The sequence below is a fragment of the Faecalibacillus sp. genome (assembly GCF_047023275.1).
In the GTDB taxonomy this organism is placed as follows: Bacteria; Bacillota_I; Bacilli_A; order Erysipelotrichales; family Coprobacillaceae; genus Faecalibacillus.
Map to the genome: position 1 here is coordinate 1 of NZ_JBKYAR010000003.1, position 57,671 is coordinate 57,671.

The 57,671-nt window shown below is 30.1% G+C and carries 54 protein-coding genes and 1 riboswitch (1 of these 55 running past the window's edge); of the genes, 5 read left to right on the forward strand and 49 right to left on the reverse strand.

The annotated features are described in order from the left end of the window. Positions 1-270: 270 nt before the first annotated feature. From nifJ to ACLVEP_RS01715, 18 genes are all read right to left on the reverse strand, one after another. On the reverse strand, positions 271-3,780 hold the full coding sequence (gene nifJ / locus ACLVEP_RS01630; protein WP_412582369.1) for a pyruvate:ferredoxin (flavodoxin) oxidoreductase: 3,510 nt from the start codon (positions 3,778-3,780) through the stop codon (positions 271-273). A 121-nt stretch (positions 3,781-3,901) separates the two neighbouring features. After that, positions 3,902-4,357 carry a hypothetical protein gene (locus tag ACLVEP_RS01635; RefSeq protein ID WP_318000503.1) on the reverse strand — a complete coding sequence of 152 codons (456 nt, stop codon included), beginning with the start codon at positions 4,355-4,357 and terminating at the stop codon, positions 3,902-3,904. A gap of 9 nt (positions 4,358-4,366) precedes the next feature. After that, a complete protein-coding gene (locus ACLVEP_RS01640; protein ID WP_412582371.1) occupies positions 4,367-4,981 on the reverse strand; it encodes a rhomboid family intramembrane serine protease in 615 nt (204 codons plus the stop codon). Then, on the reverse strand, positions 4,965-5,972 hold the full coding sequence (locus ACLVEP_RS01645) for a DNA-processing protein DprA (protein ID WP_412582373.1): 1,008 nt from the start codon (positions 5,970-5,972) through the stop codon (positions 4,965-4,967). Before ACLVEP_RS01645 ends, ACLVEP_RS01640 begins: the two co-directional genes overlap by 17 nt. Before the next feature lie 73 nt (positions 5,973-6,045). Continuing rightward, the gene (locus ACLVEP_RS01650) at positions 6,046-6,369 is read right to left on the reverse strand and encodes a cupin domain-containing protein (protein WP_412582375.1); all 324 of its coding nucleotides are present in this window, start codon (positions 6,367-6,369) and stop codon (positions 6,046-6,048) included. A gap of 42 nt (positions 6,370-6,411) precedes the next feature. Next, a complete protein-coding gene (locus ACLVEP_RS01655) occupies positions 6,412-7,311 on the reverse strand; it encodes an alpha/beta hydrolase fold domain-containing protein (RefSeq protein ID WP_412582377.1) in 900 nt (299 codons plus the stop codon). Positions 7,312-7,415: 104 nt separating this feature from the next. Continuing rightward, a complete protein-coding gene (ppdK, locus tag ACLVEP_RS01660) occupies positions 7,416-10,049 on the reverse strand; it encodes a pyruvate, phosphate dikinase (RefSeq protein ID WP_412582381.1) in 2,634 nt (877 codons plus the stop codon). Between the two features lie 152 nt (positions 10,050-10,201). Beyond that, complete coding sequence (locus tag ACLVEP_RS01665; protein ID WP_412582382.1) at positions 10,202-11,785, reverse strand: DEAD/DEAH box helicase; 1,584 nt, start codon at positions 11,783-11,785, stop codon at positions 10,202-10,204. A gap of 64 nt (positions 11,786-11,849) precedes the next feature. Beyond that, the gene (locus ACLVEP_RS01670) at positions 11,850-13,232 is read right to left on the reverse strand and encodes a D-2-hydroxyacid dehydrogenase (protein WP_412582383.1); all 1,383 of its coding nucleotides are present in this window, start codon (positions 13,230-13,232) and stop codon (positions 11,850-11,852) included. Beyond that, positions 13,219-14,682 (reverse strand): metallophosphoesterase family protein, encoded by a 1,464-nt coding sequence (locus ACLVEP_RS01675; RefSeq protein WP_412582385.1) that lies wholly within the window; start codon positions 14,680-14,682, stop codon positions 13,219-13,221. The genes ACLVEP_RS01670 and ACLVEP_RS01675 overlap by 14 nt, the downstream gene beginning before the upstream one ends. Before the next feature lie 52 nt (positions 14,683-14,734). Next, on the reverse strand, positions 14,735-16,117 hold the full coding sequence (asnS, locus tag ACLVEP_RS01680; protein ID WP_412582386.1) for an asparagine--tRNA ligase: 1,383 nt from the start codon (positions 16,115-16,117) through the stop codon (positions 14,735-14,737). 10 nt (positions 16,118-16,127) lie between these two features. Continuing rightward, positions 16,128-16,760 carry a redox-sensing transcriptional repressor Rex gene (locus tag ACLVEP_RS01685; protein WP_412582388.1) on the reverse strand — a complete coding sequence of 211 codons (633 nt, stop codon included), beginning with the start codon at positions 16,758-16,760 and terminating at the stop codon, positions 16,128-16,130. A 1-nt stretch (position 16,761) separates the two neighbouring features. Further along, on the reverse strand, positions 16,762-17,784 hold the full coding sequence (gene tsaD / locus ACLVEP_RS01690; RefSeq protein WP_412582390.1) for a tRNA (adenosine(37)-N6)-threonylcarbamoyltransferase complex transferase subunit TsaD: 1,023 nt from the start codon (positions 17,782-17,784) through the stop codon (positions 16,762-16,764). A 2-nt stretch (positions 17,785-17,786) separates the two neighbouring features. Continuing rightward, positions 17,787-18,227: a ribosomal protein S18-alanine N-acetyltransferase gene (gene rimI / locus ACLVEP_RS01695; protein WP_412582392.1), complete on the reverse strand. Its 441-nt coding sequence runs from the start codon at positions 18,225-18,227 to the stop codon at positions 17,787-17,789. Then, positions 18,218-18,823: a tRNA (adenosine(37)-N6)-threonylcarbamoyltransferase complex dimerization subunit type 1 TsaB gene (gene tsaB, locus ACLVEP_RS01700; protein ID WP_412582394.1), complete on the reverse strand. Its 606-nt coding sequence runs from the start codon at positions 18,821-18,823 to the stop codon at positions 18,218-18,220. The genes rimI and tsaB overlap by 10 nt, the downstream gene beginning before the upstream one ends. Continuing rightward, the gene (gene tsaE / locus ACLVEP_RS01705; protein ID WP_412582397.1) at positions 18,801-19,271 is read right to left on the reverse strand and encodes a tRNA (adenosine(37)-N6)-threonylcarbamoyltransferase complex ATPase subunit type 1 TsaE; all 471 of its coding nucleotides are present in this window, start codon (positions 19,269-19,271) and stop codon (positions 18,801-18,803) included. Before tsaE ends, tsaB begins: the two co-directional genes overlap by 23 nt. Next, a complete protein-coding gene (locus ACLVEP_RS01710; RefSeq protein ID WP_412582400.1) occupies positions 19,246-19,803 on the reverse strand; it encodes a DUF402 domain-containing protein in 558 nt (185 codons plus the stop codon). Before ACLVEP_RS01710 ends, tsaE begins: the two co-directional genes overlap by 26 nt. Positions 19,804-19,882: 79 nt before the next feature. Next, positions 19,883-20,398 carry an energy-coupled thiamine transporter ThiT gene (locus tag ACLVEP_RS01715; RefSeq protein ID WP_412582402.1) on the reverse strand — a complete coding sequence of 172 codons (516 nt, stop codon included), beginning with the start codon at positions 20,396-20,398 and terminating at the stop codon, positions 19,883-19,885. Positions 20,399-20,456: 58 nt separating this feature from the next. Next, positions 20,457-20,557: riboswitch (TPP riboswitch) on the reverse strand. A 98-nt stretch (positions 20,558-20,655) separates the two neighbouring features. On the opposite strand from ACLVEP_RS01715, the gene ACLVEP_RS01720 reads away from it, so the two are divergent. Further along, positions 20,656-21,846 carry an acetate/propionate family kinase gene (locus tag ACLVEP_RS01720; RefSeq protein ID WP_412582404.1) on the forward strand — a complete coding sequence of 397 codons (1,191 nt, stop codon included), beginning with the start codon at positions 20,656-20,658 and terminating at the stop codon, positions 21,844-21,846. Positions 21,847-21,872: 26 nt separating this feature from the next. Here ACLVEP_RS01720 and ACLVEP_RS01725 read toward each other — a convergent pair whose 3' ends face one another. Continuing rightward, on the reverse strand, positions 21,873-22,421 hold the full coding sequence (locus ACLVEP_RS01725; RefSeq protein WP_412582406.1) for a hypothetical protein: 549 nt from the start codon (positions 22,419-22,421) through the stop codon (positions 21,873-21,875). Positions 22,422-22,731: 310 nt separating this feature from the next. Between ACLVEP_RS01725 and glmS the strand changes: the two genes are divergently transcribed. Beyond that, entirely contained in the window at positions 22,732-24,555 is a 1,824-nt protein-coding gene (gene glmS, locus ACLVEP_RS01730) for a glutamine--fructose-6-phosphate transaminase (isomerizing) (RefSeq protein WP_412582407.1), read from the forward strand. Positions 24,556-24,641: 86 nt separating this feature from the next. On the opposite strand, the gene rpsO is transcribed toward glmS, so the two are convergent. The 19 genes from rpsO to ACLVEP_RS01825 all read right to left on the reverse strand — a co-directional run bounded on the left by rpsO (position 24,642) and on the right by ACLVEP_RS01825 (position 43,249). Further along, a complete protein-coding gene (gene rpsO / locus ACLVEP_RS01735; protein ID WP_048924511.1) occupies positions 24,642-24,908 on the reverse strand; it encodes a 30S ribosomal protein S15 in 267 nt (88 codons plus the stop codon). A gap of 110 nt (positions 24,909-25,018) precedes the next feature. Beyond that, on the reverse strand, positions 25,019-26,032 hold the full coding sequence (locus tag ACLVEP_RS01740) for an AI-2E family transporter (protein ID WP_412582410.1): 1,014 nt from the start codon (positions 26,030-26,032) through the stop codon (positions 25,019-25,021). Between the two features lie 27 nt (positions 26,033-26,059). Further along, on the reverse strand, positions 26,060-27,817 hold the full coding sequence (locus tag ACLVEP_RS01745) for a phosphoenolpyruvate carboxykinase (protein ID WP_412582411.1): 1,758 nt from the start codon (positions 27,815-27,817) through the stop codon (positions 26,060-26,062). Positions 27,818-28,017: 200 nt separating this feature from the next. Further along, on the reverse strand, positions 28,018-28,524 hold the full coding sequence (gene lepB, locus ACLVEP_RS01750) for a signal peptidase I (RefSeq protein ID WP_412582412.1): 507 nt from the start codon (positions 28,522-28,524) through the stop codon (positions 28,018-28,020). A gap of 26 nt (positions 28,525-28,550) precedes the next feature. Continuing rightward, a complete protein-coding gene (locus tag ACLVEP_RS01755; protein ID WP_412582413.1) occupies positions 28,551-29,276 on the reverse strand; it encodes a SigB/SigF/SigG family RNA polymerase sigma factor in 726 nt (241 codons plus the stop codon). Next, positions 29,269-29,694: an anti-sigma F factor gene (spoIIAB, locus tag ACLVEP_RS01760; protein WP_412582414.1), complete on the reverse strand. Its 426-nt coding sequence runs from the start codon at positions 29,692-29,694 to the stop codon at positions 29,269-29,271. The genes ACLVEP_RS01755 and spoIIAB overlap by 8 nt, the downstream gene beginning before the upstream one ends. Next, on the reverse strand, positions 29,691-30,014 hold the full coding sequence (locus tag ACLVEP_RS01765) for an anti-sigma factor antagonist (protein WP_412582416.1): 324 nt from the start codon (positions 30,012-30,014) through the stop codon (positions 29,691-29,693). Before ACLVEP_RS01765 ends, spoIIAB begins: the two co-directional genes overlap by 4 nt. Before the next feature lie 88 nt (positions 30,015-30,102). Then, positions 30,103-31,245: a D-alanyl-D-alanine carboxypeptidase family protein gene (locus ACLVEP_RS01770; RefSeq protein WP_412582418.1), complete on the reverse strand. Its 1,143-nt coding sequence runs from the start codon at positions 31,243-31,245 to the stop codon at positions 30,103-30,105. 106 nt (positions 31,246-31,351) lie between these two features. Next, complete coding sequence (locus tag ACLVEP_RS01775; RefSeq protein ID WP_412582420.1) at positions 31,352-32,470, reverse strand: 6-phosphofructokinase; 1,119 nt, start codon at positions 32,468-32,470, stop codon at positions 31,352-31,354. A 139-nt stretch (positions 32,471-32,609) separates the two neighbouring features. Then, positions 32,610-33,932, reverse strand: coding sequence for an NCS2 family permease (locus ACLVEP_RS01780; RefSeq protein ID WP_412582422.1), 1,323 nt, complete (start codon positions 33,930-33,932; stop codon positions 32,610-32,612). Positions 33,933-34,006: 74 nt separating this feature from the next. Further along, on the reverse strand, positions 34,007-34,720 hold the full coding sequence (locus ACLVEP_RS01785; RefSeq protein ID WP_412582424.1) for a DUF554 domain-containing protein: 714 nt from the start codon (positions 34,718-34,720) through the stop codon (positions 34,007-34,009). Continuing rightward, the gene (locus tag ACLVEP_RS01790; RefSeq protein ID WP_412582426.1) at positions 34,708-35,547 is read right to left on the reverse strand and encodes an HAD family hydrolase; all 840 of its coding nucleotides are present in this window, start codon (positions 35,545-35,547) and stop codon (positions 34,708-34,710) included. Before ACLVEP_RS01790 ends, ACLVEP_RS01785 begins: the two co-directional genes overlap by 13 nt. A gap of 126 nt (positions 35,548-35,673) precedes the next feature. Continuing rightward, a complete protein-coding gene (gene ltrA / locus ACLVEP_RS01795; protein ID WP_412582427.1) occupies positions 35,674-36,957 on the reverse strand; it encodes a group II intron reverse transcriptase/maturase in 1,284 nt (427 codons plus the stop codon). Positions 36,958-37,472: 515 nt separating this feature from the next. After that, positions 37,473-38,417 carry a calcium/sodium antiporter gene (locus ACLVEP_RS01800; RefSeq protein ID WP_412582429.1) on the reverse strand — a complete coding sequence of 315 codons (945 nt, stop codon included), beginning with the start codon at positions 38,415-38,417 and terminating at the stop codon, positions 37,473-37,475. A gap of 13 nt (positions 38,418-38,430) precedes the next feature. Further along, positions 38,431-39,000: a manganese efflux pump MntP family protein gene (locus tag ACLVEP_RS01805; RefSeq protein ID WP_412582431.1), complete on the reverse strand. Its 570-nt coding sequence runs from the start codon at positions 38,998-39,000 to the stop codon at positions 38,431-38,433. A gap of 178 nt (positions 39,001-39,178) precedes the next feature. After that, complete coding sequence (locus tag ACLVEP_RS01810) at positions 39,179-40,096, reverse strand: MFS transporter (protein ID WP_412582433.1); 918 nt, start codon at positions 40,094-40,096, stop codon at positions 39,179-39,181. Further along, positions 39,978-40,346 (reverse strand): hypothetical protein, encoded by a 369-nt coding sequence (locus tag ACLVEP_RS01815; protein WP_412582434.1) that lies wholly within the window; start codon positions 40,344-40,346, stop codon positions 39,978-39,980. The genes ACLVEP_RS01810 and ACLVEP_RS01815 overlap by 119 nt, the downstream gene beginning before the upstream one ends. 99 nt (positions 40,347-40,445) lie before the next feature. Further along, positions 40,446-42,353 carry an FAD-dependent oxidoreductase gene (locus tag ACLVEP_RS01820; protein WP_412582435.1) on the reverse strand — a complete coding sequence of 636 codons (1,908 nt, stop codon included), beginning with the start codon at positions 42,351-42,353 and terminating at the stop codon, positions 40,446-40,448. Between the two features lie 11 nt (positions 42,354-42,364). Continuing rightward, a complete protein-coding gene (locus tag ACLVEP_RS01825) occupies positions 42,365-43,249 on the reverse strand; it encodes a radical SAM protein (protein ID WP_412582436.1) in 885 nt (294 codons plus the stop codon). A gap of 130 nt (positions 43,250-43,379) precedes the next feature. On the opposite strand from ACLVEP_RS01825, the gene ACLVEP_RS01830 reads away from it, so the two are divergent. Next, on the forward strand, positions 43,380-44,237 hold the full coding sequence (locus tag ACLVEP_RS01830; protein ID WP_412582438.1) for a LysR family transcriptional regulator: 858 nt from the start codon (positions 43,380-43,382) through the stop codon (positions 44,235-44,237). Positions 44,238-44,259: 22 nt separating this feature from the next. Here ACLVEP_RS01830 and ACLVEP_RS01835 read toward each other — a convergent pair whose 3' ends face one another. Further along, on the reverse strand, positions 44,260-45,336 hold the full coding sequence (locus ACLVEP_RS01835) for a M24 family metallopeptidase (protein ID WP_412582440.1): 1,077 nt from the start codon (positions 45,334-45,336) through the stop codon (positions 44,260-44,262). Between the two features lie 166 nt (positions 45,337-45,502). Here ACLVEP_RS01835 and ACLVEP_RS01840 point away from each other — a divergent pair, with 166 nt between their 5' ends. Then, positions 45,503-46,696, forward strand: a complete 1,194-nt coding sequence (locus ACLVEP_RS01840) for an MFS transporter (RefSeq protein ID WP_412582442.1) — start codon at positions 45,503-45,505, stop codon at positions 46,694-46,696. Here ACLVEP_RS01840 and ACLVEP_RS01845 read toward each other — a convergent pair. The 10 genes from ACLVEP_RS01845 to ACLVEP_RS01890 all read right to left on the reverse strand — a co-directional run bounded on the left by ACLVEP_RS01845 (position 46,693) and on the right by ACLVEP_RS01890 (position 56,606). Continuing rightward, the gene (locus tag ACLVEP_RS01845) at positions 46,693-47,292 is read right to left on the reverse strand and encodes an MBL fold metallo-hydrolase (protein WP_412582444.1); all 600 of its coding nucleotides are present in this window, start codon (positions 47,290-47,292) and stop codon (positions 46,693-46,695) included. The two genes, ACLVEP_RS01840 and ACLVEP_RS01845, sit on opposite strands and share 4 nt — an antisense overlap. A gap of 4 nt (positions 47,293-47,296) precedes the next feature. Beyond that, positions 47,297-48,703: an ROK family protein gene (locus ACLVEP_RS01850; RefSeq protein WP_412582446.1), complete on the reverse strand. Its 1,407-nt coding sequence runs from the start codon at positions 48,701-48,703 to the stop codon at positions 47,297-47,299. Between the two features lie 240 nt (positions 48,704-48,943). Continuing rightward, positions 48,944-50,533 (reverse strand): IS1182 family transposase, encoded by a 1,590-nt coding sequence (locus tag ACLVEP_RS01855; RefSeq protein ID WP_412582448.1) that lies wholly within the window; start codon positions 50,531-50,533, stop codon positions 48,944-48,946. Positions 50,534-50,621: 88 nt separating this feature from the next. After that, positions 50,622-51,371 carry an ABC transporter ATP-binding protein gene (locus ACLVEP_RS01860; RefSeq protein WP_412411238.1) on the reverse strand — a complete coding sequence of 250 codons (750 nt, stop codon included), beginning with the start codon at positions 51,369-51,371 and terminating at the stop codon, positions 50,622-50,624. Continuing rightward, on the reverse strand, positions 51,352-52,632 hold the full coding sequence (locus tag ACLVEP_RS01865) for an FtsX-like permease family protein (protein ID WP_412582449.1): 1,281 nt from the start codon (positions 52,630-52,632) through the stop codon (positions 51,352-51,354). The genes ACLVEP_RS01860 and ACLVEP_RS01865 overlap by 20 nt, the downstream gene beginning before the upstream one ends. A 12-nt stretch (positions 52,633-52,644) precedes the next feature. Next, on the reverse strand, positions 52,645-53,094 hold the full coding sequence (locus tag ACLVEP_RS01870; protein ID WP_412582451.1) for a hypothetical protein: 450 nt from the start codon (positions 53,092-53,094) through the stop codon (positions 52,645-52,647). A gap of 194 nt (positions 53,095-53,288) precedes the next feature. After that, entirely contained in the window at positions 53,289-54,206 is a 918-nt protein-coding gene (locus ACLVEP_RS01875) for a sensor histidine kinase (protein ID WP_412582453.1), read from the reverse strand. Further along, positions 54,200-54,883 carry a response regulator transcription factor gene (locus ACLVEP_RS01880; RefSeq protein ID WP_412582454.1) on the reverse strand — a complete coding sequence of 228 codons (684 nt, stop codon included), beginning with the start codon at positions 54,881-54,883 and terminating at the stop codon, positions 54,200-54,202. The genes ACLVEP_RS01875 and ACLVEP_RS01880 overlap by 7 nt, the downstream gene beginning before the upstream one ends. Positions 54,884-54,919: 36 nt before the next feature. Further along, positions 54,920-55,696 (reverse strand): hypothetical protein, encoded by a 777-nt coding sequence (locus tag ACLVEP_RS01885; protein WP_412582456.1) that lies wholly within the window; start codon positions 55,694-55,696, stop codon positions 54,920-54,922. Next, positions 55,689-56,606 carry an ATP-binding cassette domain-containing protein gene (locus ACLVEP_RS01890; protein ID WP_412582458.1) on the reverse strand — a complete coding sequence of 306 codons (918 nt, stop codon included), beginning with the start codon at positions 56,604-56,606 and terminating at the stop codon, positions 55,689-55,691. Before ACLVEP_RS01890 ends, ACLVEP_RS01885 begins: the two co-directional genes overlap by 8 nt. A 233-nt stretch (positions 56,607-56,839) precedes the next feature. Between ACLVEP_RS01890 and ACLVEP_RS01895 the strand changes: the two genes are divergently transcribed. Continuing rightward, positions 56,840-57,671: the 5' portion of a Fic family protein gene (locus ACLVEP_RS01895; RefSeq protein WP_412113016.1), read on the forward strand. The gene runs 359 nt beyond the window's last position; 832 of the gene's 1,191 nt are visible here — the first part of the coding sequence; its start codon is at positions 56,840-56,842; the stop codon falls past the right edge of the window.

Here is a 57,671-nt window from a genome sequence, read left to right on the forward strand (position 1 = left end):
GACGTTGTGTTTCATTCTTTCTCGTTCAGTTTTCAATGTCCTCTCACTCGTCTCTCTCGTCGAGTGCCCATTTATATTACCATCTCTTCTTTCTTTTGTAAAGCTTTTTCTCTATCTTTTTTTCCTTTTTTCTCTGTTTCCTCCTTTTTTTCCCTTTTCATCGATATTTTTTTGAATTATTTTTGATAATTAATAGTATTTTTCTTATTTTTATTTAATAATTTATTAAAAAAATCCATTTGGATAATTCCAAATGGATTCTAATTTTTATTATTGAGCCATTTTTTCTAGACGAGCACGACGTTTTTGAGCATCAGCTTGACATTTAGCCATTAATTGTTCAGCATGTTCTGGATTAACTTTTAATAATTGTGAGAATCTGTTTTCACCTAATAAGTAATCTTTAAATCCATCAAAGTTTGGAGTTTTAGAATCTAATTGTAATGGATTCTTTCCTTGTTCTTCTAATCTTGGATCATATCTTAATAAGTTGAAATATCCACAATCAATTGCACGTTTTTGTTCAGCTTGATGATTTGCTAAACCACCTTTAATACCATGTGCTTGACATGGAGCATAGGCGATGATTAATGATGGTCCATTATAGCTTTCAGCTTCTTTCATTGCTTTAATTGTTTGTGCTGGATTTGCACCCATAGCAACTTGAGCAACATAAACATGACCATAAGCCATAGCGATTTGTGCTAAATCTTTCTTAGCTCCTGTCTTACCACCAGCAGTAAACTTAGCGATAGAACCAGCTTGAGATGATTTAGAAGATTGTCCACCTGTATTTGAATATACTTCAGTATCTAATACTAAAATGTTAACATTTTCATTATTAGCAATAACATGGTCTAATCCACCATAACCGATATCATAAGCCCATCCATCTCCACCAACAATCCATTGAGATTTAGAAACTAAGTTACCCTTATTATCTAAAACTTCTTTAATTGCTTCATTTGAAGAGGCTTCTACTAATTTTAATAATTCTGGAACAATTGCTTTTTCTTCACTTCTTTGTCCTTTTACAGATAAGTATTTTTCAATTGTTTCTTTTAATTCAGGTTCACAAGCATCTTTAGCTTCTTCCATTACTTGAATCATATGAGCTTCATTATAGTTTTGAGCAAGTTTCATACCATAACCAAATTCAGCATTATCTTCAAATAATGAGTTACACCATGCAGGACCTTGACCATTTTTATCAGTTGTAAATGGTGTAGATGGTGTAGAACCAGAATAAATTGAACTACATCCAGTTGCATTTGCAATCATCATATCTGATCCAAATAATTGAGTTGCTAATCTGTAATATGGAGTTTCCCCACATCCTGGACAAGCACCAGACACTTCAAAGTATGGTCTCTTGAATCCAACACCTTTTACAGTAGTTGTAGGATATTTATCATCACGATATTCTACTTCTTTATAAATGTAGTCAGCTAATGGAGCATGTTCTAATTCTTCATGAACATTAACCATTTTTAATGCTTCACCTTTTTTATTTCCTAAACATTGTTCAACACATAAACCGCATCCAACACAGTTATCTGGTGAAACTTGAATTCTATAAGATAATCCGTCAACACCTTTACCCATAGGTTTTAAAACATCATTAGAGATATCTTCTGGTGCATTAGCAATTTCTTCATCAGTCATTAAGAACGCACGAATTGTAGCATGAGGACAAACCATAACACAGTTGTTACATTGGATACAGTCATCTTTATTCCATTGAGGAACCATTGTTGCAATTCCACGTTTTTCCATATAGGCCATTCCAGATTTCATAGAACCATCTAATTTATCCATGAATGCTGAAACTGGTAAATCATTACCATCTAAAGCATTGATTACAGAAACGAAATTATCAAAATGATCATCACCTGTTAATTTTTTAGTTTCTTGAATTTCTAAATCAGCCCATTTTGGATCTACTGTTACTTCTTCAATTGCATCTTTACCTGCATCAATTGCTTTGTAGTTTAATTGAACAATGGCATCACCTTTTTTACTGTATGATTTTTTAGCCATTTCTTTCATATATTCTACCGCTTTATCAATTGGTAAAATTTGTGGATTTAATGCAAAGAATGCAGATTGTAAAATAGTATTTGTACGACGTCCCATACCAATTTCCATAGCAATCTTATTCGCATTAATAATATAGAATTTAGCATTCTTTGTAGCTAATTGTTTTTTCACTCTATTTGGTAAATAATCAGCAATTTCTTCTTTAGAAAATTCTGTATTTAATAAGAATGATCCATTTTTCTTTAAGTTTTTCAACATATCATATTTTAATACATAGTTATCTAATGAACATGAGATAAAGTCTGCATTATTTACATAATATGTAGCACGAATTGGTGAAGCCCCAAATCTTAAGTTAGAACGAGTTGTTCCACCTGCTTTTTTACTATCATAAGCAAAGTAAGCTTGAGAATATAAATCTGTATGATCTCCAATAATTTTAATAGATGATTTATTAGCTGATACAGTACCATCTGATCCTAAACCATAGAATAGACATTCTGTATAATCACCTGTTACATTGAATTCTTCAGTTGGTAATGATAAATGAGTAACATCATCAACAATACCAATAGTAAAACTATTAAATGGATTATCAGAATTTAAATGATCATAAACAGCTTTAATTTGTGCAGGATTTGTATCTTTAGAACCCATTCCATAACGTCCACCAATTAAAACTTCAGCATTTTTAACAACACTACATACATCTAAGTATAATGGTTCACCAGCAGAACCTGGTTCTTTTGTACGATCTAAAACCGCAATTTTCTTAGCTGAAGCAGGTAATGCTTTTAATAAGTATTTTGCTGAGAATGGACGATATAAATGAACTTTTACTAAACCAACTTTTTCACCTGATTTAGCCATTTCATCAATTGTATCTTTAATTGTTTCAGTAACAGAACCCATTGCAATAATAACTCTATCAGCATTAGGATCACCATAATAAGTAAATGGTGCATATTCTCTACCTGTTACTTCTGATATTTTTTTCATATAGTCAGCAGCAATTTCCACAACTGCATCAATATGTTTATTTTGGGCTTCTCTACCTTGGAAGTAGATATCATCATTTTCAGCCCCACCACGTTCGATTGGATTAGTATGAGGATTCAATGCATTTGCTTTAAATTTTGCTAAAGCTTCTTTATCTAATAAGCTTTCTAATACATCATAATCCATCACTTCTACTTTTTGAATTTCATGAGATGTTCTAAATCCATCAAAGAAATGCATTACTGGAACAGATCCTTTAATTGCTGTTAAATGAGCAACTCCCCCTAAATCCATAACTTCTTGTACTGAATGAGAACAAATCATTGGAATACCTGTTTGACGACAAGCATACACATCTTGGTGATCACCAAAGATATTAAGTGAACGAGTTGCTAAAGCACGTGCAGCAACATGGAATACACCAGGTAAATTTTCACCAACAATTTTATACAAGTTTGGGATCATTAGTAATAATCCTTGAGATGCAGTAAATGTAGTTGCTAAAGCTCCGCCTTGTAAAGCCCCATGAACCGCACCAGCAGCACCTGCTTCTGATTGCATTTCAATTACATTTACAGGAGATCCAAAGATATTCTTCATACCATTTGCAGCCCATGCTTCAGCATGTTCAGCCATTGGAGATGAAGGTGTGATAGGATAGATACTTGCTACTTCAGAAAATGCATACGCAACATGAGCAGCAGCTTGGTTACCATCCATTGACAAATATTTCTTAGCCATAATTAAAAAATTCCTCCTTTTGCTTATATTATTATACTACTTTCCAAGCATTTTGACTACACGAATTCATGAATTCGCTTACTATTTCTATCAAAAAATAAAAATAGGACATTTAGTCCTATTAATTTTTACTTGTTTCATAAGCAGTAATTGCACCAACAACTATAAATAATATAGAAATCAAATCCCCATATTGTGCCATAGCTATTTGAAAACACATTGATATAGATAACATTTGACGCCAAAAAACATAATACATTACCGCAGGAGCAAAAAACGTACCCAACACATAACATATAATCGAAGCAATACCAACCTTTTGACTTCCATATTTTGCTATTTTTAAAACAATGCTTCCTGTAAAATAACCCGTTAGAATATTAAAAAAGGAAAAGCTCCATCCAATTTGTAAACCAATCAGTTCAAAAACAATTGTTGAAAACATTGCAATTACTGTACCTATAACAATTATTTTTATATAATCAATCGTTGATAAATGATAATCATTATTTTGATTAAAAAATTTTTTAGCTTCTTGTCTTTGTTTATACTCAGTATATTTCTCTTGAAAATTCATCATTCTCTCCTAATTTATTATTTTTTCTTTTTTTGTAGTTACTTTTTCTAAAATGACAGTTGCTATAAAACCACCTATTAATCCTCCTAAATGTCCTGTAAGGGAAATAGAAGGAACAGCCACCGAAATAAAAAGCATCAATAAAACACTTGTTGCTATTTGTTTAAATAAATAACTGTAAATATCTCCATACATTATCGACAACGCTAAAAGCGATCCAATTAATCCAAAAATAATGCCAGAAATACCACCCATTACACTGCTTGTACCAATATTAAAAAATAAAAACAAAATATATGAAAATAGTGTTGTTGAAATCATTGAAACAACAATAACTATCGCATATTTCTTTTCTTTTAATATTCTTTCCATTAATGTGCCTAAATTATATAAAGAATAAACATTACAAAAAATATGCATCAATCCAAAATGAATAAAATTTGCTGTAATAAGTCTATAATATTCATGGTAATAGTAAACATATAAAGGATTAAAGCCTCCTGTTTGTATTCCTTGCATAGCAGACATAGATAAACCGTATTTTAAAGAAGTGTATATATACACAATAATACTCATTGCCATTAATAAATAAGTTATTTTATACATTTTATATTCTCGAATCATTAGCATCTCCTATAAATTCAAATATTGACATTTGATCAATATTGACTTCTTCAACATCTTCTTTTTTATTCAATTCATAAATCTTTTCAAAGCTCATATCTGAAATAATATTTTTTAAATACAGTGGCGTTGTTTTCATTTCTAATAACCTTTGATTACCAAAGCAATCATTATCAAGAACTAATGAAGTTGTCCAATTATGATGCATATTATGCATTATTGTAAACCAAGTAGCACCACTATTAATTTTACTTGAAACAACAATTTGAAATTTTGATAAACCACATACATAACTGTTTCGATCAATTGCATGTGTAACGGTAAATCTTTTAATTGGATCAACAGCACTTAAAAAAACAACTCTCCCTGATTTAATGCTTTTTTTATATTCTTCTATTTTATCATACATGTTTTCACAAACAAAGCAAATAATTTTACTGTGATGATGTAATCCATAATAAAAAGCTTCCTGATCCACTCCTTTACAATCGTTAGAAATCAACCATTTATCTTCATCATTGATTTTATCAACAAGTCGCCTAACACACCCTTTTTCTTTTTTTGTGACTGTTTGCAAACCAGTAATTGAAATACCTTCAAAGTCCGTTGGTAATTGTCCTGCTACAAACAAATAAAGTGGTGCATTTTTTTTCATCTTTCTAATAAGCACTTGTGGAAAATCTTCATCATACTTAGTAATAATACGTATTCCTTGCTGTTCATATTCACGTAGCTTTTTTAAAAAAAGATGTGTCGATTTCATTCTTCGCACAATTTTATAAGCACTATATTCAGAAATTTCCAACATATTCATCAATTCATTACTATCCAATCCAAACAAGCTACTTGGTCCATTCAAACCATGAATTTTTAAGTTTCTTTCAACATCTTGCCACTCTTCTCCCGTTAAAGCAACCTCAATATCAGCATGAAAATCACATGTACATAACATCATAGCCAAACTATTTAAATTCAACATCATTTCTTTCATAATAATCACCTTTATGATTATTATAGACCAATCTTGACATAAAAAAAAGCTATGATATCACATCATAGCAATATTAAAAGACAACAACTAATAACATTTTAAATTGTTCTTTTCCATAGACTGCATGTGGTAAACCTGCAGGCATTACAATTGATTCACCTTCATGTAAAATATATTTTACATCATCGATTGTAATTTCTCCTTCACCATCTAAGCAAGTTACAAAAGCATCTCCGCCACTTTTATGAGAACTAATTTCTTCACCTTTATCAAAAGAAAAAAGTGTTACGCTTAAAGCTTCATTTTGAGCCAATGTTTTAGAAACGACTTGTCCTTTTTGATAGGCTACTTCTTCTTTTAATTTTAATACTTTTTGTTTATCAATATTTTTTAACATAATATTTCCTCCAATAAGAGTATTTTACCATATTCCTACTTATTAATCATGAGATATGCTCTTTTTTATAAATTTAATTACTTCATCTAGCATTTCTTCACAAAAAAACATTGGGCCTCCATGGTCCGCACCTTTCATACGATAAAAAATAACATCTTTATTTTTTTCTTTTAAAGCTTTATAAAGATTTACACTTTGTTTAAAAGCAACTAAACGATCTTTTGTTCCATGAGCAATTAAAATAGGTGGAATATCTCCATCTAAATAAGTCATTGGATTTGTTTGACGAGCAATATCCAAATGCTCTAAAACATTTTTTCTTCCAATCAAATACCCTTCGGGACTATCTGGTTGTTGATGATTTTCTGTTGTTGGAAAACCATCTTCCATCGTAATATCAACTACACCATAAAAATCAATAATAGCACGTACTTCATGAGAATATTCAGGATACAATGTTCCATTAAACAACGGAAGTTTACATGTAAGTCCGCTTACTAAAGCAACATGTCCGCCTGATGAATCGCCAAATAAAAAAACATTTTTTTCATCAATAAAATATTCTTCATGATGTTTTCTTAAAAATCGAATTGCAGTTTTTGTATCTTCTATTTGTGCTGGAAAAGGTGCCAAATCACTTTCACGATATTGGACAATAGCCACAACAAATTCTTGTTTACATAAATAGTTTAACTGCCCAACATGTTGATAAACATTTTGTTTGTGCCATGCAGAGCCTTGAACATATACAATTAATGGAAATTTTTCGTTTTTCATCACTCTTTTACGAGGAACTAATATTTGTAAAACACGACTGATTCCATTTACATTCATATATTCAACATTTGGAATATACATTGTATCCATTTCTTGATCAGACATCATGCGTGTTTGCATTCCCTCAATGCAAGTTTCATCTTCTATCATTTCTTCATATGTCATTTTATCATCTCCCAGTATTTATTATTTCATCTAAAGAAAAAAACATCAACCATCAAATCATTTACAAATAAAAAGAGAGTAGTCTTCACTACCCTCCTTATAAACTATTTACCCATTTTTTCTTTAACAGCAGCTTGAGCAGCAGCTAAACGTGCTAATGGTACACGATATGGAGAACATGAAACATAAGTTAAACCAATTCTATGACAGAATTCAACAGTTCTAGGATCTCCACCATGTTCACCACAGATACCTAATTTAATATCTGGACGAACTGGTTTTGCTTTATTGATAGCAATTTGCATTAATTGTCCAACACCATTTTCATCAATATGAGCAAATGGATCAGATTCAAAGATATTCTTAGTATAATATTCATTTAAGAATTTAGCAGCATCATCACGAGAGAATCCATAAGTCATTTGAGTTAAGTCATTTGTACCAAATGAGAAGAATTCAGCTTCTTTAGCGATTTCATCTGCAGTTAATGCGGCACGAGGAATTTCAATCATTGTACCAACTTTATATGGTAATTCAACACCTGCTTCTTCGATAATAGCATCAGCAGTTTTACATACAACATCTTTTACATATTTTAATTCTTTAATATCTCCAACTAATGGAATCATAATTTCAGGAACAACATTTTGTCCTTCTTTATTAACAGCAATTGCAGCTTCAATAACTGCTCTTGTTTGCATTTCAGCAATTTCTGGATAAGTAACTGCTAAACGGCATCCACGATGACCCATCATTGGGTTGAATTCTTTTAATGATTCAACACGTGCTTTTAACGCATCAAATGTCATACCTAAACTTTCAGCTAAAGGTCTAATTTCTTCATCTGTATGTGGTAAGAATTCATGTAAAGGTGGATCCAAGAAACGAATTGTTACTGGATAAATTTCCATTGCTTTAAATAATTCTTTAAAGTCAGATCTTTGATATGGTAAGATTTTTTCTAGAGCTTCTTTTCTTGCTTCTACTGTTTCAGCAGTAATCATACGTCTAAAGTTGAAAATTCTTTCTTCTTCGAAGAACATATGTTCTGTTCTACATAAACCAATACCTTCTGCTCCAAATTTACGAGCTTGTAAAGCATCTCTTGGAGTATCAGCATTTGTTCTAACTTTTAATGTACGTACATCATCAGCCCATGACATGAATGTTTCAAAGTCACCACTGATTTCAGGTTCTACAGTTTTAATTCTTTCACCGTAAACATTACCTGTACTTCCATCTAATGACATATAGTCACCTTCATGATATTTTTTACCATCTGGTGTCATTAATACTTTAGCTTCTTCATCAACTCTTAAGCTTCCGCATCCACATACACAGCAAGTACCCATACCACGAGCAACTACAGCAGCATGTGATGTCATACCACCACGGATAGTTAAGATACCATGAGCGATATTCATACCTTCGATATCTTCTGGTGAAGTTTCAAGACGAACTAATAAGATATCTTGTACACCATTTTTATGAGCTTCAATTACATCTTCTGCAGTGAAGTAAATACGTCCTGTAGCAGCACCTGGAGAAGCAGCTAATCCTGTAGCTACAACTTGAGCACATTTTAATGAAGTTTCTTCAAAGTTTGGATGTAATAATTGATCTAATTGTCTTGGTTCTACTTTTAATAAAGCTTGTTCTTTAGTAATCATTCCTTCATTTACTAAATCAACTGCAATTTTTAAAGCAGCTTGTGCAGTTCTTTTACCATTACGAGTTTGTAACATGAATAATTTACCATTTTCAATTGTAAATTCCATATCTTGCATATCTCTATAATGTTCTTCAAGAATGTCACATACTTTACAGAATTGTTCATAACATTCTGGCATTACATCATTTAATGTAGCAATTGGTTGAGGTGTACGAATACCAGCAACAACGTCTTCACCTTGTGCGTTCATTAAGTATTCACCAAATAATTTCTTTTCACCAGTTGCAGGGTTACGAGTGAAAGCAACACCTGTACCAGAAGTATCCCCTGTATTACCATAAACCATTTGTTGAACGTTTACTGCAGTTCCCCATGAACCAGGAATATCATTTAAACGTCTATAAGTGATTGCACGATCATTGTTCCATGAACGGAAAACAGCTTTAATAGCTTCCATTAATTGAACTTTTGGATCTTGTGGGAATTCAACTCCTGCATGTTTTTTGTATTCTTCTTTATAAATAGCAACAACTTCTTTTAAATCATCAGCAGTTAAATCTGTATCAAATTCAACTCCTTTTTCTTCTTTAATATCGTCGAATTTTCTTTCAAATGAGCTTTTTGGGAATCCCATAACAACATCAGCAAACATTTGAATAAATCTTCTATAACTATCATATACAAATCTTTCATTATTTGTAATTTTAGTAAATCCAGTAGCTACTTCATCATTTAAACCTAAGTTTAATACTGTATCCATCATACCTGGCATAGATTCTCTTGCTCCAGAACGAACAGATACTAATAATGGATTTGTTGGATCTCCTAATTTTTTTCCAGTTTCAGCTTCTAATTCAGCTAATTTATTATCAATTTGCGCACAAATTTCAGGTGAAATTTGTTTTCCATCTTCATAATAAGCAGTACAAGCTTCTGTTGATACAGTAAATCCTTGTGGAACAGGTAAACCAATGCTTGTCATTTCAGCTAAGTTTGCACCTTTACCTCCAAGGATGACTCTCATATCTTTATTTCCTTCTTTGAATGAGTAAACATATTGTTTCATTTCAATCAATCCTCCTAATTAATCAACTAATATAATTATACACATGATAGCCCTTACATTCAAGTGTAAATTGTTACCGCTTTCATAAATTTCGCTAATTTATTCGATTTTATCACCAAATATTTTTTTAAAAAAAATAGAACAAGGACAGCTTATCTGCTGTTTGCTTGTTCTATTTCTACTTTACGACCATTTAATTTTTCTTTTTGACAATTCTTTAAAACTTTCTTTACAGCTTTGTCATTAATATTAACAAACGTAAATTTTCTTTTAATATCAATTCCTTGAATATCATTTTCCTTAATATGTGCTTTTGAAACTAAAAAATTAATGATATCTTTTTTCTTTGCCTTATCCATTGATCCTACTGTTAAAAATAAACGTGTATACCCTTCGTTAGCACCTTTTTTTCGTTTAGACGATGCTTCTAATTTTTCTTTTGAATATGGATAACCAATTTCTTGATTTAAAGAAAGTTCAATAAGTGCAGCTGTTACATCTTTTAACATATGATGATCAATTTGATTAACCAAATCCTTCATTGGTTTATGTTCGCCATTTAAAATCATATCTTCAATTTTATACATTAATTCTGTTACTTTATGTTGATGGATTTGTGTTAATGTTGGCACTTCCAATTTTTCAATATGAGATTTGGTTTTTCTTTCGATTTCTTTTAAATATCTTTCTTCTCTTCCAACAACAATTGTATAGGCTTTTCCTTCACGATTTGCACGCCCAGTACGTCCAATACGATGTACATAAAGGTCAACTTCCTGTGGTAATTCGTAATTGATAACATGGCTAATATTTTCAACATCAATCCCCCTAGCAGCAACATCTGTTGCAATTAGATAATGAATTGTTCCTTCTTTAAACTTTTTTAAAGTACGCATACGATGATCTTGATTTAAATCGCCATGCATAGCTTCCACATTATAATTAGCCTTTTGCATTTGTTCCGTTACTTCATCAACACTTCTTTTAGTACGGCAGAAAATAATTCCTGATTGTACCGTTTCGCTATCAATAAGACGACATAACGCTTCAAAACGATCTTTTTGTTTAACTTCAAAATAATATTGTTTAACTGTATTAGCTGTAATCGTCTTTTGTTTAACTTGGATATGTTTATAATCAGGCTTCATATATTTTTTGGCAATCTTTTTAATACCATCTGGCATCGTTGCTGAAAATAGCATTGTTGTATGTTCTGGATTTGTTTTAGAAATAATTGTTTCAATATCTTCAATAAATCCCATATTTAGCATTTCATCTGCCTCATCTAAAACAACATAAGAAACTTCATCTAATTGAAGAACATTACGTCTCATTAAATCCATCATTCTACCAGGTGTTCCAACTACAATATCGACACCTTTTTTTATAGTTTTAATTTGTTTTTCAATGCCACTTCCACCATAAACACATGCAAATCGTAAAGAACTATACTTGCCAATCTTTTTAAGTTCCTCATGAATTTGCATTGTAAGCTCTCTCGTTGGTGACAAAATATAAGCTTGTGGTTTCTTTTTACTTTTTTTAATATTTGTAAGTAATATACTAGAAAACGCTAAGGTTTTTCCTGTTCCTGTTTGTGCTTGACCAATAACATCATAGCCACTCAAAATGACAGGTATAATATTTTCTTGAATAGGTGTTGGTTTTTCAAAACCTATTTCATTAATTGCTTTTAATAATTCTTCACTTAATCCTAATTTTTCAAATTTATTCATTCATTTTCTCCTCAAGTTTTTCGAGTATAACACAATTTATTTTAAAATGCAAAAAAAGAATGCATTAACATACATTCTTTAAATTACCCATTAAAAATCCTTGAATATTTTCAATAACTAAATCAAATAAACGATTTCTTGCTTCTACAGTGGCCCATGCGATATGTGGTGTCATTAAAAGCTTTGAAGCATCATTAATTTGAAATAATGGACTTTCTTTTGCAAGAGGTTCACTTTCAAAAACATCTAACCCTGCACCAGCAATTTCATTATTTTGTAGTGCTTCAACAAGTGCTTTTTCATCAACAATGCCCCCACGGCCAACATTGATTAAAATAGCATTTTCTTTCATAAGTTTGAATGATTTCTCATGAATAAGCCCCTTTGTTTGTTCATTCAAAGGACAATGAATAGAAATAATATCACTTGTTTTTAACAATGTTTCTAAATCAACTGATGTATAATCTTGTTGCGTATTCTTTCCACTTGTTGAATAGTATTGAACTTGACATCCAAATGCATTTGCTATTTTAGCAACTGTACGTCCAATATTTCCCATACCAATAATTCCCCATGTTTTTTCATTCAATTCATAAAAATGAGGTCCGATATGACTAAACATACCACTTTCACTATATTTTCCACTTTGTATATATTCATGATAATAGCTGTTTTTATGTAATAAGTCTAGTGCTAAGGCAAAAGTATGTTGTGCAACACTTAAAGAAGAATAACCTGCTACATTACACACAGTAATACCACGACGATGACAATAATCTAAATCAACGTTATTAACTCCAGTTGCTGTGATACAAATCAATTTAACTTTAGCAGCATATTGTAAAACATCTCCTGTAAGCAAACATTTATTTGTAATAATTATATCTGCATCTTGAATACGTTCAATCACTTCTTCTGAATTACTTTGTTTGTAAGTTGTTACTTGCCCAAATTGATTTAATTTTGATAAATCAATATCATCACCTAAACAAATGCTATCTAAAAAAACGATACTAAAGGTCTTTTTTTTTAAGATATTTAAAATATCGTCATAAGTTTTTCCTGAAAAATATTGTCCTAAGCGAATTGCTTCATTAATATCTAAAATAGAACTTTCATGTAAAATACCTTTCATTTCATTATCTTCAAATTCAAAGCTTAAATATTTATTTAAAAGACAAATTCCTAAAGCTCTTGATGTCATTTCCTTATCTTTTTCAATATCTTCTAAAATATTTTGAATAAAAGTTGCATCTTCTTGAATACATTTAGAAAGTGCATCTTCTACTTCAATTCCTTCAAATAAATGATTTCTAAAACCATCATGATAAAGAAGAGGTAATACAACATCATAAACATTCATTGGAACATGTCCATAACCTTTCGTAAAATTATATAGGATAGCAAGTCCTAAATTTTCATCTTTCATTTTATCAACTAATTTCATTTTCATCCTCCATAAATAATTTTATTTTCACACGATGCCTTTCTTGCTTCGTAAGATCATCATAGAATACAAAACAATACTTAAACCTTTGTTCATTTCTATTATATTTTAATAAATTATAACTTAAATAACGACTTTTTCTTTCTTTAGTACCCCCACCACAAGAAGAACCGCCAGCCATAATATAGCTATTTTCTTTTTTTACAACACATGGAATATGTTTATGTCCATGAAAAATATAACGTACATGATGTTTTTCTAACCAATACATGACATCTTGTGCATCTACAAGTGCTTTGGTCGAATCAGCAATTTTCCCCATAAACAATTTTTCATTCCATTTTGTCTTTAAAAAGTCATCTTTTCTAAGCGGCATTAAATGATGATGCATCATTGCAATCAATGTATAATCCTCTAAATGTTCAATCGATAAAAGTTCATCTTCAATTTCTTGTAAAAGCCTTTGACCTACCATACCACGTGCAAGATTTCCTTGAGAAGTTGAATCGATTTTAATTACAATCATTTTAACATCAGGATATACTTTAATATTTTCTCCTAATAAGTAAGCAACCACTTTTGTTTTCTGCCTTTTCAAAATGTTTAAGCCATAAACAATCACATCATGATTTCCTAAAACAAATGTTACATCACTATGGTACATCCTTCTTAAACGATTCATAAAATGAGATGCTGCATACATATTTTTACGATTAGGAGAATTCATCAAATCTCCAGTAATCAAAATTTTAAGTTGGTGATCATGAGGAAGCATATGATAAAGTTCATCTAAGCTGTCTTGTAATACAATAAGACCACTATCTGTTTTTTTTGTACCTAAATGAAGATCACTTAATTGAATAAAATACTGATCTTCATTTGTTGGACATTTCCTTTCAAAAATTTTATCTTCCTCTATTAATCTAAAGCCTTCTTTTACATCCTCCATATTTTTTACAGGGTAGAAAACGCTTTGTTCATCTTTAAATATAAAAACACCTGGCCAACGATCTATTTGATAAAGAGCATTCAAAAAAAGATGGTAGGGTCCATATAAAGAAATATCCTCTTTCAATGCTTTTTTTATACAGAAAACTCTCATTACTTTATAATCATAACAATCATCAATTTTTTCAAAAAATCGTTCATCTTTTCCAGATAATAAAATCACTTGATACTTTTCTTTTTCACCAGCAACATATTTATGAAAATCTTGCGCATAACTTGTTTTAAAAGCAGTATCATATATTTCAAAGTTTTTACTTCTGAAAAGCAACTCACATTCATTTTTTTGAATTTGATGAACAAAAGGAAAATGAATATTCTGTTTTGTCAACCAATTTTTAAATTCTTCAAGTTGTTCATAACTTGCATAAACATCTCTAAATGACTTTTTACCTTCTTTAAAAATAAAATTAAAATAGAGATTCATCAAATCATACTCATTCATGCATGTCACCTCCTACATATTATACACAAAAAAAAGCCTAACGAATAGGCTTTTAGAATTTTAAATTTCTTGGAGTTCTTGGGAATGGTTCAACATCTCTAATATTTTGCATACCAGTTAAATACATTAAGAAACGATCGAATCCTAAACCAAATCCAGCATGTTTACATCCTCCAAAACGACGTAAATCCATGTACCATTGTAATCCTTCTTTGGCCATACCTTTTTCATCCATGATTTTTTCTAAGACATCATATCTTTCTTCACGTTGTGATCCACCAACAAGTTCTCCAATTCCTGGAACAAGTAAATCACAAGCAGCTACTGTTTTTCCATCATCATTTAAACGCATATAGAATGCTTTGATTTCTTTAGGATAATCTGTTAAAAATACTGGTCCACCAACGATTTTTTCACAAATATAACGTTCATGTTCTGAATTTAAGTCCATACCCCATTCAACTTTATTTTCAAACTTAACATCTGCTTTTAATAAATAATCAATTGCTTCTGTATAAGTCATACGTTTAAAGTCGCTGTCTCTCACTGCTTTAATACGTTTAATACATTCTTTATCAATCATGCTTTCAAAGAATTTCATTTCTTCTGGAGCATTATCTAAAACATAATCAATACAGTATTTAACCATATCTTCAATTAAATCCATATCATCTTCTAAATCAGCAAAAGCAATTTCTGGTTCAATCATCCAAAATTCGCTTGCATGTCTTGAAGTATTTGAATTTTCCGCTCTAAAGGCAGGTCCAAATGTATAAACATCACGATATGTTAATGCAAAAGCTTCAACATGTAATTGTCCTGTAACTGTTAAATAGGCTTCTTTTCCAAAGAAATCTTTATCAAATTCAGTATTATCAATTGTTGTTGCTCTAAACATTTCTCCAGCACCTTCACCATCATTTGAAGTAATAATTGGTGTATGCACATAAACGAATCCTTGATTTTGAAAGAATTCATGAATAGCCATTGATAAAACCGATCTTAATCTAAAGATTGCATAAAAAGTATTTGCTCTTGGTCTTAAATGAGGAATTTCTCTCATATATTCAAAAGAATGTCTTTTCTTTTGTAATGGGAAATCTTCATCACAAGTTCCTTCTACCACTAAATGTGTTGCTTCAATTTCAAAAGGTTGTTTTCCTTCTGGAGTTAATTTTAATTTTCCAGTTACTTTAACAGCGCTTCCTGTAGAAATATGAGAAGCTTCTTCATAATTATCAATAATTTCATCTAAATACACAACTTGCACATTTTTAAAATATGTTCCATCATTTAAAGCTAAAAATCCAACTTTCCCACTATTTCTATTTGTACGGATCCATCCTTGTAATTCAACATATTCAATTCCATCTAATTGATCTCTATCATTGATATATAATTCATATAATTCTCTTACTGTAATAAATTCAAACATTTTTCTCTCCCTATTCTTGATCATTTGATTTCATTTTAATTACTAATTCTTGAATAGCTACCACAACATCTACTGTTTGGACTTCTACGCCTTCATGAACCATAAAATGACTATGTGTAAAATCTACAATTCCTTTAATACCCAATTTCATTAAACGATCTACTGTTTCCTGAACATTTTCTGAAATTGCTAAAATAGCAATTTTACAATCGCTTGGGAAAGTTTCTTCTAATCTATCAATATGACAGATTTTAACCCCAAATCTTTCCCCTTCTTTATTTTTATCCATATCGTAACCACAGACAATTTTACCAACTGTATACTGCCAACGATTATACTTTAAAATGGCACTTCCTAAATTACCAACACCAATTAAAATAATAGGCTCATCTAATCCAAGACCTAATACCTCACTTAATCCATCAATAAGATGCTTTACATCATAGCCTCGACCACGTCTTCCAAAATTATCTGTTTTTGATAGATATGTAAAGTCACGTCTAATTGTTGTATCTTGTATTCCTGTAATTTCATAAAGTTCACTCGACAAACATGTTTCTTTTCCTTCATGTTGCATTTTTCTAAGTGCTTTTAAATAAACAGGAAAACGGGACATCGTCGCTTTCGATATTTTTTTCTCCACACTAATCCCCTCCTATTGATTCTAATTCTAAATCGAGATGTGGTTTAATGCCAAGCGATAAGTCACTAAACTTATTATTATCATACATAACTTTTCCTGCTAAAGCAATCATCATTGCATTATCTGTACAACATTTCATCGGTGGAAGGGATAATTGCACACCTTTTAGCATAGCTACTTGAGCTGTCATTTTTTCTCTTAACCCTTTATTTGCTGAAACACCACCAGCTAGCATAATTTCTTTAACACCATATTCTTTAGCAGCCCTCATTGTTTTATCTACTAAAACATCAACTACAACATTTTGAAAAGAAGTGGCTAAATCATTTTGATTGATTTCCAATCCTTTTTGATGATGATTATGTGCTAAATTGATTACCGCAGATTTTAAACCACTAAAACTGAAATTATAACTATCATCATCTAAAGGTTTAGGTAAATGGTAACTTGCATTTCCTAAATGTGCCATTTTATCTAAAACAGGTCCTCCAGGATAAGGTAAATTTAATACTCTTCCTACCTTATCATAGGCTTCTCCTACAGCATCATCCAAAGTTTCACCAATTACTTCAAACGAATACGGTTTTTTCATCAATACAAGTTCTGTATGTCCACCACTAACAACAAGACACAATGCAGGATAAATAATATCCTTTTCAAAATTATTAGCATAAATATGTCCTGCAATATGATGAACACCAATTAATGGTTTATCATAAGCTAAGGAAAGTGTCTTAGCTACTTGTAAACCAATATGTAAAGAACCAACAAGTCCTGGCCCTTTTGTTACACATATAGCATCAATATCTTCCATTTTTACATTTGCTTTTTTTAATGTTTCTTTTAAAACAACCGACACACATTCTACATGCTTACGACTAGCAATTTCAGGAACAACACCCCCATACATAGCATGTATATCAATTTGACTGGCAACCACACTACTTAAAAATTCTCTATCATCTTTTAAAACAGCCATAGCCATTTCATCACAACTTGATTCGATTGCTAATAATAAAGACATTTCTATCCCTCCAATTCCTTGATCATTAAATAAGCATCTTCACCATTACTATAATACCTTTTTCTAATAGCAACATTTTTAAAACCAAATTTTTGATAAAGTGCTATTGCTTTTACATTTGAAACACGTACTTCTAAGTTAACATTTTGATAATGTAACTCTTCACTTTTTTCAAGAGCATATTCCATCAATTGACTCGCATAACCTTGTCCTTGATAATGACGATCTGTTGCAATCGTTGTAATTTGGCATTGATCTCCTAAAAACCATAGTCCGATATATCCAATAATTTGGTTTTCTTTTTCCATAACATAATATCCCGCCATGGGATTTTCTTTTATTTCATGTTTAAAATCTTCTTCGTTCCAAGGTGATAGAAAAAGATCTTTTTCTAATTCTACAACTTTCTTTAAATCTTCTTCTTTCATTTCTTTTATTGACATATCTTCTTAGCCTCGACTTCCTTAATATATCTTGGAACAAGACCATCCACATTTTCTATTTCTTTTTCTAAAGTTGAAAGCACATAAATATTATGAGCAAGATCAGTTTCTTTTTCTGATAATCCTATTAACTCTGTATCCCCAACAATTTCATAATCACTGTATTGCTTTTGATAATTTTCAAACTCATCTAAAGAAATAATACAATCTTCAACAACTGTTTTTCCTTCATTATAAATACCTAAAAACACTTTTTTACTTCTGGCATCTAAAATCGAAATTGCTTTTTTCATTCCTGCCATTGCTTTTAATGAAGAAACTGTCTTTATTTTAATATTCATTGTCGCATTTAATGTTTTAGCAATTGTTAATGCAACACGTACTCCTGTATAAGAACCAGGACCAATTGTAATGACCATTTCATCAAAATCACTCATCTTCAAATGATTTTCTTGCAATAATTTTTGCAAATAAACGATTGCATATTCTGATTGTTTTCGATTTCCTTCTTCTTGTAAAGAAGCTAAACATTTTTGATTTTCATATAAAGCTACTACTAAATATTTATTAGCACTATCCATGACAATTGTTTTCATAATCAATCTCCTTTACAAGTTCTTCATATTTTTTTCCAACTGGATTTAAAACAAATTCTCTTTGATCATCATCTATTCTTTTAATCGTTATTGCTAAACGTTCTTGAGGTAAAATTTCTTCTAAAAATTCTGGCCATTCAACCACACAAATATCATCACTATCAAAGATTTCTTCAAAACCTAAATCTTCACTTTGCCCTTCTAATCGATAAGCATCAAAATGAGATAATTGATAATTTCCTTGATATTGTTTTAAAATTGTAAAAGTCGGTGAATTAATAATCCTTTTAACACCTAAACCTTTTCCTATTCCCTTAGTAAATGTTGTTTTTCCTGCACCTAAATCACCATTAAGTGTCAACAACATATGAGGTTCTAGTAATTTTCCTAAATATTCACCAAAAGCTAATGTTTCATCTCTATTATTTATAGTAATCACTTTTTCCATAATAACCCTCTTTTAAATCTTGGTAAAAACTATACCATTTCTTAGTAAAATCCTGATCAAATGGTCCACCTTTTTTTATAGCCAATTCAATCAAAATATCTAGCTGCTTCTTTAAAATCTTATCTAATTCATCACTATAGCCCATTTCTCGAGCATGTTGACGATATTCTTCTTGATCTAAAATACGATAATTTCCATCTGGAAAAACCTTCAAATCTAAATCATAATCAATATATTTTAAAGCTTCTCCATCATATAAAGTTGGTGAAGCAATATTACAATAATAATACACACCTGTTTTTCTAATCATGCAAATCACATTATACCATTTATGTTTAGGCATATACCAAATGGCAGGTTCACGTGTATGCCACATTCTTCCATCTGATTCTGTCACCAATGTTCGATTATTAATAACAATGTAATGATCATCTGTTTCTTGTAAAACAAGCCCCTTCGACCAACATCTATGTATTTTACCATTATGTTTATATCCATGTATTAAGATTTTCTTTCCTACAATATCTTCCACAACAAACGACTCCTTATTAACATTTACATTATACACAAATTCATCTTTCTTTCAAAGAAAAAAAGACTCGAAACGAGTCTTATAAATGAACTGCTTTTTTAAGTCTTGGATATAAAATCACAAACAAAACAAAACATGCAATGATTGTAGCTATATTATAAGGTAAGTTATAAGTTAAGTTTGCTTTTAATGGTGTTTGAAAAGCATACCATCCTGAAATTAAATGACAAATTGTTTTTAAAACACCCATTACAACAATTCCAATAGGCAATTCATACTTGCCTACCTTTAATAAAGGAATAAGTGGTGTAAGACCAATCAAGATCATTGGTAACAAATAATCAAAGATTACAGATAAAGGACCATAGAATGTCGCAAGTCCTAAAGCAAAATGTAGTCCTAAACAAACAAGAGAAACGATTAAGCTATAACCCCAATTCATTAAATAGCCACATAAAATAATTGCAACAAGTGAAAAGGCACAGTTACCACCTTTTGGCATCTCATAAAATTTAGTGCAATATTCTAAAACAACTTGCATTGCCGCAAACATTGCCATATAAGCCATATTCTTCGTAGTTAATTTAATTTTCATATTCATCCTCCTTTAAAAACGAGGCAAAATAAAAGCCTTTTTACATACGCAAAAAGGCAAATAAACTATTTTGCACTCTCTACGCTAGCATTACCTAGTTCAGATTATAAGGGACAAGGCTATCACCTTTCTCAGCATTTTGCGCCCCTGGCAAGTCTTATTATAAATCAATCTCTTCTTTTTTCAATCTTTTTATAGTTTTTTCTTCCTTGTCAGTGTTATAATGGAAAAGTATTAATAAGGAGGACTTAAATGTTATGTCAAAAATTATTTCTGTAAACGCTGGAAGTTCATCTTTAAAATTCCAATTATTCGAAATGGATGATGAAACCGTTATCACTTCTGGTGTTATTGAAAGAATTGGTTTAGATGATTCTATCTTTACTATTAAGTATAATGGAGAAAAAGATGTTACAACTTTACCAATTGAAAACCATAAAGTTGCCGTTCAACTTTTATTAGACACTTTAATTAAAAAAGAAATTGTTAAAGATTTAGATGAAATCAAAGGTGTTGGTCACCGTGTTGTACAAGGTGGGGCTTATTTTGATCAATCAGTCATTATTGATGAAGATGTTGTTTCTAAAATCGATGAACTAAAATCATTGGCACCTTTACACAACCCTGCTCACTTAACAGGATACTATGCTTTTAAAGAAGCAATTCCTAATGCTGGTGCCGTTGCTGTTTTTGATACAGCATTCCATCAAACATTAGAACCAAAAAGCTATATTTATCCAATTCCTTACAAATATTATGTAGAAAACAAAGTGCGTAAATATGGTGCTCATGGAACAAGTCATTTCTATGTTTCATCTCGTTGCCGTGAAATGATGGGAAATCCTGAACATTCACGTATCATTGTGGCTCACTTAGGAGCTGGTGGTTCATTAACTGCTGTCAAAGACGGTAAATCAATCAATACATCTATGGGCTTCACTCCTCTTGCTGGAATCATGATGGGTACACGTTCTGGAGATGTTGATCCTTCAGTTATCGACTATTTGATTGAAGAAGTTGGATTAGATATGAAAGAAGTCATCAAGATGCTTAATAAGGAATCTGGTTTACTTGGTGTTTCTGGTGTATCTAGTGACTTTAGAGATGTACAAGAAGCTGCTGCTAATGGTAATGAAAGAGCACAACTTGCTTTAGATATCTTCTTTAGAAGAGTAATTGCTTATATCGGTCGTTACTTCATTGCTTTAGGAGGAGTTGATGCTATTTGCTTTACAGCAGGTATTGGAGAAAATTCATTCTTTGCTAGAAAAGAAATATGTAACTTATTAGCTGAAGCTTTAGGTATTGAAATCGATGATGATGCTAATGTTAATGGTAAAGGTGATCGTTTAATCTCTACACCAAATAGTAAAGTTAAAGTTTATGTTATCCCTACAAATGAAGAATTAGTTATCGCTAGAGATACTAAGAGATTATTAAACTTATAAAAAATCAAGGTCTCAAACGAGACCTTTTAATTTTCTTCAAAAATAATATGTTTTATGTAATCTTTTATTTTTTTCCTATCTGTAAGCACATCACAAAATGTCTTTCTCATATCTAATCTTTGAATATCAACAACACGCATATCACTTATCTGCATTCTACTTTTTATGCGATATTTTCTAATTCTAGCAACAATATCTAGCTCATATTCTGTAGATTCTATTGCATCTTTTTTTATGGATGTACAAGGAATCACCAACATTTTAGACCCAAAATCTTTTAAAACATAACACCAATGACCATCCATCAATTCTTTAGGAAATCCCCTGCCTATATTAAAGTAAGCCATTTGATGGATCATTGGTCGACGATGTACATGATAATATGTTTGATCCGGTTCATTATTTTCATCTTCTACCAACTGACAATAGAAGTATTCCAATTGTCTTGTTTGATGCAACAAAGAATAGGTATATTTTTCTACATCGTAACATTCTGTTTCTTTCAAATTTTTTAAAGATTTTTTCATTTCATCCATATTATGTTCCATAGACATTTCTATTTTTTTGCCTTTCATAAAAACACCTCCATTATTATATCGTAAAAAAAAATTATTTTTTCTTCTTTTTTTTAAAAAAATTTGGTGTTGATTTATAAATAAGTACTCTATATAATAGATGCGGTTATAAAATGAGACTTAAAACATGAGCGCCAGGACTGCATTGCAGTTGACGAGGACTAGACTTATCGAAAGATTCGGCGGATGGTCTAGAGGTATGATACTACCTAAACGATGAACAAAACCTACAAGTGATTGTAAAACAAATTCATCCGGTATCCTCTTTTTTATAACCACACATATAAATATATAAAAGGAGGATTTTTTAATGTGTGGAATTACTGCTATTAGTGCAAACAAAGAAGCTCTTCCATTTTTACTTCAAGGGCTTGAAAAACTAGAATACCGAGGATATGATTCAGCCGGTATTACAACAATTGAAAATAATCATTTATTTACAAAGAAGGCTAAAGGTCGCCTTCAAAATTTAAAAGACTTATTAAAAGATGAAAATATTTTAGGACATGTAGGGATTGGTCATACAAGATGGGCAACTCATGGAATCCCATCAAATTTGAATTCTCACCCTCATACAAACAATGATGAAACTATTTCTTTAGTTCATAATGGGATTATTGAAAATTATAGAGAATTAAAAGAAATCTTGATCTTACAAGGATATAAGTTTCATTCTGAAACAGATAGTGAAGTTGTTGTTCATTTAATGGATTACTACTACAAAAAAGAAAAAGATATGTTAAAAGCATTACAACGTGTTATTACTCGAATTGAAGGAAGTTATGCTTTATGTATCGTTTCAACAATTGAACCTGATAAAGTTTTTATCGCTAAAAAAGATAGCCCATTAGTTATTGGAAAAACAGCAGATGCTTCTGTTGCTGCTAGTGATATTCCAGCAATCTTAGATTATACAAAAGACGTTTATTTCTTAGAAGATTATGAAATTGCTGTTTTAAATAAAGAAAATATTTCTTTCTTTGATCAATATGGAAATCCTATTGAAAAAGAAATCACTACTATTCCATATGATAATGAAGCTGCTCAAAAAGGTGGTTATGATACCTTTATGTTAAAAGAAATTCATGAACAACCTTATGCCATTGCTGAAACACTAAGAGGTCGTGTTGAAGGAACTGATAGAATTGTTTTACCTGAATTAGATGCTATTCACGATAAATTTAAAACTTTCAATAAAGCTTACTTTGTTGCTTGTGGAACTGCTTATCATGCTTGTCTTTCAGGAGCTAATATCTTAGAAAGATTAACAGGGATCCCAACTTTTACACAAGTAGCAAGTGAATTTAGATATTGCGATCCAATCGTTGATGAAAAAACAATGTGCGTCTTTGTTTCTCAATCAGGAGAAACTGCTGATACAATGGCCGCTTTACGTTTAGCTAAAGAAAAAGGCTGTACAACAATTGCAATTGCAAACGTTTTAGGATCATCTATTTCTCGTGAAGCTGACCATACAATTTATACATGTGCTGGTCCTGAAATTGCTGTTGCTTCAACAAAAGCTTATACAACTCAATTAATTGTCTTATTATTACTTGGCATGTATATTTCTCAAGCTTTAGGAAATGAAAATGAAGATTATAAACGTATTATTGAAGGTATTGCTTCTTTACCTCAACATATTGAAAATATTTTAAAAGATGAAAAAATATTTGAACACTATGCGTCTTATTTAAAAGATTTAAAAGATGCTTATTATATTGGTAGAAGCTTAGACTATGCAACTGTTTTAGAGGGAGCTTTAAAATTAAAAGAAGTTTCATATGTTCATGCTGATGCCTATATTGCAGGTGAGTTAAAACATGGCCCAATTGCATTAATTGAACAAGGAAGTTTAGTAATTGCTGTTGCAACGCAACCTCGCATTGCTGCTAAAACAATTTCTAATATTCAAGAAACAATTGCACGTGGTGCCAATGTTATCTTATTTACAATCAATGGACAAGAGGTAGGAAATGTTAAAGAAACATATATTTTACCTGATGTTGATCCAATCTTACAATCTGTTTTAGTTGCTGTACCTTTACAACTAATTGCTTACTATGCTGCTGGTCTTAAAGGATGCGATGTAGATAAACCTCGTAACTTAGCAAAATCAGTTACAGTTGAATAAAAAGAAAACTCTATGATGTGCATTTCATAGAGTTTTTTATAGCATATTTTATTATGCTAAAAAAAAGCGCTCATGCGCTTTTTTAACTATCTTCTTAATCCTAATCTTTTTACTAAAGAAGCATATCTTTCGATATCTTTATTTTTTAAGTATTTTAATAAATCTCTTCTTCTACCAATTTTCTTTAATAAACCTCTGTTTGAGTGTTTATCTTTTGGATGTTGTTTGAAGTGACCATTTAATTTGTTGATATCTGCAGTTAATACAGCGATTTGTACTTCTGGAGAACCAGTATCTCCTTCTTTAGTAGCATATTCTTTCATGATAGCTTGTTTTTCTTGTTTAGTTAACATTTCATTTATCCTCCGTATGTTAATATCTTGGCAATATCCAAGCTATACGTTGAGTATTCGCATATCCTAGACATTGTTGCACGACTATTATAACAAAATACTTTATAATTTCAAAGACTTTTTTTAATTATTTTTCTAATCTCTTGTATATTGTTTTTTTGCTTCATATTATTAAAGATTAATAATATGAATGGTGCAACAACAAGTCCCCAAATCCCGATAAACTTCATCAAAAGATACATAGTCACAAACATATAAAGTGCAGGTATTTTGATTTCTTTAGATAACAAATGCGGTTCTAAAATATTTCTCATCAATGCAATAATCCCATAAAGAATTAAAAGTTTTAATGAAAGAGCAGTTTGATTTAATAAAGCAAGTATGATAATCCAAGGAAACATAATCATTTCAATTCCTAATATTGGAAAAAAATCAAAAAAAGAAATAAAAAAAGATAAATTTAAAGCCTGTTTTATACCAATAACTTTAAAGCCTAAAAAAAGCCCTATAAACGTCACAATAAATAAAATACTATATGTTTTAATAACAATAAAGAATGTTTCTATAAAAGAAGATATAAGCATTGTATAAAAACCTTCTTTATCTTTTAGAAAAAAAGGCTGATGAAATAAAAAAAGAAGTGTTAAAAAAAAATAAATAAAAAAACACGCAATAAAATGAACCATATTCATTGCAAATGATACAAGATAATGAACACTTGTTGAAAGAATATTTTGAATAAATATTTGAATTTGTTGATAAAATTGTGTAAAAAAAGAAATAAGATATTGATGTGTTAGAAGTTCTTGATAAAGATTTTCAATAAAATCTGGTAAAAAAGAAAGTGTACTAACAAAGAAAAATCCAGAAAATAGAATAAAAAGAAATAAACAGATATATATCAAAATAAAGATCATCATTGTCATCATTGTTAAAAGTATTTTATTTTTTATATGCATCTTTTTTAAAATCAAATCAATACATGGTCTTAATAAAATTGCTGATAAATAGCTTAAAACAACAATTAAGCATTTCTTAAATAAAATATAAAGAATTAAACACCCTATACTAAAAATAATTCCATAATATAAAAAATTTATTAACCAACGTTTTTTCTTTTCCATATTATAAAATATAAAAAAAGAAGATGATTATTCATCATCTTCTAACATTTTTAATTCTTTTTCACCTGTGATAAATTTTAAGATTTCTGTAGCAGCTTCTTTAGGTCCATTATGTTCATTACCTTTAATTCCTAAACGTGTACGTAATTGTCCAACCTTAACACCTTGATCAAACATACGTTGGAAATAATCTTGTAATAATGGTTCACATTGATCTTGTCTTTGAACAGGACCAAATGGATTTGCAAAGTAGCTTCCTACTAAACCATATTCAGTTGTAGTTCCTTTAGCCATACGGTTACCAGCTCTAAATACTTTAAGAGCATCATCAACATTATCAAAGAAACTTAATGACTCACCATCTTCTTCATAGTTATTAGCATATAAGAACATATCAACATCATGTTTAGCAACAACATCTTTATATTCTGTAATTGGAATAACGATACGTGCATTCACTTTATCTGGATTCATGAAAACAGATCTATCTAATTCTTTAAAACTATAACCAGCATCTAAATCATCAAGTCTTACGAAAGCCCCAATTTCTGTACCTGATGTTTTAACTGTTCCTTTTTCATCTAATGATAATAATCCCATATCATCATAAACAGTGATTAATTCTCTAATGTAAGCAGCCCCATAAACTTTAATTTGTTCAATTGTTTCAGACTTACCAGCACCACTATCACCCATAACAACAATATTTTTTGTTTCTCCACTTTGTAAAGTAATTTGTACCATTGCTCCATGGATTGGAAGTTGTTTTTTATTAATTTTTCTTACATTGTGTAATGTAAGCATCATTTTCTTCATATAACCAAAATAATCAAATTCATCATTTGCTGAAAGTAAAGCAACCATCATATCATTTTCATCATCTTGATAGAAATATTGATGTTTTTTACCATCTTCATAACCATAAACATAGATCATATCTGGTTTTCTATTACGATATTCTTCTTCTGTTGCTAATTGGAATAAGTTACATAAAGTAACCCCTTGTGCCATATAAGCGACATTGAAATAAACAAAACATAATAAGTCTCCTACTTTTGCAGGATAACAGAACCATTGATCTGGATCAAATTTTAAATCTTCAAGTGGGTTTCTCTTTGTTTCAGGGAAAACCCCATCTCTTTTATTACGTTTTGAATATGTAATAAAAGGTGGATGAATAATAACTGATTCAATAAATGGAATATTGTCTAAACAACGATATTCATATGGTAAAAATGAACGCATATTTGAAACACGTAAACCAGCATTAACACCAGCAGTGATTTGACGTAAAACATTTTCACTTTGTCCAATACATTTATTTTTAATTGATCGATATACTGATAAAACAAGTGCTTCAAAATTAGCTTGTGCATCAGCGAATTGAACGTTTTGATATCCCCCTCTTGATTCTTCGTTATAAACCACACTGTAACGTTGTAAACGACGCCAGAATAAATAGATATCTTCAATCACTTGTGTAAATTCATCCATATCTCTAAAATATGGAGCAAATTTAGGATAAATTGAAGCTAATTCCTTAGGATCCATAACGAGTAATAATCTAAAAACCGTTCTCAAATCATCAACAATATCAATACTTTCTTTTTGTACTTCTCTCAAGTATTCATAAGCTGTTGTTTTCTTTCTTTTGATATCGTGTACATACCCTTTAAGTACACGTGCAAAAGATTCGCTTTCAATCAACTCACAACGTGATTGACAGTATTCTTCTGAAAAGTTAAGAATTGCATTTCCTCTAGTAATTTTAAATTTATATGACATTTTATCATCCTTTCCACCAATAAGATTCCCCATACATTGCCTTATTGATTGACATTATCTTACCATAAATTTTTTTACAAGCAAAATAAAAACATTAAAAATATGACTTATTTTTTGATTTTTTTACTTAAAATTATACAATTAAGATTTATTTATTACATAGATATTTTTTTATTGCATATCTATACAAAAAAAGACTCCTATAAAGGAATCTTAAAAAACACTTTACCAATGACATCTTCATCAAAATCAAAATAACCCAACTTTCTAGAATCTAAAGAATGATTACGATTATCACCCATGACAAATACTTTCCCTTTAGGAATATCTATAGAAATATCTTCCGTATTCATCTTTTCCTTAATATAGTTTTCTTTTAGTTTTTTTCCATTGATATAAACTTCATTATTTTTAATATCTAGATGATCTCCACCTACAGCAATAACTCTTTTAATAATAAGTGTATCCTCTAAGCCATCATCATAATCAACAATAATAATATCATCTTTTTTTGGTTGACTACGTTTATAAAAAACTTTATCAATTAAAACAATATTATTTTGAAAATAAGTATTTTCCATACTTGAACCATTAACTCTTGATATTTGTACAAACTGTAAAAATATAAAAGTAACAATTACTGTTAAAACAATGACTTTGATATATTCTAATATAATTGAAGTTGTACTTTCTTTTCTTTCATTCATAAAATCACCTGAATGAATTATATCACTTAATGAGATTCATTCAAATGTTTTTTTAACTTTGTAATAATTTTCTTTTCTAGTCTTGAAACTTGCACTTGAGAAATATTTAATCTTTGTGCCACTTTTTCTTGATTAAAATCTAATTGATATCTCATATATAAAATAAGTTTTTCTTTTTCATCAAGTTTTTCAATTTCTAATTTTAAAGCTATTTTTTCAAACCACATCGTATGATGTTTATCTTCTATTCTTTCCTCCATCGAAATGGTAGATCCGTCTTTTTCATAGATTGGCTCAGATAATGATGTTGGATAATAAGAAGCATCTATAGCCTCTACTACATCCATAACATCTACTTCTAATTCTTTTGCTATTTCTTGAACCGTCGGTTCATAGCCATAAAGTGTAATCAACTTTTCTTTCGTTTTATTAATTTTTAAATTAAGTTCTTTTAATGATCTAGATACTTTAATTGTACCATCATCCCTAAAATATCTCTTAATTTCCCCCATAATAATAGGAACAGCATACGTAGAAAATTGTACACCATAATGAACATCAAAATTATTAATCGCTTTCATAAGTCCAATACATCCTATTTGAAATAGATCTTCTTTATCATAATAATTATTTTTAAAGCGATGAACGATTGACCATACAAGTCCTAAGTTATTTTTAACAATAAGTTCTTTAGCACTTTGATCCCCTTTTTGCGCTAATTCAATACTCTTTAAAACATCTTCTCTAGTCATGAACAATTCTTTTTTTCATCATAAGTCGAGTTCCTAAATCCAAAGAAGATTCAATAGTCATTTCATCACATAAAGCTTCAATAATGCTTAACCCCATTCCTGCATGCTCTAATTCTTTTTTAGAAGAAAACATCGGTTGTTTGGCCTTTTCAATATCTTGTATTCCTTTTCCTTTATCAATCACATAAATTGTCAACATATCATCTTCAATAAATGCTTTGACTTTAACTAAACAGCCTCTATCACCATTGTAGCCATGAATAATAGCATTAGAAACAGCTTCTCCCACAATAGTTTTAATCTCTACGATTTCATCAATCGTAGGATTTAAACAAACAACAAAAGAAGCAATACATGTCCTTACAAACGGTTCATTTTCTAGAGCCGCACTAAAAGACAATGACATTTCATTGGTCATATTTGAGCCTCCTTTATATATTCCATAATTTCAAACAAACCACTTAACTCAAAGACCTTATAAGCCGTATTAGACAATCTACTTAAAAATAATTTTCTTCCTTCTTTTGACAATTGTTGATATCTTCCTAAAACAAGTCCTACACCTGCACTATCTATAAATGTTGTATGTTTAAAGTCAAAAATAACGTCTTGATCATTCATAGCAAGAATAACATTTAATTTATTGCGATAATATGACACATTATAACCATCTATTTCTCCATAAAATGAAATGATTAATTGATCATCTTTTATTTTATATTCCATTTTATTTTTCATTTTTTCATCTCCTTACAAGCATCTTAGCTCATCTTAAAAATAAAAAAAATAGATTCGACAAAACTAGAAATAAAGACAAAAAAAGAGTCTAAATCAGCGATTTATAGACTCTCATTAACTTATTTAAAAAATTCATTTTTTCTACATTTTTTTCTAAATATACAGGATAACTTGCAACCCTTTTACCCTGTTTGGTTAAAACCAAGTCACCTATTTCTTCATTTTTAGAAATAGGCAATTTAATATCATGATAATTGATTTTTGCCTTTACCTTAGAAGTATTTGCCTTATCATTTAAATAATAAATATCCTCTAAACTAATAACATTTACTTCTTGTTCAATTAAATCTTTCATCTTTAAAGTATCAAGAATTTCACCTTTTTGATAAAGTTTAACTTGTTGATATTTAGAAAAGCCATAATTCAATAAACCTTTCATATCTTCATTTCTCGTTTGTGGCTTATCTTCATTCATTAAAACTCCTATTAATCTCAAATTATTTTTTTTGCATGTTGTTACAATACAATACCCTGCTTCTTTAGTATAACCCGTTTTTAAACCATCTACACCTTGATATTGTTTTAAAAGTTTATTTGTATTGACCAACCAAAACTTTTGCTGATTTTTTTCTCTAATATAGCTATCATATAAAGAAGTAACTGAAAATAATTTTTTACCCCCTATTTTAATTAAATAAGCTCCCATCGTTGCTAAATCTTTAGCACATGTATAATGATTAGCATCATGTAATCCCGTACAGTTTTCAAAATGTGTATTAACAAGTTTTAAACTTTGTGCTTTTTCATTCATCATTTTAACAAATTCTTGATGACTACCTGCAATTCCTTCTCCAATTAAAACAGATGCATCATTTGCTGAAGCTATCGCAACACATTTAAAAAGTTCATCAACACTCATCGTCTCATTTTCTTCTAAGTAAACTTGACTTCCTCCCATACTTGCTGCATAAGCTGAACAACTAAGGGTATCATTCCATTTTATTCTTTTTTCTTTAATTGCTTCAAACAATAAAATCATCGTCATTATTTTTGTGGTTGAAGCTGGATATAATCTCTTTGTTTCATTTTTGCAATATAAAACCTGCTGACTATGAGCATCTATTAAAATAGCACTTTGAGCCCCTTGAGCAAGTTCATTTGCATAAACAGGACTGATTGAAGAAATCATTAAAAGCATAATCATAAATAAACATATTTTCTTTTGTAACATTTTGATCGCCTCAACATATTATATGTTTTTTTGGCAGTTTATTTATAAAATAACCATTATTTATCATTTTTATAGCAAAAAAATAATGTTAGGTTAAAACCTAACATTATTCATCACCAAATGAAATACCGATAGCCTTAGCAGCCTTTACTAATTCACCATTTGGATCAACATGTTTTTGTTGACCAATCTTAGCCGCACCAATAACTTCTTCTAAAGAAGTATATCCCATTTTATCACCATTAATTGTAACAACGTTTCCAAATTTTCCTTCATTAATAAGTTCAACTGCCGCAACACCATAACGAATTGATAAAATACGATCATATGCTGTAATATCTCCACCACGTATAATATGTCCTGGATTTACAGAACGTACTTCATGATTTGGAATTACTTTTTCTAAATCATCTGCTACTTTAGCAGCTAATCCCGAATATCGTACTGGATCTGGACTGTCTTCAACAATTTTTCCAATAACTTTTGTTCCATCTGCATATTTAGCACCTTCAGCAACAGCTACAACTGTATATGGTAAGCCCATTTCATCACGTTTTTTAATCGCTTTAGCAATGTTTTCAATCGTAAAAGGAATTTCTGGAATTAAGCATACACCTGCATTTCCAGCAAGACCTGCATACAATGTAATCCATCCAGCATCTCTACCCATTAACTCACAACAAATAACACGATGATGTGATTTTGCTGTTGTTTGTAATCGATCAATAAATTCTGTTCCTACTGACATTGCTGAAATAAATCCATAAGTCACATCAGTACTTGCTAAATCATTATCCATTGTCTTAGGTACACCTATAACATTGACACCTTTTCTAGAAAAGTCTCTAGCACTTGTAAGTGTTCCATCTCCACCTAAAATAACTAAAACATCAACACCATCTTTTTTTAAGTTTTCCACAGCAACATCCGAAACATCTTTCTTAACTTTTCCACCGTGTCCATCATCTACTAAATAATCAAATAAATTATCTTTATTAGAACTATATAAAATAGTTCCCCCTTCTTTATAGATATCTTCTACTGTTTCTTCAGTAAGTTCAACATAATTATTATGATATAACCCTCTATATCCATAAACAAATCCAATCACTTCATAACCATATTTAGAGATTGCAGTTTTAGTAATTGTACGAATAACAGCATTTAAGCCTGGACAATCACCTCCACCAGATAATAATGCAATTTTTTTGACAGTACTTCCCATAATTTTCTTCCTCCATACTATATAATTATAAATTCTAGAAGAAGAAAAAACAATACTTTTTTGTAAACGCTTACAAGATACGTAATTTTTTCATAAAAAAAAGAGTTTTACGAAACTTATCGTAAAACTCGTTAATTCTCTATTTTGGTAAAAATACTAAGAAAATTACAAAACAAACATCTAAGATCCATACAATTGGTTTGATTTCTTTAATTTTACCAACACCAATCATAGAAACTGTATATGTAATAAATCCAATAGCAATACCATTTGAAATAGAATAAGCTAAGATCATAAAAATAACTGTCATGAATCCACTTGCTGCATAAACAAGATTATCCCATTCAATTCCTTTTAATTGTTGTGCCATTAAGACACCAACAATAATTAACGCTGGCGCTGTCACTGCACTTGTAACGCATGAAAGTAATGGTGAGAAGAAAACAGATAATAAGAAGCATACCCCAGTAGTAACCGCAGTTAAACCAGTTCTTCCCCCTACTTCAACACCTGAAGTTGATTCAACAAATGATGTAACAGTTGAAGTTCCTGCAACAGAACCAATAACAGTACCAATTGAATCTGCTAATAAAGCACGATCTACATTTTCTGGATTTCCTGTTTCATCTACTAAATTAGCTCTATTACATACAGCAACAAGAGTTCCTGCAGTATCAAAGAAGTCAACGAATAATAATGAGAAGATTGCTACGTAACATTGTGGATGTGAAGTTAATTCTCCAAGTCCTGAAGCAAATGCTCCTACTAATGAAAAATCAAAGTCAAATGAAATAACTCCAGTAGGAATTTCTGGCATTCCTTTAACACCACAAACTCCAGCAATAATTCCCACAACAGCTGTAACAACTAAACCATAGAAAACAGCTCCAGGAACATTTTTAGTTAAAAGTAATAAAGTAATTAAAATACCAACTACTGCTAAAATAACTGTTGGTTCTTGTAAATTACCAAGACCAACAAATGTTGATTCATTTGCTACAATGATTCCTGCATTTTTTAAACCAATAAAAGCAATAAAGAATCCAATACCTGCACCAATTGCCAATTTAAGTTGAGCAGGAATTGCATTAATAATCATTGTTCTAATTCCAGTAATTGAAATTACTAAGAAAATGATTCCTGATACAAAGACACAAGCTAATGCCCCTTTATAAGATAATCCCATACCAAAACAAATAGTATAAGTAAATAAAGCATTAACTCCCATACCTGCAGATAAAGCAACTGGATAGTTTGCCACTAATCCCATAATAATTGTTGCCACTGCAGAAGAAATAGCAGTTGCAAGGAAAACCCCTTGAACAGACATTCCAGTTTCACCAAGCATTGCTGGATTGACAGCTAAAATATAGGCCATTGCCAAGAAAGTTGTCACACCTGCTAAAATTTCAGTTTTCACTGTAGTGCCCTTTTCATTTAATTTGAAAAACTTTTCTAACATAAATTTCTCCCTTCTTTAAAACGCTATTATCGTACATCATTTTTAATCAACTGACAAGCAAACAAAAAAAGCACTTACATAAAAAGTGCTAATAATAAGGGCATAAATACTGCAGGTAAAAGATTACCAACTTTAATTTTAGTATGAAAACATAAATTAGTACCCACCGCAAAAATCAAAACTGAACCAACAAATGAAATATTAGAAATCATAGTTGTCGTAAAATAAGGTGCTAGAAAAGAAGCACAAACCGTCAGTAATCCTTGATAAACAAAGATAGGGATTGCTGAAAATATAGTACCTACTCCAAGCGTTGAAGCAAAAACCATTACTATAACAAAATCCATGACCGCTTTAGAAATCAAGATACTTGGATCATGTAGTAAACCATCTTGAAAAGAACCAACAATGGCCATGGCTCCTACACATATAACAAGTGAAGTTGAAACAAAACCTTCAATAAATTTAGAATCATTACTTTTTACTTTGCTTTTTAAATAAAAACCAAATTGTTCAATTCTTTTTTCAATATTAATAAAATCTCCTATAAGTGCACCAAAGCATAAAGATAAAACAAGAATTAAAGAACCTGTTGACTCTATTGTTGATTTAGAAATCTTTAACATCCCCGTCATCTCACCAGAAATACCAACAAATAAAACTGCTAAACCAATTCCTTGCATAATTGTTTCTTGATATCTATTCTTTAAACCATTTTTAAACAATAAACCAATAATGCCACCTGCAATAACGGCTATGGTATTAACAAGCGTTCCTAATCCAAACATTCAAATAATCCTAACCTTTCCATTTCATAATACACACCATCATTTTCAACACTTTCACAAATCTTATCGGCACTTTCTTTTAATTCTTGACAGGCATTTTCCATTGCTACACCATAATGGCAAACTTGTAACATTTCATAGTCATTCATACTATCTCCAAAAGCAATGGTATCTTCCATTTTCATATGAAGTGTTTCAACAACTTTTTTAATGGCCAACCCCTTATCAATTCCTTTTTTGATAATTTCACCATTAATAGAGTGTTGGCTAAACATTTCATGAACAATAAAATGATAATCTGGTAAAAGTGCTTTTGCTTTTTCAATATCTTCTCTATTAAAGGCAATAAAACAAAGTTTATGAATTCCTTGTTCTTGATATTCACTAATATCAACCATATGATATTCTTTCTTTTGTTGTTCTTTTAATCTTTCAAACTCTGAATTAGTGCCTTCATCACCTAACAAGGCATGGGCAAAATAATGACGTAATTCATCACTGGCAAAAGTCATATAAGTTGATTCTAAATTATAAAGAATATGATTTTGATCAAAGGCCTTTCTTGCTTTGTTGACTTCTTCTTTTTCTAAATAAGTTGTTTCAATCACTTCACCTTTAATTTCAAGATAACCCCCGGCTGAACAAATACAACCATCAAAATCATCAGACATAATCCCTTCTATACCTACACGATTTCTTCCTGTACATAAAAAAATCAAATGTCCATTCTCTCTTGCTTTTTGAATTCCATTTTTTACAAGAGCTGATAAAGGATAATTTGGTGTGACTAATGTTCCATCTATATCTAAAAATACTATTTTTTTCATGTTTCTACCCCTTTTTCAATGACTCTATTTTAATTGTTTTTCTCTTTTTTATCAATCAAATAGGGAAAACTTTTAATCAAATTTTCCCTTTCACACCACCGTACGTACGGTTCCGTATACGGCGGTTTAATTAAATTTCAATTTATGTCTTATTAAATAATAATCAGAACAGCTGACCAATCCATTGTTGATTAACCTCTGTTTTGATATCGCTCTTACCACACATGTTTTGGTCGTTACAAATTGATAATGATCTCCCATGTATGATGTTTGTCTTGCCAAATTATGATTGACTCCTAATTTTCTTAACCAGTGATATCTTCCGCTTGGTACTTTCCATTGCTTCCATAGTATCACTCTTAGTCTTGTTCGTAGATGTGCATCTATTTTCATCATAGTTCTCTGCATATCGCCAATGGCATAGTAATTTATCCATCCTCTAATCACTGGATTCAATTGTCCAACTCTTGTTTTAAAGCTCATATTCTTTCTTCTACAAGTTAGCTGTTTTAGTTTTCTTTCAAAACTTTTAACTGAATCTTTGTGTGGTATACTTCTCCATGCTTTGGTTTGTTGATTGTAATAGAATCCAAATCCCAGATATTTTAAATTATCCGGTTTTGTAATATGTGTCTTTGTCATATTGACCTTTAATCCTAACTTCTTTTCAATCCAGTTTGTGATTGTTCGCATTACTCTCTTTGCACTTGCTTCACTTTTGACCGCTATGACACAATCATCCGCATATCTTACAAAGTGCAGTCCTCTTGCTTCTAGTTCCTTGTCCAGTTCATTGAGCAGTATGTTTGAAAGCAACGGCGAAATATTCCCACCTTGCGGTGTTCCTTTGTTTGTTGCTTCATATCGTCCCTTTGACATCACTCCTGCTTGCAGATATTTTCTTATTAAGGATTCTACATCTCCATCATTGATAATATTATGTACATAACTCATAAGTTTATCATGTGGTACATTGTCAAAGAACTTTTCTAGGTCAATATCGACTATCCAAATATAATCTTCATTTAAATAATCTAAAAGTTTGAGTATTGCCTTTTCACAACTTCGATTTGGTCTGAATCCATAACTGTAACCACTAAAGTAAGGTTCACATATTGGTTCTAATTTTTGTATCATCGCCTGTTGGATAATCCTGTCCATAATGGTTGGTATACCAAGTTTTCTAATACCACCATTGAGTTTCGGTATTTCAACCCTTTTGACTGGTTGAGGTCGATAATTTCTTGTTTCAATTTGTTTCTTGATGTTCTTCCAGTTTTGATTGACATAATCTTTGATTTCTTCAACTGTTACACCATCTACTCCACTTGCCCCTTTATTAGAAATTACTTTCCTGTAAGCAATGAGCATGTTTTCCCTGGATAGAATTTCATTCAGTAATTTAGACATAACTTGTGTGCTCTTCTCCTTTCCGCTTTCTAATACTAAGTTCTAGGTTTATATACATTTTGACTCAAATACGCTTCATCTACTTTGTACTGTCAAACACGTATTAGAAACATACATTCATTTTGCACTATTTAATTATTCAGGCCTTCAGTATTCTGTTCATACCTACTATGCCGTCTGCTGACTTCTCACTATTCGTTGTTACTACTCTATCGCTAGTGAGACCTCACGGGATAAGTCATACATCTTTCCTCGTTTACCCACTGGATTTACACATTAAGATTACGGTTGCCTTTTGGACTTCATTGCTTTGTGCCAATTTATCCTCTTAATACGCCTTATTATCCAGTTCATGTTCTTTGGGCCACGATTTCGCTATTGCTTCCTCTCTCCCACACCTCGCGATGTGAAACTTGCAAGTCGCTATATGATTCGTTGGCAACTACGCTCATGAAGGACTTTCACCTTAGATGTAAAACATGCCCGTCATACACAAAAAAAGAGAGCTTTGCTCTCTAACGCATAATAATATAAGCTAAATATGCAACATAAAGAAGAAGCATGATGATTCCTTCTTTACGATCAATTTTATGTTTTGTAAACCCAAAATATAAGACAATAACTGAAAAAACAGTTAAAACAAGAATATCGATAATATTTTCAAAAATAAAAGTAATTGGACTAATTGTTGCTGCCACCCCTAAAACTAATAAAATATTAAAAATATTTGAACCAATGACATTTCCAAGAGCCATATCTACTTCACCTTTTCTAGCTGCTACAATTGAAGTAACCAGTTCTGGTAAAGAAGTTCCAAGAGCAACAATGGTAAGACCCACTAAGTTTTGTGACATACCTAAAGATAAGGCAATACTTGAGGCACTTTCAACAACAAAGTCTCCACCAAATTTAATAGCGATAGCACCACCAACAATATAAATCAAACTCAATCCCATTGAAATAACTTTAATTTCTTCTTCCTCTTGATATGTATTCATCGCCTTTTTCGCTGACATAATCATATAGACAATATATCCCACAAATAAAGCAAGGAAAATAAGCCCATCAATACGCCCTAATGTCATTCCTAAATAACCTAAAACCATTAATAAAATGGCACAAACAATAGAAAAAGGAAATTCTTTTTTTAGTGTATCAATTTGTACTGCAATAGGCACAAATAAAGCTGAAATACCACAAACAACCATTAAATTAAAAATATTTGAACCAACAGCATTAGCAACTGCTAAAGCATTGTTTCCATCCATCGAAGCTGTAATACTGACAGCACATTCAGGTAAACTTGTTCCCATCGCTACAATTGTTAAACCGATAATTAATGAAGGAATATGAAATCTTGTTGCAATAGAAGAACTCCCTTCTACAAAGAAATCAGCACCTTTCATTAATAAGGCAAAACCTACAACAAGAACCAATAACGAAATAAAAATATTTGTCATACCACTCTCTCCTTTAAAATATTCCTAGATGTTCTAATAAAATTTTCAAACCAATTACAATTAAAATAATCCCACCAGCAATTTCTGCCTTATGTTCATATTTTGACCCAAAAATCTTACCAATATAAACACCAATAAAAGAAATAACAAAAGTTGTACAACCAATAATACTCATGCATTCCACAATTGGATAATTCAAAAAGGCAAAAGTAATTCCTACAGCTAAAGCATCAATAGATGTTGCAATAGCAAGTAAAAACAATTCCTTTAAATCTAATTTAAATTCTCCCTCTTCTTCATCATCTTCTGCTTTAATACCATCAATAAGCATCTTTCCACCAATAATACCTAATAAAATAAAAGCAATCCAATGATCAATACTCGTAATATAGCTTTCAAAACCTCTTCCTAAAAACCATCCTGTAAAAGGCATTAAAGCCTGAAAGCCTCCAAAAAATAATGCAATAATAAAAACATCTCTCTTTTTTACCTTCTTCATCGATAACCCTTTACAAATAGATACCGCAAAAGCATCCATTGAAAGACCTACACCAATCAAAAAGATTTCAATAAATAAACTCATACCAAATTCCTTTCTTCCTAAAATAAAAGAGGCCCATGCATAAAAAAACTTATGCATGAGTCTCGTTCTTTAAGATTTGCCAGGCTTACGCCATGATGTTGACAAACCGCGTCCTAAGACGTGTACTACTCCCTCATTCAACATCTTGATATTATCAAAGTCTTTAATTAAAAGCAAGTTATTTTTTGACTTTTACACTAACAAATTTACAAATAAAGATAATAGCTGCACCAAGAGCTGTCATTAAATAAACAAAAGTAAATAAGGCATTTAAACCAATAGTATCTTGTAAAACACCTCCAAGAACATTTCCTAAAGTTGACCCAATTCCTGATGTCATAATACCAATCATTGTTTGTCCTGACATTTGGTCTTGAGTATCTAGATTATAAGTTACATAGTAAGTAATAACACCTGTAAATAAACCATAAGAAAGTCCTTGGAACATCATTCCAATAATTAAAACAACAAGATTTGGTGCTAGTCCAATGGTATAGTTACGACAAATATAGAAAATAGATGCAACTAAAATAAGAGTAACACTATTAAATTTCTTCATCAATTTTGGTACAGTCATCATGACTGGTAATTCACTAAAGGCCATAGCAAACATAGCTACGCCATATAACGATGTATTTCCACCTAAACTTTTAACGATATTAATTAAATAAGTTCCAATTGCTGTTGCTCCAGAGAACATGAAACAGAAACCTAAAAGTAAGAAAAAGAAAATTTTATATTTTCTAATAACCGTAATAACAGATCCTTCTTCTTGAACTTCTTCTGTTTTTGTTTCTGTAATCTTTGATTCAGGTAAATGATATAAAATAAATAATGTCACTAAGGCAAAGATACAATATGCAATAGATAAAACATTAGCTCCTAAAAAAGAAACCACTTGTCCAAAAATCAAAGCACTTGTTGCCCATGAAGCTGAACCAATTCCTCGAGCAAGTCCAAAGTTAACATATGTTCCTTCATTGATATAATTCATTGCAATCATCGTAAGCATAGGTACTGTAGACATATTTAAAGCATACATAACGACATAAAAAATCATAACTAAAAAGGCTGGTATTGGTAAAAAAGCCATCATATAAAGAAACAGTTGTTAACATTAAAATTGTCATGAGTTTTTTAATTGTCATCCCTTTAATTTTAGAAATTAAAGATGACATAAATGGTGATAAGAAAATTGTAGCAACACAAGAACCACCTGTGACGATTCCAATTTCCGTATTTGATAAACCTTTTGATTGTAAGAAAACGGCAATAAATCCATTGATACAACATCCAGTAAACCAATAAAATAAATGTAAAAAATTATATTTTGCTTTTAGTGACATATTTCTTCCTCCCTAATCGTAAAATACATTCTAACATATTTTTTTAAAGATGATGCTATTTTCAAAATTTGAAAAAAGAAAAGAAAGGGTTTTCCCTTTCTAAAGTTTTAAAGCAAGTTGAGTTGCTTCAAAGATAGCTTTTTTAGCGTCTCCTGCAAGAGATGCATCACCAATTAAATGAACATGTTCCCCTTTTATTTTTTGATAAAGATCTTGATTTGCTTTAGAACCAAAAGCTAAAACAATGGTATCAAAATGTGAAAGTGTTTCTAATTGATTATTCTTTTCATAAACAATACCATCTTGATTAATTTTTAAGACCTTACTTTCTAAAGTAAATGTCACGTTGAGTTGTTTTAGATGATCCAATAAATTAAGTCTTGGTCTTTTAGGTGCAAGTGGAGCTGCTTTATCAAGCATATCGACGACATGAACTTGATTTCCATATTCTGCTAAAACCTCTGCTGTTTCTACCCCAACAAGTCCTGCTCCTAAAACAAGAACTTTTTGATCTTTTAATAAATGTTTGAACGATAAAATATCTAAAGCACTATAGACATTTTCATGATCAATTCCTTCAATTGGAGGAATAACTGGTTTAGAACCACAAGCAACAATCACTTCATCAAAGTTTTTATTTTCTAAAAATTCTTTTGTCACATATGTATTATATTGAATTTCTACACCATATTTATGACAAAAAGCAAGGTAAGTAGAAATAGTTTTCGCTAAATCCTGTTTCATTGTAGGTACTGCTGCCAAACGATATTGACCACCTGCCACATTTTCTTTTTCAAAAACAGTGACTTGATGTCCTCTGTTAGCTAAAACCCAAGCAGCTTGTAAACCGGCAGGGCCAGCCCCAATGATGGCAATCTTTTTAACATGGTCTGTCTTTTCAATGATCCAATCTCCTTCTTTGCCACTGAATGGATTAATCATACATGAAGTTCCATAACCCTCTTCAAACATATTAGTATAAAGACATCTTTGCATACATCCTGTACATGTTAAAATTTCATCTAATCTTCCTTCTTGTACTTTTTCAGGAAAATGAGGATCACAAATAGATTGTCTTCCTAAAGCTACAAAATCCATAGCTTGAGAGCGAATAGCACTTAAGGCAAGTGTTGCATCATTGATTCTACCTACGCCAATAACAGGAATAGAAACAACTTCTTTGACTCTTTTAACATTTTCAATATTAAAACCGCTTTTTACATAATAAGAACGAATGGCCTCACCATAAGAAATATGAATCGCATCTGCTCCAGCATTTTCAAAACACATCGCATGAACCATCGCATCTTCAATACTGTTTCCACCAACATATCCTTCATCACCACTTGTTCTTACAACAACTGGATAATCTTGTCCACAGGCTTTTTTAACGGCTTCAACAATTTCACAAACAATACGTGCACGATTTGTAATATTTCCACCATATTGATCAACCCTTTTATTAACATCTTTTGATAAAAATTGAGCAAGCAAATACCCATGAGCTCCATGAATTTCCACACCATCAAATCCTGCTTTTTGAGCGCGTAAAGCGGCATCCACAAATTTTTGAATAACTATTTGAATTTCATCTATTGTTAGTTCATGAACTTTTTGAGGATTAGAAGGATTAGGTAAATTACTAGCTCCTACTGGTATAAGAGTTGTCGTCCCTTTTCCTTGAAGTCTTCCTGAATGTTGAAGTTGAGCAAAAATCTTACCATCATTTTCATGAACTCTTGTTGTAATTTTTGAAAGCATTTCAATAAAACAATCGTCATAAATTCCTGCTTGTGTTTTTTCAGCAAGCCCTTCTTCACTGACACATAAAAATTCAGTAAAAATGAGACCAAACCCACCTTTTGCTCTTTCTCCATAGTAATTAACAGCTTGATTTGTAAAATAATGTTCTTCATTTGTATAGTGACTATCCATCGCTGGAACAACAAATCTATTTTTAATTTCTAATTTTCCAATTTTCATTGGTGTAAATAATTGTTGATACATATTTTTCTCCTTTATACACTTTTTAATTGTTTTCTTCTTTGTTTCACTTTTAATTCATCATTTTCATTAAAATGATCAATAACATCCTTTAAATAATTTAAAATTGTTTCTTTATCTTTAGGTAAATAACCTGTAAAATCAACAGCACTCGAAACACTACGAGCATATAGATAAATTTCATTTTCTAAATGTTCAATAAGTGTTTGTAATTCTTCAATTCTTTCGAGTTCACCTGGCTCTTCAAATAAACCATTTTCTTCATCTTGTTTTAAAGGGGTATCAGGTAAAATAGCAACTGTTGTTAAAAAAATCATATAAGGATGAAGTTGATTTAAAAGTTTGGCAGTCTTGATTGCACTTTCCTTACATCTTCCTTTTCCAGCAATACCACCTAAATAAATTACACGATAATCTACATCTGCTTCTTCTAATTTTTTTAATTGTTGTAAAATATCACTTGCAAGATAACCTTTATTCATAAACGTTAAAGCTTCATCATCCCCACTTTCAATACCAATAAGAAGGTCTTCAAAACCTAAGTGTTTTAAATAACGTAAATCAGCCACTGATTTATTCATTAAATCTGTCACACGTGCATAGGTCGAAATACGCGCTTGAGGTAAATACTTTCTAATAAGCAAAGCAATCTTTTCAAGTCTTGAAACACTTAAAGCATAAGGATTTCCACCTGCTGCCCAGACTTCTTTCAAATCTGGACGAATACGTGATACTTCGATTAGATCTTCTTCAATTTGACTAAGTGGTGCCATTTTAAAGGGATATCCTTGATAAAAATTACAAAATTTACATTGGTTATGACTACAACCAACAGTTACTTCCAACATAAGGCTATAAGCATCTGTAGGTGGTCTAACAATTGGTCCATGATAATGCATATCATTCATCCTTTCCTTTTAATCAAAATTATAGTTTCTTTTAAATACTTTCAAATTACATTTTTTACAACATGTATTAAGTTTTAACTTTATACTAAACATGATATACTAAAGAAAAAGGAGAAGGCTTATGAACGAAAGACAATTAGAATCATTTATTTTATCAGCTGATGAAAAAAGTTTTTCTAAAGCAGCAACAAAATCTTATATTTCAACTCCTGCTTTAGTTCAACAAATTAATTTACTCGAAAAAAGTATTGGCTTTAAGCTTTTTAAAAGAGGTCATCAAGGAATTACTTTAACGCCATCAGGTGAAATCTTTTATAAGTCCGCTAAAGAAATTTTAAATATTTATGATCAAGCATGTAAAAAAGGACAAGAACTTGAAAATCATCAACAGATCATCAAAGTTGCTTATCCTTTTGAAAAATTTCCACTTTTCTTATTAAAAGCTTATCAAAAATTTCATCAAGACTATCCTAATGTTTCTTTAGAATTTGTCCCTTTATCCTTTAATCAACATATACAGGCTCTAAAAAACAAAGAAGTAGATTTAAGTATTATTGCCCGTCCTATAGATAACCTAATTCAAGATTTAGTTTTTACAACGCTTTATCAAGATACTTATAGCTTTTGTATGTCTTTATCTCATCCTTTATCGCATAAAAAAAGACTCACAAAAGATGATTTAAAAAAATATCCTATCTTAGTTGGACAATATTCTTATTTAAAAGATTCTTTTGATAGCCTTCTTCCTCAAGAATGTCAAATCATTCATTTAAACCAAGAATATGATCTTTCAACCTGTTCAAATCTTCTGGTTTCCAATGAAATCATGGTTATCCATTCTTTATGGAAAGAAAACTATATGCCTCTTTTAAAAGTAATTCCATCTTCAATTAAAGCAGGTGATATTGGCGCACTATATCATCAAAATCACTTAAAAACTCTTGATTTATTTTTAGAGTATTTAAAAAGCATAGATTAGATTTTCTAACCTATGCTTTTAATTAGTCATTACCAATAACTCTTAAATCTTTTGGATAACTATTTAAAACTTTACATCCATCTTTTGTGACTAAAACAAGATCTTCAATTCGAACTCCAAATTCACCTTGTAAATAAACACCTGGTTCAATAGAGAAAGTCATACCTTCTTGAACTTCTAAATCAAAGTTTTGTGAAACATCACACCATTCATGAACATCACGTCCAATGAAATGACCTAAACGGTGGTTAAATTCAACAGTATACCCACCTTCAGCAATAATATCTCTAGCACATTTATCAATATCACAAAGTCTTACCCCTGGTTTGATTATAGCTTCTGCTGCTTTTTGAGCTTTTAAAACAAGTTCATAAACTGCTTTTTGTTTTGGTGATACTTCTTTATAGAAAACAGTTCTTGTCATATCACTACAATATCCTTTATATAAACCACCAATGTCAATGACAATACTATCTCCTGCTTTTAAACGACTGTCATCTCCACTATGATGGTTATCAGCACCATTTTTACCATAGGCAACAATTGGTTCAAAGGAATTTCCTGTACAACCATGTTTTTGATAAATTCCTTCAAGTTGTTTAGAAACTTCTTCTTCTGTTAAATCTCCTTTTGCACAAATATTAATGACTTCATCGACAACTAAATCATTGATTTTTGATGCTTCAATCATTAATTGTTGTTCTTTTTCATCTTTGATCATTCTCACACGATCAACACATTCAGATCCTAATTCAAAATGACATTCATCTACTAGATTCATTAAAGGAATTAAGAATCTTGCTGGAAAGTTTTTATCGATTCCAATAGAACATGCCCCATCAAATTCATCTGCAAGTAATTGAAGATAATTATCTGTATCACTATACCATACTTGTTCAATATCAAGTTCATGATCCAAATAAAATAAATTATTCATAAATAATTTATGATGTCCATCAATTGATAAAAGAAGTAAATACATTCTTTCACCTGGATTATTTTTATAATTGATTAAATAATCAATTGATGATGGATCGCTAATAATTAAATGCGTTAATTGTCTTTTTTGCATTTCTTTAAGTACTTTTTCTAATCTCATCTCTTTATCCCCCTACTATTAACTATTTTAATACGTTTATCTAAAAAATTAAAGAAATATAATCATATTTATTTTAATGCCTAAAAAGCATTAAAAACATAAATTATAAGTATTAGACATTATGTAAATCTCTTTATAAAATAGAATCAGAAAAGGAGGACACATTATGAAAAAACATTGGTCCGTTTTAATTTGTTGCTGTGGTTTAGCTGCGGCATCTATTGGTATTTCAATTAATTCATCAGGTGTTTTTTATACACCTGTTTCAGAAAGCCTACATATGTTAAGAGGTACATTTTCAATGCATATGACACTTTTTTCTCTGGCAACTGCCATCATGTCATTGTTTGTACCAAAACTTTATCAAAAATTTTCTTTTAAAAAGATTCTAACTTTCAGTGTTATTATTGCAGTTGTTTCAACAGCCGCTATGGCACTTGGAAAAAATGCTATTACTTTCTATATTTTAGGAGCCATTCGCGGAATGTCGACAAGTCTTTTTTCTATTGTACCCATTACCATGATTATCAATGGATGGTTTGAAAAGAAACATGGTCTCGCTACTAGTATTGCCTTTGGTTTTAGTGGTTTAGGTGGAACCCTTTGCTCTCCAGTTTTATCAAGTGTGATCAGTTCTTTTAATTGGCAAATGGGCTATCTATTAAAAGCGATTATTCTTTTACTTTTATGTTTACCAGCTGTTCTTTATCCATTTTCGATGAATGCTAAAGATGAAGGTCTTCTTCCTTATGGTTATCAAGAAAAACAAGAAACAACACAAAATCAAGCAACATCTTCATTCCATTTTATGTCAATTTCTTTTATCGCCTTCTTTATCTTTGGTATGTTGATTAGCTGTATTACCAGTGTAACACAACATTTACCAGGTTATGGTGAATCATTAGGTTTTCCTTTAACTTCATGTGCGATTTTATTATCAGCAGGAATGATGGGAAATATTGTTTCTAAATTAATTATTGGAAGTTTAAGTGATCATTTTGGTGAAATGAAAGCAACCTTAATGATGATTAGTGTAAATATTCTAGGAATTGTCTTATTAATGGTTGGACGTTCCATGACACTTCTTATTGTTGGTGCTTTCTTATTTGGTTCATGTTATTCATTAGGAGCTGTCGCTGTTCCTTTGCTTACAAAATATTTCTTTAAAACAGAAAACTATGCAAAGGCATTTCCAACAATTTCTTTTGCCTCTAATGTTGGTGCAGCTATTTCTTTATCAATGGTAGGTTATATTTATGATTTCTTCGGTTCTTATATCTATGCTTTTATCATCGCTCTTGCTATGATTTTTGTAAGTATACTCTTATTAATGATTACAACAAAAACCAAGGAAAATTAATTCCTTGGTTTTTTAAATACAACTGTTTGTGTTTTCGTATCCTTATTAACTTCTAAACAATCATCAACATATGTAATAGAAGATGATTGTTGAATAAATTCTTCATTGGTTGATAATACATCATAACCAAATTCATGACTACGATAATGCATTGGTATAACAATACGTGGTTTTATACGTTCAATGTATTCTAAAGCTTCTTTGGTATCAATTGTATAATAGCCACCAATAGGAATCATCAAAATATCACAGTTTTTAAGTTTTGAAACATCATCCATTACATAACCAATATCTCCCATATGAACAACTTTCATATCTTCAAAATCAACGATATGAATCGTGTTTTTACCTCGATGACTTCCTTGATGATGGTCATGATAGGTTTCAATACATGTCACTTTAAAATCTTTTGGTGCTACTTCTACACAATTTCTTGCATTATGATCATCATGTTCATGAGAACACAACACAAGGTTTGCCTTCAATTTTAAAGGATTTAATCCTGGAACTGAACCTGATTGATAAGGATCAAAAACAATTGTTCCTTCTTTTCCTGATATTTCAAAACACGAATGTCCATGCCAAATAATTTTCATTTTCTTACTCCTTTGCACTTAAAATCATTGCTCCTAATAATATATATTCTAAGATATTTTCTACTTTAATAATTTGTGGATACACTTTTAAAGGATATTGACTTAATGCTTTTTTGATTTCATCACTGACATCTTGACTGTCTAAAATCAAATCACTATAAACAACAATCGCTTCAGGTGCCACAATCGCAATAATACTCATGATGTTTTTAGTCACCAATTCCAAAGTACCTTCTGGGGTATTAGCTAACGTTAAATAAGCATCAGAAAGTTTTAAAGGTAATAATGCTACTTCACCTGCTAAATGATCCATTCCTCTTACCAGTTGTCCACTTACAATAATACCACTTCCTGCCATACGACCAATTGGTTGGAATAAAAAAGCAAGTGATTTATATTGATTTTGTGAAGCATAATAACCTACAACCGCCGCATTAACATCATTAATCAAATAAATTTCTTTTTCATATCTTTTTTCTAAGAGTTCTTTAAGTTGATGATTACCACCTTCTATAATCCCTGAATAAATATTTCCTTCAACCATAACTCCCGGCAAAGCAATCGAAATCACATCAATCATTTCATTTTGTAAAACAACTGTATCTAAAGCATCTAAAACATCTTGAAGTTTAATATTACTTTTAATAATACTACTATCTAAGACAATTTCTTGATGAGGATTATATAAACGATAAGAAATATGACTATTTTCACCATTAGCGTTAATTGAGACCGCTAAAATATTTTTCTTTGTTTTAATCTCCATCATAGAAGCTAATGGTTCAACATAACCATTGTATTTGTTTTCTTTATGTTTTAAAGATTCTTCTACAAAAGTAATCAATGCACCAACATTATAAGAAGCAAAAATTTGTGTCGGTATCTTTAAAACAAGTTTATTTTTAAAGACTTTTTCAACTTGTAATTTAACATAGGATACTTGTGGTGCTAGTAAAATAACATCATAGTTTTGAGCAACATTATATATTTTTTGATAAGAAGTTGCTGCTACTTCCATATTTAAATTTAATACTTTAATACCATTTTTGATTTTATCCGCAAAAAAAGCAGTTGTCATTCCCCCACTACAACATAATAAAAGACGACACATCGGTTGATCAACCATCTTTTTAATACATTGATCCATTTCTTCAAATAAAGAAATGGCATGTTTAAGTGTCTTGAATTGAAAATGGAGATAAAAAGCCATTTCATCTGTTCTTTTATTCATTACACATAATTCAATGATACATTGTGGATTAAAGGTTACATAGCTATAACAATATTCATTTTCTATAATAATTGCATCTGGATCAGTTTCACTTTGATGAAGATGATAATAATCTCTTTTTTGATTATTGATCCATTCTCTAAATACAGATGTTTCTATTTCTCTTAAAAAATCATCCATTTCAATCCCACCTTTATTGCTATTTTAACACACTATTGCACATCAATGAAAGCTCTTACAAAATTAGAAAAAATAATTCTATAAAAAGGGGCTGTAACGAATAAATAGTTTTTATTGTTTATTGAAGAGTTACGGCTCTTCTTTTTTTATTTTCAGTTTCTATTTAAAATGAGAATTACTTTTTTCAAAAAGCTGACGCACTTAAAAAGAACTAACCCTTTTCTTAAAAAAAATTTTATGCTAGTTGCTTTCTTCTGTGCTTACCATCTGCTTTTGTTTATGATATTTTCTTATATTATGTCCTATCGCTACCATGATGATTTCTGTTTTTACACCAGAATTTCCTCTTCGATGCATCTTGTCATACTTCTGGTTCATTTTCCAATCTCCAAATGTTCCTTCCGTTTCATTGCTTCTTTGAAACATCAGTTTTATTCCATCTGCACTTTTTACATTTTTTTGAACTTCTTTTTCATACTCTTCCAGCTGAAAGTTATGTACTATCGTTCTTCCTTCTTTTGATTTTGTACATTTTGATTTCATTGGACATCCTTTACATTTGTGACATCTAAAATGCATATTTATTTTTTCATATTCACTTCTGCTGTCCTGTGTTACTTTTTCAAGTTCAAACTCGTGACCGGCTGGACATATGAAGTTTCCTTCTTCTGTTCTTTTCATGTGCTTCTTATGAAACTTATTTTTTTCATTTGTTTTTTCCTGTGACTTATAATATCCTGAATATTTCATATACAGTTCGATATTGTTTTCTTTACAGTAACTGTAGTTGTCATAGCTTCCGTATCCTGCATCAGCCGGTGTTTTCTTTGGCAATCTCCCATAGGCACTTTTATACTTCTCCATGAATGGAATATATGTTCTAAGATCATTTCCGTCACTGCTGATATAGATATTTCTTATATATCCATCACTTACTCCTATTTGAACATTATATCCTGGCTTGAATACGTTTGTGTGATTATAATAGTCATATTTCATGTGCATGAATGTTGCATCCGGATCAGTCTTTGAAAAACTGTTTCGACTTCCTAAAAGCTCCATATGAATGGCATATTCCCATAACTTTATTGCGTGTTCCTTAAGCTCGTCATATAACCTTTGTATGTCGCTTTTTCTTTTTCCTTTTCCATGAACAAATTCGATATTATAATCTTTCATATATCGTTCAATTCCATCAGCAACAGCAAGCATGTATTCTATGCTTGGTTCCTTAAGAAGTGAATAGTTCAAGGCAATATTCTGTTCTGTAAAATATTTATTGATTTTCTTTAGACAGAGTATTACCTTTTTCCATCTTTTAGTTCGATTCCTGATTGTATTTGCACGCCAAACGAATGTGTTCTTATTGGCGTTGGCTTCATATTTGGTACCATCAATACACAAAACATCCGTATTGATAAAAATCTTTGATTCTATGTATTTATTGATTTCATAAAAGATATCCTCAATTGGCATAGTTAGATCATCATGAATAAATCTTTGAAATGCCTGATGAGATGGCTTCTGATTTTGAGCGATAAACATATATCGGATATCGGTCTTACAGAGTTTACTGAGCTTTCTGGTAGAAACATATCCACTGTCGGCCATAGCCAACATGATGAGTTTAAACATCATAACTCCGTCATAGCCATGAGCATTTCTATTAGTGAAGTCGACATACTTAGCAATATTAACCTCCTCAACGACTTCAATAACAGTTCTACAAATATCATCATGAGCAATATCTTTTTCAAAAGACAAATTAAAATTTAATAGCATATATGGTTGATATGCGTTATAATTCTCAATGTATTCTAGTGTTTTCATCGACAACTATTATACCAAAAAAACGGGCTCATGCCCGTTTTTGCGTTATAGAAACTGTTTTTTTAAATTATTTATTCGTTACAGCCCCTTATAAATGCATTTGTGTTGTAACTTTAACAATTTCTTTATAATAATCATCTTGTGATTTTGTAAGACGATCTATCGATAAATCTAAATGTCCATCTTTCATGTAATAAACTTTCTTTGAATAAGAAGCAACAAAGCTATCATGCGTCACCATAATAATCGTTGTATGTTTTTCTTCATTGATTTTAACAAGATATTCCATCAGTTCTCTGGCATTTAAACTATCTAAATTCCCTGTTGGTTCATCAGCAAAGATGATCTTTGGTTCATTGATCAATGCTCTAGCAATCGCAGCTCTTTGTTGTTGTCCACCTGAACATTGGGATGGATATTTATCAATGATTTCTTCAATATTTAACATTTTTGTAAGTTCATTTAATTTTTCTAATTGTCTTTTTTGATCCACTTTATTTAGTCTTAATGAAAATAAAATATTATTTTTGATTGTTAATGATTCAATAAGATTATAATTTTGAAAAATAAAACCAATTTCTTCTTTTCTTAAATTTGCTTTTTCTTTTTCTGATAAAAGAAGTAAATCTTTTTGATTAAGAAAAATTTGTCCATGAGTGGCTTCATCAATCGTTGACAAGATATTAACAAGTGTCGTCTTCCCTGAACCAGAGGCACCCATAATACAAATAAAATCACCTTTTTCTACTTCAAAATCTAATCCATTTAAAGCCACCTTAGGATGAACACCATAAGGATTATAAACTTTCTTTAAATTTCTAATTTCCATGTAACTCATAATTTTGACCTCTTTTCTTTAAATAAACAATCAATTCAGCTATTCCATAAGGAACAACAAACTCAAGTAAAACAATACCAACAAGTCCTAAATCAATCGATGCACGAATTAAAAACGTACACGCAATACTTAAAATATAAATACCTGCAAAGATCCATAAAACAACATAAAATCCATTTCCTTCTTTATAAGATATTTTCTTAACATCTTGATTTGTAAGTCCCATCTTACATAAGTTTTTAAAATGTTCTTTCTTTTCTAAAGCATCGATATCAAAACGACTGACAACACTTAAACATAAAACAAAATTAATTAAGACAGCGCCAATGTGTAAAGCAATATGCAACATCTTCATATGAAGCGATGAGAAAATAAATGTTGGTATTAAAATGACGGCTAACATAATAAAGACAATGAGTAATTTACTTTGTTGCATAAATAAAGCTAAATCACCTAAAACAATCGTATCTTCTCCTTTTAAATTCAATGAATCAACCATTTCATTTAAAGTATGAGGAATGAAATAATAAAACAAACCATAAGCACTGATAGCTCCAATACAAGAAGCAATCGCAAATCCTGCATCTAATTCTTCTCCTACATACATCGCATAAAGTCCTAAGAAATAACCTAAAATATAGATATAATCAGGTATGACAAATACACGATGATCTTCTTTCTGTGTCGTAATGTATTTATCTTTAATAAGCGATGATAAAGAATTATTGTTGATATAGTTCACTTGCATTCCAATTAAAACAATTAAAATACAAACAACTAAAATCCCTATCATTGAAAATAATCTTGTATTAAAATAGAAAACACTTTGATGAATATGACAATAACGATAAACAACTGTTAAAAAGATTGGTGTTGTCACTAATGATAAGCAACAAGTGATTATTACTGAAACAACCATGAGCATAATCATTTGAACTAATTGATAAAGAATAACTTTTCCTTGATTAAATCCTGCCATTTTAAGCATTCCTATTTCTCTAGCATGAAGTTTCATATAATAGTTACATGAATAACAAATCAATGAAACACAAACCATTAAAATAAACAATCCCATCAACATAATGCAATAAGGTTCACTAAAATCAAGAATATCATCATATGTCACCTTTTTAGCGAGATATGGATTAATAATAAAATGTAAAAACAATAAACAAATACTAAGTGTTGTAACAATAGAAACAACTAAGCCATACGCTTTTTTTCTTTCTGTCCACAACATTTCTAATGCAAACTTCAACATAACTTTCACCTACTATTCTAATGCTTTTTTAATATCACTTGCTTTGTAATAAACATGATCAATCTTTTTGTTTTCTACATGAATAAGCATTGGTACTTGTTTTATTGTAATATCTTTATAATCTGTCACATTTTTATAATCAAAATCTTTTCCTGTTTTGATATCTTTTGCTTCTTCCATATTGAATACATAAATGCTTGATTTTCCTCTAACATAAGATTTGACCACTTCATTTGTATCTTTACATTTTTCATTTCCTGTTTCATAAAAATAAACATAATATGAATCATAATCTTTACTATTCAATATATCGCTTTCTTCAACATGTTGATATCCAAGTTTAACACGATCATCATTTTTAAATGGATCTTCTGGTTTCTTCAACATATTTACTGCCACCACAATTACAAGTCCAATAATACAAATTCCAATCATTTTTAATGTCTTTTTACTCTTTTCCATAAGTCATTTCCTCCTTTGACACCTTTAACATAGACTATAGAGTCACTTTATACTCAAGTATTTTTTGAAAATTTCTTAAATTTTCCTCTCTACACTTATTATTTTATTTATTTTCTTTTCTATTAATATCTTTCTGGCATGAAAGTGAGTTTTATGGCATGAAAAAAAAGATGAACTTATTTGTCATCTTTGCTTTATAATTTATTTTTATATAATTTAAACTTTAAAATAAAACATATTTCATTTTGATGATATTTGACTTCTATCCCACCATTTATTTTATGGACAAGTTCTTTTGTAATTGCAAGTCCTAATTCTGAACTCTTTTCTGTTCGACTATTAGATGTTGTATAGAATTTATCAAATAGTTTTCCTACATTTTCATCATTAATATCATAAGTATTATTTTTAAAGACATAAATTAGTTCATCTTCTTTGACTTTATTTTTGATAGAAGCTTTTTGACATCCATGTTTAACAATATTCGATATGAGATTATCAAATATTCTTTTTAAAGCTTTTTCATCTACAATAATAAAAGTATTTTCAATTAAATCTAAATCTAAAATGATTTGTTTTTCTTGAAACAAATCATAATACATTCCTAAAGTATCTACAAAAAGATCATATGTATTGATGACTTTTAATTCTATAGGAAACGTATTTGATTCAACTTTAGCTAGTTCAAAAAAACTTTCCATCATATTTTTTAAAGAATCAATTCTTGCTTCAATAATTTTTATATATTCTTTTCTTTTTTTAGCATTTATTTCTTCCATATTAATAAGTTGTAAATAACCTTGAATAGAAGTTAAAGGTGTTCGTAAATCATGAGACATATTCAAAATTGTAGATTTAAGAACTTCATTGGATTCTTTACTTTTCATTTCTATTTGTCTTGTTTGATCAATGAATTGATTGATGGTTTGAATAAGTTGTATTGTATCTTTATCAATGTATTCTTTTGTAATATGTGCATTCGTTGATTGTTTCATAATTTTTAGGAACTGTAAATTAATATGTCGTATTTCCTTTTTTAAAAAAAGAAGATGCACTCCTAAAAATAGTAATAATATACTTAATAAAACAATCATAATATATAAAATCAACATATCTTAAAGCCTATTCCCCAAACTGTTTCAATGGTTGGTGTTGAGGGATTGATTTCTTTTATTTTCTTACGAATATTTTTGATATGAACGGTTACTGTTTGGGTATCAATACAATAATCTTCATGCCAAACCTCTTTGAATATCTTTTCTTTACTAATTACTTTATTAAAATTTTGTATAAGTAACCTTAAAATATCAAATTCTTTAGATGTAAAATAAATATTTTGCCCATCAACAAAAACTTCTCGAGTCTCATGATTTAATACTATATTTTTGAATTCATCTTTTCTTTTATAAGAGACATGTTGAAAATTAAGATATTTTTGGATATTTCTTTCGACTTTAAGTTGTAATTCTTCTAAATTAAAAGGTTTTAAAAGAAAATCATCTGCTCCTAACTTTAAAACTTCAATTTTTGCTTCTTCTTCATTTTTAGCAGATACAGTAATAATAGGCACATCGCTTACTTTTCGTATTTCTTGGATAATTTCTTCACCTGAAATTCCTGGTAACATTAAATCCAAAATAACACAACAAATATCTCTTTCATTTTTTAATCTCAATAAACCTTCTGTTCCTGAAAAAGCTTGAATTGTTGAATAGCCTTTTATCACAAAATAATCATTAATAAAATTATTAATATCACTATCATCTTCTACAATCAAAACACAGTGCATCTTTTCACCTTCTTTTTTCTAGCATTATACCTTATTTTAAGCGATATCTCGATAACAAAACACATAAATTCCTAAAGTCAAAGAAATCAGTATAAAAATAAAACCAACAAATTCTGTTTTATAAATGATGCTTGTGCTTAGATTATTTAAATAAGCTAGGTGATCTAAACATGTTACTGGATCAATTTCTGATAGATGAATAGAGGTTGCTATTGCTGAAATGAAAATCATCATAAATTGATATAAAATTGTAAAAAGTGTCGTTGCCATATTACTTTTAAATAAAATTCCTATAAAAATCATCATTCCAGTAAAGCCAATATAAAGAGGTAATTGTAATAAGATAATCTTTAAAACAGTTATTAACTCACTCAATCGAATGCTTACAAAGCCATTAAATAAAATACTCATCATTAAACCTAAAACGACATATAAAATAGGTAATATCAAGGCAAACAAAGCACATATAAGCATTTTTGAAAGATAAATCGTTGTTCGTGAGTATTGATAAGAGACTGTATTTTTAATTGTTTTATATTTAAAGTCAGAAATAAAAACATTAATAACAATAGGTATTAAAAAGAAAAGTATAACATTCGATCCTTTTAAAAGTTCTATCATCATTTGTGTTCCTTTTTTACCAAAATGAACAAGATTATAATTCATACTATCTGACATCAAAGTCATCACGCCATCTCCACCTTGAGCTAAACCATTTCCTAATAAAAGAATACCTAAAAATCCTAATGTAATCCAAAGTAAGATCTTACTCTTCCATAATTTATAAAAATCAGCTTTTATAATATTAAACATGACTTTCCACTCCTTTAATCAATGATAAATAATAATTTTCTAAACTGACATTTGAAATATTCATTTTATTAAGAATGACCCCTTCTTGAATTAAAGTTGTTGCTACTAATGAACTTTCATTTACAAAATCATAAAGATAAATTGTATGATCATCCATGACTTTGAAATTTTCTGTATGTAATTTTTGTTCAAGAGTTATTGTTGCAAGGCCAATATTTTCAACATCTAAAGAAATATATTTTTTTAGTTTCTCTTGTAATTTTTCAGCCGTAATTTCTTCACTCATTTGCCCTTGATGGATAAAACCATATCTTGTCGCTATCATTTCTAATTCATCTAAAATATGACTTGAAATAAGCATTGTAATACCATATTTCTTATTAAGATGGCTTAATATTTCTCTTAATTCTACAATACCTTGTGGGTCTAAACCATTTAATGGTTCATCTAAAATCAGTAAATCAGGATTATTAATTAAAGCAAGAGCCAACCCTAATCTTTGTTTCATTCCTAAAGAGTAGTTTTTATATTTCTTTTTCCTAACATTTTCTAAACCTACCATCTTTAATACTTTTTCAATACTATTTATTTCAACAATTCCTTTATATTGAACATAATATTTTAAATTTTCATAGGCAGTCATATAAGGATAAAATGCTGGATTTTCAATAATTGCACCTATTCTTGATCTATTTATTTGATTATCTAAAGAATCAAATAACTCTAACTGTCCTTGTGTTTCTTTAATCAATGACATAATGATTTTCATGGTCGTTGATTTACCTGCCCCATTTTGTCCAATAAAACCATATATATCCTTTTGATAAACGGTCATATTTAAATGATTTAATATTTCTGTTTGTCCTCTTTTTTTAGAAATATCTCTTAATTTTATTACTGTATTATTCATTTAACATCCTTCTTTCTGGATAAAAGTATATTTCAAATACATTTACTTTTTAATAAAAAAATAAAGAAAAAAGTATAAAGAAAGTATAAAGATTAAAAGTTTTATTTCTAACCATACTTTATATACAATTTCATCATTTTTAATCTATAGCTTCTTAATATTATTTAATTGCGAGTAAATTTTATTGTTTTTTACTCGCAATTAAATATAATATGAATAAAGGATGTGATTTTATGAACTATTTATCTTTATATAAGGCTCATTTTAAAATAGATATCAACGAGAAAGAGTTATACGACATACGTTTTCATTCACCCAATACACTTCATTTTAAATTACCAATTCATAATAAAGAATCCTTTTTATATGTAAATAATGAATTATTGGTACTCATTGAACAAATTCATGTACTTAATAGTAAAATTATTAAAAAAAGAAATGAAATCAAAACAGATTTAATCAATACATGGGAACTTTCCCATTCTCTTGTTCAAGAAATTCTGTTAAGCAATGAAATTGAAGGTGTTGTAAGTACTAGAAAAGAAATCAATGAGTTATTAGATATGAAAAGCCCTAAAGAATATAAAAGACTTTATGGCATGGTTAACAAATATAGAGATATCTTTTTCCAAAAAAAAGAATTTAATCCTATTACCGATTCCTCTAAACTAAGAAAAGTTTATGATGATATTTTGATTCAAGATATCGAAAATGAAGAGCCTCATAATCTACCTGATGGTATTCTTTTTAGAAAAGAAAATGTAAATGTTGTTTCTTCAACAAAAATCATTCATCAAGGCGTTTATCCAGAAAGTAAAATTATTAAGGATATTGATGATACATTATCTATCTTAAATAATCCTGATTTACCTTATTTAGTAAGAGTTGCACTCTTTCATTATTTTTTAGGATATATTCATCCTTTTTATGATGGAAATGGGCGTATTTCTCGTTATATTTCGAGTTATTATCTTTCTCAAGTTATTGATTCGATTGCTTCACTTCGTTTATCTATTGCCTGTAAAAAAAGACAAAAAGATTATTATGAAGCATTTAAAATAACGA

Coding starts and splice junctions, on each gene's coding strand:
- nifJ (WP_412582369.1), bottom strand. CDS start 3,780: ATGGCTAAGAAATATTTGTCAATGGATGGTAACCAAGCTGCTGCTCAT.
- ACLVEP_RS01635 (WP_318000503.1), bottom strand. CDS start 4,357: ATGAATTTTCAAGAGAAATATACTGAGTATAAACAAAGACAAGAAGCT.
- ACLVEP_RS01640 (WP_412582371.1), bottom strand. CDS start 4,981: ATGATTCGAGAATATAAAATGTATAAAATAACTTATTTATTAATGGCA.
- ACLVEP_RS01645 (WP_412582373.1), bottom strand. CDS start 5,972: ATGAAAGAAATGATGTTGAATTTAAATAGTTTGGCTATGATGTTATGT.
- ACLVEP_RS01650 (WP_412582375.1), bottom strand. CDS start 6,369: ATGTTAAAAAATATTGATAAACAAAAAGTATTAAAATTAAAAGAAGAA.
- ACLVEP_RS01655 (WP_412582377.1), bottom strand. CDS start 7,311: ATGACATATGAAGAAATGATAGAAGATGAAACTTGCATTGAGGGAATG.
- ppdK (WP_412582381.1), bottom strand. CDS start 10,049: ATGAAACAATATGTTTACTCATTCAAAGAAGGAAATAAAGATATGAGA.
- ACLVEP_RS01665 (WP_412582382.1), bottom strand. CDS start 11,785: ATGAATAAATTTGAAAAATTAGGATTAAGTGAAGAATTATTAAAAGCA.
- ACLVEP_RS01670 (WP_412582383.1), bottom strand. CDS start 13,232: ATGAAATTAGTTGATAAAATGAAAGATGAAAATTTAGGACTTGCTATC.
- ACLVEP_RS01675 (WP_412582385.1), bottom strand. CDS start 14,682: ATGAATGAGTATGATTTGATGAATCTCTATTTTAATTTTATTTTTAAA.
- asnS (WP_412582386.1), bottom strand. CDS start 16,117: ATGTTTGAATTTATTACAGTAAGAGAATTATATGAATTATATATCAAT.
- tsaD (WP_412582390.1), bottom strand. CDS start 17,784: ATGTCTTTATTATTAGCAATCGAATCAAGTTGTGATGAAATGGCTATG.
- rimI (WP_412582392.1), bottom strand. CDS start 18,227: ATGTCAATAAAAGAAATGAAAGAAGAAGATTTAAAGAAAGTTGTAGAA.
- tsaB (WP_412582394.1), bottom strand. CDS start 18,823: ATGAAAACAATTGTCATGGATAGTGCTAATAAATATTTAGTAGTAGCT.
- tsaE (WP_412582397.1), bottom strand. CDS start 19,271: ATGGAAAAAGTGATTACTATAAATAATAGAGATGAAACATTAGCTTTT.
- ACLVEP_RS01715 (WP_412582402.1), bottom strand. CDS start 20,398: ATGAAAATTAAATTAACTACGAAGAATATGGCTTATATGGCAATGTTT.
- ACLVEP_RS01720 (WP_412582404.1), top strand. CDS start 20,656: ATGTCAAAAATTATTTCTGTAAACGCTGGAAGTTCATCTTTAAAATTC.
- ACLVEP_RS01725 (WP_412582406.1), bottom strand. CDS start 22,421: ATGAAAGGCAAAAAAATAGAAATGTCTATGGAACATAATATGGATGAA.
- glmS (WP_412582407.1), top strand. CDS start 22,732: ATGTGTGGAATTACTGCTATTAGTGCAAACAAAGAAGCTCTTCCATTT.
- rpsO (WP_048924511.1), bottom strand. CDS start 24,908: ATGTTAACTAAACAAGAAAAACAAGCTATCATGAAAGAATATGCTACT.
- ACLVEP_RS01740 (WP_412582410.1), bottom strand. CDS start 26,032: ATGGAAAAGAAAAAACGTTGGTTAATAAATTTTTTATATTATGGAATT.
- ACLVEP_RS01745 (WP_412582411.1), bottom strand. CDS start 27,817: ATGTCATATAAATTTAAAATTACTAGAGGAAATGCAATTCTTAACTTT.
- lepB (WP_412582412.1), bottom strand. CDS start 28,524: ATGAATGAAAGAAAAGAAAGTACAACTTCAATTATATTAGAATATATC.
- ACLVEP_RS01755 (WP_412582413.1), bottom strand. CDS start 29,276: ATGACTAGAGAAGATGTTTTAAAGAGTATTGAATTAGCGCAAAAAGGG.
- spoIIAB (WP_412582414.1), bottom strand. CDS start 29,694: ATGACCAATGAAATGTCATTGTCTTTTAGTGCGGCTCTAGAAAATGAA.
- ACLVEP_RS01765 (WP_412582416.1), bottom strand. CDS start 30,014: ATGAAAAATAAAATGGAATATAAAATAAAAGATGATCAATTAATCATT.
- ACLVEP_RS01770 (WP_412582418.1), bottom strand. CDS start 31,245: ATGTTACAAAAGAAAATATGTTTATTTATGATTATGCTTTTAATGATT.
- ACLVEP_RS01775 (WP_412582420.1), bottom strand. CDS start 32,470: ATGGGAAGTACTGTCAAAAAAATTGCATTATTATCTGGTGGAGGTGAT.
- ACLVEP_RS01780 (WP_412582422.1), bottom strand. CDS start 33,932: ATGTTAGAAAAGTTTTTCAAATTAAATGAAAAGGGCACTACAGTGAAA.
- ACLVEP_RS01785 (WP_412582424.1), bottom strand. CDS start 34,720: ATGTTTGGATTAGGAACGCTTGTTAATACCATAGCCGTTATTGCAGGT.
- ACLVEP_RS01790 (WP_412582426.1), bottom strand. CDS start 35,547: ATGAAAAAAATAGTATTTTTAGATATAGATGGAACATTAGTCACACCA.
- ltrA (WP_412582427.1), bottom strand. CDS start 36,957: ATGTCTAAATTACTGAATGAAATTCTATCCAGGGAAAACATGCTCATT.
- ACLVEP_RS01800 (WP_412582429.1), bottom strand. CDS start 38,417: ATGACAAATATTTTTATTTCGTTATTGGTTCTTGTTGTAGGTTTTGCC.
- ACLVEP_RS01805 (WP_412582431.1), bottom strand. CDS start 39,000: ATGAGTTTATTTATTGAAATCTTTTTGATTGGTGTAGGTCTTTCAATG.
- ACLVEP_RS01810 (WP_412582433.1), bottom strand. CDS start 40,096: ATGATGGCTTTTTTACCAATACCAGCCTTTTTAGTTATGATTTTTTAT.
- ACLVEP_RS01815 (WP_412582434.1), bottom strand. CDS start 40,346: ATGTCACTAAAAGCAAAATATAATTTTTTACATTTATTTTATTGGTTT.
- ACLVEP_RS01820 (WP_412582435.1), bottom strand. CDS start 42,353: ATGTATCAACAATTATTTACACCAATGAAAATTGGAAAATTAGAAATT.
- ACLVEP_RS01825 (WP_412582436.1), bottom strand. CDS start 43,249: ATGCATTATCATGGACCAATTGTTAGACCACCTACAGATGCTTATAGC.
- ACLVEP_RS01830 (WP_412582438.1), top strand. CDS start 43,380: ATGAACGAAAGACAATTAGAATCATTTATTTTATCAGCTGATGAAAAA.
- ACLVEP_RS01835 (WP_412582440.1), bottom strand. CDS start 45,336: ATGAGATTAGAAAAAGTACTTAAAGAAATGCAAAAAAGACAATTAACG.
- ACLVEP_RS01840 (WP_412582442.1), top strand. CDS start 45,503: ATGAAAAAACATTGGTCCGTTTTAATTTGTTGCTGTGGTTTAGCTGCG.
- ACLVEP_RS01845 (WP_412582444.1), bottom strand. CDS start 47,292: ATGAAAATTATTTGGCATGGACATTCGTGTTTTGAAATATCAGGAAAA.
- ACLVEP_RS01850 (WP_412582446.1), bottom strand. CDS start 48,703: ATGGATGATTTTTTAAGAGAAATAGAAACATCTGTATTTAGAGAATGG.
- ACLVEP_RS01855 (WP_412582448.1), bottom strand. CDS start 50,533: ATGAAAACACTAGAATACATTGAGAATTATAACGCATATCAACCATAT.
- ACLVEP_RS01860 (WP_412411238.1), bottom strand. CDS start 51,371: ATGAGTTACATGGAAATTAGAAATTTAAAGAAAGTTTATAATCCTTAT.
- ACLVEP_RS01865 (WP_412582449.1), bottom strand. CDS start 52,632: ATGTTGAAGTTTGCATTAGAAATGTTGTGGACAGAAAGAAAAAAAGCG.
- ACLVEP_RS01870 (WP_412582451.1), bottom strand. CDS start 53,094: ATGGAAAAGAGTAAAAAGACATTAAAAATGATTGGAATTTGTATTATT.
- ACLVEP_RS01875 (WP_412582453.1), bottom strand. CDS start 54,206: ATGTTGATTTTATATATTATGATTGTTTTATTAAGTATATTATTACTA.
- ACLVEP_RS01880 (WP_412582454.1), bottom strand. CDS start 54,883: ATGCACTGTGTTTTGATTGTAGAAGATGATAGTGATATTAATAATTTT.
- ACLVEP_RS01885 (WP_412582456.1), bottom strand. CDS start 55,696: ATGTTTAATATTATAAAAGCTGATTTTTATAAATTATGGAAGAGTAAG.
- ACLVEP_RS01890 (WP_412582458.1), bottom strand. CDS start 56,606: ATGAATAATACAGTAATAAAATTAAGAGATATTTCTAAAAAAAGAGGA.